This window comes from Nonomuraea sp. NPDC049649 (assembly GCF_040675175.1).
Lineage (GTDB): Bacteria > Actinomycetota > Actinomycetes > Streptosporangiales > Streptosporangiaceae > Nonomuraea.
Window position 1 is genome coordinate 55,302 of record NZ_JBFAOH010000023.1, and the last position, 45,884, is coordinate 101,185.

At 69.2% G+C, this 45,884-nt stretch carries 47 protein-coding genes and 4 pseudogenes (1 of these 51 only partly in view); 25 read left to right on the forward strand and 26 right to left on the reverse strand.

What is annotated here, in order from left to right; all coding sequences use genetic code 11:
- From groL to AB0J42_RS25650, 3 genes are all read left to right on the forward strand, one after another.
- Positions 1 to 1,242, forward strand: the 3' portion of a protein-coding gene (groL, locus tag AB0J42_RS25640) for a chaperonin GroEL (RefSeq protein ID WP_364298602.1). 378 nt of this gene lie to the left of the window's left edge; the window shows 1,242 of its 1,620 coding nt (coding positions 379-1,620); the start codon falls outside the window, past its left edge; it ends in the stop codon at positions 1,240 to 1,242.
- A 346-nt stretch (positions 1,243 to 1,588) separates the two neighbouring features.
- A complete protein-coding gene (locus AB0J42_RS25645) occupies positions 1,589 to 2,224 on the forward strand; it encodes a sigma-70 family RNA polymerase sigma factor (RefSeq protein WP_270153320.1) in 636 nt (211 codons plus the stop codon).
- Positions 2,221 to 2,376 (forward strand): hypothetical protein, encoded by a 156-nt coding sequence (locus AB0J42_RS25650; protein ID WP_364298604.1) that lies wholly within the window; start codon positions 2,221 to 2,223, stop codon positions 2,374 to 2,376. Before AB0J42_RS25645 ends, AB0J42_RS25650 begins: the two co-directional genes overlap by 4 nt.
- Here the strand turns inward: AB0J42_RS25650 and AB0J42_RS25655 are convergent.
- Both AB0J42_RS25655 and AB0J42_RS25660 read right to left on the reverse strand, forming a co-directional pair.
- Entirely contained in the window at positions 2,337 to 2,714 is a 378-nt protein-coding gene (locus tag AB0J42_RS25655; RefSeq protein ID WP_364298606.1) for a DUF5319 domain-containing protein, read from the reverse strand. The two genes, AB0J42_RS25650 and AB0J42_RS25655, sit on opposite strands and share 40 nt — an antisense overlap.
- A 36-nt stretch (positions 2,715 to 2,750) precedes the next feature.
- Positions 2,751 to 3,764 carry a helix-turn-helix transcriptional regulator gene (locus tag AB0J42_RS25660; RefSeq protein WP_364298608.1) on the reverse strand — a complete coding sequence of 338 codons (1,014 nt, stop codon included), beginning with the start codon at positions 3,762 to 3,764 and terminating at the stop codon, positions 2,751 to 2,753.
- A gap of 407 nt (positions 3,765 to 4,171) precedes the next feature.
- Here AB0J42_RS25660 and guaB point away from each other — a divergent pair, with 407 nt between their 5' ends.
- On the forward strand, positions 4,172 to 5,653 hold the full coding sequence (gene guaB / locus AB0J42_RS25665) for an IMP dehydrogenase (protein ID WP_364298610.1): 1,482 nt from the start codon (positions 4,172 to 4,174) through the stop codon (positions 5,651 to 5,653).
- A 3-nt stretch (positions 5,654 to 5,656) separates the two neighbouring features.
- Entirely contained in the window at positions 5,657 to 6,772 is a 1,116-nt protein-coding gene (locus AB0J42_RS25670) for a GuaB3 family IMP dehydrogenase-related protein (RefSeq protein WP_364298612.1), read from the forward strand.
- Between the two features lie 18 nt (positions 6,773 to 6,790).
- Here the strand turns inward: AB0J42_RS25670 and AB0J42_RS25675 are convergent, their stop codons facing one another.
- The 7 genes from AB0J42_RS25675 to AB0J42_RS25705 form a co-directional block, all read right to left on the reverse strand.
- Positions 6,791 to 7,858 carry a serine hydrolase domain-containing protein gene (locus AB0J42_RS25675; RefSeq protein WP_364298614.1) on the reverse strand — a complete coding sequence of 356 codons (1,068 nt, stop codon included), beginning with the start codon at positions 7,856 to 7,858 and terminating at the stop codon, positions 6,791 to 6,793.
- On the reverse strand, positions 7,855 to 8,325 hold the full coding sequence (locus tag AB0J42_RS25680; protein WP_364298616.1) for a Clp protease N-terminal domain-containing protein: 471 nt from the start codon (positions 8,323 to 8,325) through the stop codon (positions 7,855 to 7,857). Before AB0J42_RS25680 ends, AB0J42_RS25675 begins: the two co-directional genes overlap by 4 nt.
- Complete coding sequence (locus AB0J42_RS25685) at positions 8,322 to 8,558, reverse strand: hypothetical protein (RefSeq protein ID WP_364298618.1); 237 nt, start codon at positions 8,556 to 8,558, stop codon at positions 8,322 to 8,324. The genes AB0J42_RS25680 and AB0J42_RS25685 overlap by 4 nt, the downstream gene beginning before the upstream one ends.
- Positions 8,559 to 8,680: 122 nt before the next feature.
- Complete coding sequence (locus AB0J42_RS25690) at positions 8,681 to 9,448, reverse strand: alpha/beta hydrolase (protein WP_364298620.1); 768 nt, start codon at positions 9,446 to 9,448, stop codon at positions 8,681 to 8,683.
- A gap of 10 nt (positions 9,449 to 9,458) precedes the next feature.
- On the reverse strand, positions 9,459 to 9,890 hold the full coding sequence (locus AB0J42_RS25695; protein ID WP_364298622.1) for an SRPBCC family protein: 432 nt from the start codon (positions 9,888 to 9,890) through the stop codon (positions 9,459 to 9,461).
- Positions 9,887 to 10,231, reverse strand: coding sequence for a metalloregulator ArsR/SmtB family transcription factor (locus AB0J42_RS25700; RefSeq protein WP_364298624.1), 345 nt, complete (start codon positions 10,229 to 10,231; stop codon positions 9,887 to 9,889). The genes AB0J42_RS25695 and AB0J42_RS25700 overlap by 4 nt, the downstream gene beginning before the upstream one ends.
- A gap of 47 nt (positions 10,232 to 10,278) precedes the next feature.
- Positions 10,279 to 10,848 (reverse strand): TetR/AcrR family transcriptional regulator, encoded by a 570-nt coding sequence (locus tag AB0J42_RS25705; protein ID WP_364298626.1) that lies wholly within the window; start codon positions 10,846 to 10,848, stop codon positions 10,279 to 10,281.
- Between the two features lie 57 nt (positions 10,849 to 10,905).
- On the opposite strand from AB0J42_RS25705, the gene AB0J42_RS25710 reads away from it, so the two are divergent.
- Complete coding sequence (locus tag AB0J42_RS25710; protein ID WP_364298628.1) at positions 10,906 to 11,868, forward strand: DsbA family protein; 963 nt, start codon at positions 10,906 to 10,908, stop codon at positions 11,866 to 11,868.
- Here the strand turns inward: AB0J42_RS25710 and AB0J42_RS25715 are convergent.
- Both AB0J42_RS25715 and AB0J42_RS25720 read right to left on the reverse strand, forming a co-directional pair.
- Positions 11,846 to 12,262 carry a hypothetical protein gene (locus AB0J42_RS25715; protein ID WP_364298696.1) on the reverse strand — a complete coding sequence of 139 codons (417 nt, stop codon included), beginning with the start codon at positions 12,260 to 12,262 and terminating at the stop codon, positions 11,846 to 11,848. The genes AB0J42_RS25710 and AB0J42_RS25715 overlap by 23 nt on opposite strands.
- A 162-nt stretch (positions 12,263 to 12,424) precedes the next feature.
- Positions 12,425 to 12,580, reverse strand: a pseudogene (locus tag AB0J42_RS25720) (SDR family NAD(P)-dependent oxidoreductase); the annotation flags it as partial.
- Positions 12,581 to 12,634: 54 nt separating this feature from the next.
- On the opposite strand from AB0J42_RS25720, the pseudogene AB0J42_RS25725 reads away from it, so the two are divergent.
- Positions 12,635 to 12,730, forward strand: a pseudogene (locus AB0J42_RS25725) (LysR family transcriptional regulator); the annotation flags it as partial.
- Positions 12,731 to 13,011: 281 nt separating this feature from the next.
- Here AB0J42_RS25725 and AB0J42_RS25730 read toward each other — a convergent pair.
- The 4 genes from AB0J42_RS25730 to AB0J42_RS25745 are packed head-to-tail and all read right to left on the reverse strand — an operon-like array spanning position 13,012 to position 16,758.
- Positions 13,012 to 13,839, reverse strand: coding sequence for a class II fructose-bisphosphate aldolase (locus AB0J42_RS25730; RefSeq protein WP_364298630.1), 828 nt, complete (start codon positions 13,837 to 13,839; stop codon positions 13,012 to 13,014).
- 14 nt (positions 13,840 to 13,853) lie between these two features.
- The gene (locus tag AB0J42_RS25735; RefSeq protein ID WP_364298632.1) at positions 13,854 to 14,756 is read right to left on the reverse strand and encodes a 1-phosphofructokinase family hexose kinase; all 903 of its coding nucleotides are present in this window, start codon (positions 14,754 to 14,756) and stop codon (positions 13,854 to 13,856) included.
- Positions 14,756 to 15,889 (reverse strand): N-acetylglucosamine-6-phosphate deacetylase, encoded by a 1,134-nt coding sequence (gene nagA / locus AB0J42_RS25740; protein ID WP_364298634.1) that lies wholly within the window; start codon positions 15,887 to 15,889, stop codon positions 14,756 to 14,758. The genes AB0J42_RS25735 and nagA overlap by 1 nt, the downstream gene beginning before the upstream one ends.
- Positions 15,886 to 16,758 carry a sugar isomerase gene (locus AB0J42_RS25745; protein WP_364298636.1) on the reverse strand — a complete coding sequence of 291 codons (873 nt, stop codon included), beginning with the start codon at positions 16,756 to 16,758 and terminating at the stop codon, positions 15,886 to 15,888. The genes nagA and AB0J42_RS25745 overlap by 4 nt, the downstream gene beginning before the upstream one ends.
- A 129-nt stretch (positions 16,759 to 16,887) precedes the next feature.
- On the opposite strand from AB0J42_RS25745, the gene AB0J42_RS25750 reads away from it, so the two are divergent.
- Both AB0J42_RS25750 and AB0J42_RS25755 read left to right on the forward strand, forming a co-directional pair.
- Positions 16,888 to 17,658 (forward strand): DeoR/GlpR family DNA-binding transcription regulator, encoded by a 771-nt coding sequence (locus tag AB0J42_RS25750; RefSeq protein WP_364298638.1) that lies wholly within the window; start codon positions 16,888 to 16,890, stop codon positions 17,656 to 17,658.
- A gap of 44 nt (positions 17,659 to 17,702) precedes the next feature.
- Entirely contained in the window at positions 17,703 to 19,433 is a 1,731-nt protein-coding gene (locus AB0J42_RS25755) for a glycerol-3-phosphate dehydrogenase/oxidase (protein WP_364298640.1), read from the forward strand.
- Here the strand turns inward: AB0J42_RS25755 and AB0J42_RS25760 are convergent.
- Positions 19,428 to 21,308, reverse strand: coding sequence for a beta-propeller domain-containing protein (locus AB0J42_RS25760; protein ID WP_364298642.1), 1,881 nt, complete (start codon positions 21,306 to 21,308; stop codon positions 19,428 to 19,430). The two genes, AB0J42_RS25755 and AB0J42_RS25760, sit on opposite strands and share 6 nt — an antisense overlap.
- Before the next feature lie 89 nt (positions 21,309 to 21,397).
- On the opposite strand from AB0J42_RS25760, the gene AB0J42_RS25765 reads away from it, so the two are divergent.
- Entirely contained in the window at positions 21,398 to 22,900 is a 1,503-nt protein-coding gene (locus tag AB0J42_RS25765) for a succinic semialdehyde dehydrogenase (protein WP_364298644.1), read from the forward strand.
- The gene (locus tag AB0J42_RS25770) at positions 22,882 to 24,552 is read left to right on the forward strand and encodes a GMC family oxidoreductase (protein WP_364298646.1); all 1,671 of its coding nucleotides are present in this window, start codon (positions 22,882 to 22,884) and stop codon (positions 24,550 to 24,552) included. Before AB0J42_RS25765 ends, AB0J42_RS25770 begins: the two co-directional genes overlap by 19 nt.
- Here AB0J42_RS25770 and AB0J42_RS25775 read toward each other — a convergent pair.
- Complete coding sequence (locus AB0J42_RS25775; protein ID WP_364298648.1) at positions 24,542 to 25,897, reverse strand: aminotransferase class V-fold PLP-dependent enzyme; 1,356 nt, start codon at positions 25,895 to 25,897, stop codon at positions 24,542 to 24,544. The genes AB0J42_RS25770 and AB0J42_RS25775 overlap by 11 nt on opposite strands.
- A 64-nt stretch (positions 25,898 to 25,961) precedes the next feature.
- Between AB0J42_RS25775 and AB0J42_RS25780 the strand changes: the two genes are divergently transcribed.
- Entirely contained in the window at positions 25,962 to 26,435 is a 474-nt protein-coding gene (locus tag AB0J42_RS25780; RefSeq protein ID WP_364298650.1) for an Lrp/AsnC family transcriptional regulator, read from the forward strand.
- Positions 26,436 to 26,447: 12 nt separating this feature from the next.
- The gene (locus AB0J42_RS25785; RefSeq protein ID WP_364298652.1) at positions 26,448 to 27,191 is read left to right on the forward strand and encodes an N-acetyltransferase; all 744 of its coding nucleotides are present in this window, start codon (positions 26,448 to 26,450) and stop codon (positions 27,189 to 27,191) included.
- Here the strand turns inward: AB0J42_RS25785 and AB0J42_RS25790 are convergent.
- Together AB0J42_RS25790 and AB0J42_RS25795 are read right to left on the reverse strand one after the other, a co-directional pair.
- Positions 27,172 to 27,486, reverse strand: a complete 315-nt coding sequence (locus AB0J42_RS25790; protein WP_364298698.1) for a hypothetical protein — start codon at positions 27,484 to 27,486, stop codon at positions 27,172 to 27,174. The genes AB0J42_RS25785 and AB0J42_RS25790 overlap by 20 nt on opposite strands.
- Positions 27,487 to 27,584: 98 nt before the next feature.
- Positions 27,585 to 27,782: pseudogene (locus AB0J42_RS25795) on the reverse strand (pyridoxal-5'-phosphate-dependent protein subunit beta); the annotation flags it as partial.
- Positions 27,783 to 27,817: 35 nt separating this feature from the next.
- On the opposite strand from AB0J42_RS25795, the gene AB0J42_RS25800 reads away from it, so the two are divergent.
- From AB0J42_RS25800 to AB0J42_RS25815, 4 genes are all read left to right on the forward strand, one after another.
- On the forward strand, positions 27,818 to 29,308 hold the full coding sequence (locus AB0J42_RS25800) for a DUF885 family protein (protein WP_364298654.1): 1,491 nt from the start codon (positions 27,818 to 27,820) through the stop codon (positions 29,306 to 29,308).
- Positions 29,309 to 29,341: 33 nt separating this feature from the next.
- Positions 29,342 to 30,889, forward strand: coding sequence for a glutamine-hydrolyzing GMP synthase (gene guaA, locus AB0J42_RS25805; RefSeq protein WP_364298656.1), 1,548 nt, complete (start codon positions 29,342 to 29,344; stop codon positions 30,887 to 30,889).
- Positions 30,890 to 31,213: 324 nt separating this feature from the next.
- The gene (locus AB0J42_RS25810; RefSeq protein WP_364298658.1) at positions 31,214 to 31,405 is read left to right on the forward strand and encodes a hypothetical protein; all 192 of its coding nucleotides are present in this window, start codon (positions 31,214 to 31,216) and stop codon (positions 31,403 to 31,405) included.
- Positions 31,406 to 31,482: 77 nt separating this feature from the next.
- Positions 31,483 to 32,280, forward strand: coding sequence for a hypothetical protein (locus AB0J42_RS25815; RefSeq protein WP_364298660.1), 798 nt, complete (start codon positions 31,483 to 31,485; stop codon positions 32,278 to 32,280).
- Here the strand turns inward: AB0J42_RS25815 and AB0J42_RS25820 are convergent.
- A complete protein-coding gene (locus tag AB0J42_RS25820; protein ID WP_364298662.1) occupies positions 32,270 to 32,515 on the reverse strand; it encodes a hypothetical protein in 246 nt (81 codons plus the stop codon). The genes AB0J42_RS25815 and AB0J42_RS25820 overlap by 11 nt on opposite strands.
- 101 nt (positions 32,516 to 32,616) lie before the next feature.
- On the opposite strand from AB0J42_RS25820, the pseudogene AB0J42_RS25825 reads away from it, so the two are divergent.
- A pseudogene (locus AB0J42_RS25825) lies at positions 32,617 to 32,676 on the forward strand (hypothetical protein); the annotation flags it as partial.
- A 99-nt stretch (positions 32,677 to 32,775) separates the two neighbouring features.
- Here the strand turns inward: AB0J42_RS25825 and AB0J42_RS25830 are convergent.
- Both AB0J42_RS25830 and AB0J42_RS25835 read right to left on the reverse strand, forming a co-directional pair.
- The gene (locus AB0J42_RS25830) at positions 32,776 to 33,462 is read right to left on the reverse strand and encodes an RloB family protein (protein WP_364298664.1); all 687 of its coding nucleotides are present in this window, start codon (positions 33,460 to 33,462) and stop codon (positions 32,776 to 32,778) included.
- 109 nt (positions 33,463 to 33,571) lie between these two features.
- On the reverse strand, positions 33,572 to 34,840 hold the full coding sequence (locus AB0J42_RS25835) for an ATP-binding protein (protein WP_364298666.1): 1,269 nt from the start codon (positions 34,838 to 34,840) through the stop codon (positions 33,572 to 33,574).
- Between the two features lie 161 nt (positions 34,841 to 35,001).
- Between AB0J42_RS25835 and AB0J42_RS25840 the strand changes: the two genes are divergently transcribed.
- Positions 35,002 to 35,652: a protein-L-isoaspartate(D-aspartate) O-methyltransferase gene (locus AB0J42_RS25840; RefSeq protein ID WP_364298668.1), complete on the forward strand. Its 651-nt coding sequence runs from the start codon at positions 35,002 to 35,004 to the stop codon at positions 35,650 to 35,652.
- Between the two features lie 7 nt (positions 35,653 to 35,659).
- Here AB0J42_RS25840 and AB0J42_RS25845 read toward each other — a convergent pair whose 3' ends face one another.
- A complete protein-coding gene (locus AB0J42_RS25845) occupies positions 35,660 to 36,643 on the reverse strand; it encodes a CapA family protein (protein ID WP_364298670.1) in 984 nt (327 codons plus the stop codon).
- Positions 36,644 to 36,746: 103 nt separating this feature from the next.
- Between AB0J42_RS25845 and AB0J42_RS25850 the strand changes: the two genes are divergently transcribed.
- Positions 36,747 to 37,181, forward strand: coding sequence for a CBS domain-containing protein (locus AB0J42_RS25850; RefSeq protein ID WP_364298672.1), 435 nt, complete (start codon positions 36,747 to 36,749; stop codon positions 37,179 to 37,181).
- A gap of 612 nt (positions 37,182 to 37,793) precedes the next feature.
- Here the strand turns inward: AB0J42_RS25850 and AB0J42_RS25855 are convergent.
- Entirely contained in the window at positions 37,794 to 38,330 is a 537-nt protein-coding gene (locus AB0J42_RS25855) for a hypothetical protein (RefSeq protein ID WP_364298674.1), read from the reverse strand.
- Between AB0J42_RS25855 and AB0J42_RS25860 the strand changes: the two genes are divergently transcribed.
- From AB0J42_RS25860 to AB0J42_RS25870, 3 genes are read left to right on the forward strand one after another with little or no spacing between them, the layout of a single operon-like run.
- The gene (locus AB0J42_RS25860) at positions 38,310 to 40,958 is read left to right on the forward strand and encodes a DEAD/DEAH box helicase family protein (RefSeq protein ID WP_364298676.1); all 2,649 of its coding nucleotides are present in this window, start codon (positions 38,310 to 38,312) and stop codon (positions 40,956 to 40,958) included. The two genes, AB0J42_RS25855 and AB0J42_RS25860, sit on opposite strands and share 21 nt — an antisense overlap.
- A complete protein-coding gene (locus tag AB0J42_RS25865; RefSeq protein ID WP_364298678.1) occupies positions 40,955 to 42,475 on the forward strand; it encodes a restriction endonuclease subunit S in 1,521 nt (506 codons plus the stop codon). Before AB0J42_RS25860 ends, AB0J42_RS25865 begins: the two co-directional genes overlap by 4 nt.
- Positions 42,472 to 43,977 carry a class I SAM-dependent DNA methyltransferase gene (locus AB0J42_RS25870; RefSeq protein ID WP_364298680.1) on the forward strand — a complete coding sequence of 502 codons (1,506 nt, stop codon included), beginning with the start codon at positions 42,472 to 42,474 and terminating at the stop codon, positions 43,975 to 43,977. The genes AB0J42_RS25865 and AB0J42_RS25870 overlap by 4 nt, the downstream gene beginning before the upstream one ends.
- A 62-nt stretch (positions 43,978 to 44,039) precedes the next feature.
- Here the strand turns inward: AB0J42_RS25870 and AB0J42_RS25875 are convergent, their stop codons facing one another.
- Together AB0J42_RS25875 and AB0J42_RS25880 are read right to left on the reverse strand one after the other, a co-directional pair.
- The gene (locus tag AB0J42_RS25875; protein WP_364298682.1) at positions 44,040 to 44,246 is read right to left on the reverse strand and encodes a DUF397 domain-containing protein; all 207 of its coding nucleotides are present in this window, start codon (positions 44,244 to 44,246) and stop codon (positions 44,040 to 44,042) included.
- Positions 44,243 to 45,109, reverse strand: coding sequence for a helix-turn-helix transcriptional regulator (locus AB0J42_RS25880; RefSeq protein ID WP_364298684.1), 867 nt, complete (start codon positions 45,107 to 45,109; stop codon positions 44,243 to 44,245). The genes AB0J42_RS25875 and AB0J42_RS25880 overlap by 4 nt, the downstream gene beginning before the upstream one ends.
- Positions 45,110 to 45,446: 337 nt before the next feature.
- Here AB0J42_RS25880 and AB0J42_RS25885 point away from each other — a divergent pair, with 337 nt between their 5' ends.
- Together AB0J42_RS25885 and AB0J42_RS25890 are read left to right on the forward strand one after the other, a co-directional pair.
- Positions 45,447 to 45,626: a hypothetical protein gene (locus AB0J42_RS25885; RefSeq protein ID WP_364298686.1), complete on the forward strand. Its 180-nt coding sequence runs from the start codon at positions 45,447 to 45,449 to the stop codon at positions 45,624 to 45,626.
- Positions 45,623 to 45,826, forward strand: coding sequence for a hypothetical protein (locus AB0J42_RS25890; RefSeq protein WP_364298688.1), 204 nt, complete (start codon positions 45,623 to 45,625; stop codon positions 45,824 to 45,826). Before AB0J42_RS25885 ends, AB0J42_RS25890 begins: the two co-directional genes overlap by 4 nt.
- Positions 45,827 to 45,884: the final 58 nt, after the last annotated feature.

Below are 45,884 nucleotides of genomic sequence, written 5' to 3' on the forward strand. Positions count from 1 at the left end.
AGCGAAAGGCTGCTCGCCTCCGCCCGGCCGGTCGACGAGAAGAAGGAGATCGCCGACGTCGCGACGATCTCCGCTCAGGACGCGCAGATCGGCGAGCTGATCGCCGAGGCGTTCGACAAGGTCGGCAAGGACGGTGTGCTCACCGTCGAAGAGTCCAACGCCATGGGCATGGAGCTGGAGTTCACCGAGGGCCTCCAGTTCGACAAGGGCTACCTGTCGGCCTACATGGTGACCGACACCGAGCGCATGGAGGCCGTCCTCGAGGACGCCTACATCCTGCTCCACCAGGGCAAGATCTCCTCCATCGCGGACTTCCTGCCGCTGCTGGAGCAGGTCGCCCAGACGAAGAAGCCGCTGCTCGTGGTCGCCGAGGACGTCGAGGGCGAGGCCCTGGCCGTCCTGGTCACCAACAAGATCCGCGGCACCTTCACCTCGGTCGCCGTCAAGGCTCCCGGCTTCGGTGACCGCCGCAAGGCGATGCTGCAGGACATGGCCATCCTCACGGGCGGCCAGGTCGTCAGCGAGGAGATCGGTCTCAAGCTGGAGAACGTCGGCCTGGAGGTGCTCGGCACCGCCCGCCGCGTGGTGATCGACAAGGACAGCACCACGATCGTCGACGGCGCCGGCGACGCCGCGGCCATCGAGGACCGCGTCAAGGAGATCAAGCTCGCGATCGAGCAGTCCGACTCCGACTGGGACCGCGAGAAGCTCCAGGAGCGCCTGGCCAAGCTGGCCGGCGGCGTGTGCGTGCTGCGCGTCGGCGCCGCCACCGAGGTGGAGCTCAAGGAGAAGAAGCACCGCCTGGAGGACGCGATCTCCGCGACCCGCGCCGCCATCGAGGAGGGCATCGTCTCCGGCGGCGGTTCGGCGCTGATCCACGTGGCCAAGGAGCTCGACGACCTCGGCCTGTCGGGCGACGAGGCGACCGGCGTCAACGTCGTGCGCCGCGCCCTGTACGAGCCGGCCCGCTGGATCGCCGAGAACGCCGGCCTGGAGGGCTACGTCGTCACGCACAAGGTGTCGGAGCTCTCCGCCGGCCAGGGCCTCAACGCGGCCACCGGCGAGTACGGCGACCTGCTCGCCCAGGGCGTCATCGACCCGGTCAAGGTCACCCGCTCGGCCGTGCAGAACGCGGCGTCGATCGCGGGCATGCTGCTGACCACCGAGGCGCTCGTCGTCGACAAGCCCGAGGAGGAGGCCCCGGCCGTCGGCCAGGGCCACGGTCACGGCCACGGCCACTGACCCGCCTTCCGGCTCTTCACGGCCCGCACCGGTTCCGGTGCGGGCCGTCGCCGTTTTCGGGCATCGGGCGGACCGCTTTCGCAGTCGTACCTTCTTTCGAAGTACAGTGATATGTCACGTGGCGGGCGACGAATTTTGATGGAGAATGTGCGATCATTAGGTAAACCTGGCGCAGGCGCTATGCGTCTCGCTCTGGCGAATCTCGCGCATATCCAGTTATTCCATGAAATATGGCGCCACGTTTTACGCTTTGTGCTGTCGTCTGATTACACTCGGTTATCGTCGCTTCAATGTGACCAATCCGTAGCCGTTCGCCATGACGACAGGCAGGATCAACGAGGGCATCATGCCTATCGTGAGCGAGGGAAGCGTCGCCGACGCCAAAATTGGGGTAAGGCTCGCGTCGAGACTTCCGGCACGGACGGATGACTCCGACCTTAGGGAACTGACCAGCCTCGCCGTGCAGGGCGATCGCACCGCGATCGAATCCTTGCTCGGCGAGTTGCGTCCGATGGTGGTGCGCTATTGCCGCGCCAGGCTCGGCCGGGTGTCGGGGCAGTATCACATAGCCGACGACGTGGCCCAGGAAGTGTGCATCGCGGTCCTGTCCGCGCTGCCGCGCTACCGCGACATGGGGCGGCCGTTCGCGTCGTTCGTGTTCGGCATCGCCTCGCACAAGGTGGCCGACGCGCTGCGCAGCTCGGTGCGCTCGGCCGTACCGACGCAGGACCTGCCCGACGGGCCCGACGACGGGCCGGGGCCGGAAGAGACCGTCGTCCGCTACATAGAGGTGGAGCACGCCCGCAGGCTGCTCGCCCGGCTGCCGCGCAACCAGCGCGAGCTGCTGCTGCTGCGAGTGGTGTCCGGGCTGTCCGCCGAGGAGACCGGTAATGTACTCGGCATGTCACCAGGTGCCGTACGGGTCGCCCAGCACCGGGCGCTCGCCAGGCTGAGGCAGATGGCCGAGCTGGAGTCCGCTTGACGCCAGAGGAAGAGAGCGACGCGCTGCTCACCGCGCTCGCCGCGGGCGAGCCGCCCGACCGCGACGACCCGGCCGCCCTGGTGCTCGCCGCCCTGGTCGCCGACGTCCTCGATCAGCGGCGCTCTTCGGTGTCGATGACGCCGTCGACGTAACCTCTGGCGTACTCCCACGTGACGTAGTCGGACGGGTCCGGGTGGAAAGCGGGCTCGTGCACCTGCGGCCGGCCCTGCTCGATCATCTGCCGCAGGTTGCCGCGGAGCAGATCCCAGTCGAAGAAGTGCTGCTCGCCGCATTCCGGGCAGTCGAGCACGAGCCCGAGCACCCCCTGCGGTTCGAGCAGGGAGCGGAACACCTCCACGTCGGCCAGGTCGGTGATCGCCTCGTCGCGCTCGGCAGCGGTCAGCGGCTCGGCGTCTTCGAGCCGGCCCATCGCGGAGGACGGGTCGTTGGGGTCATCCGCGAACGGGTCGCGGGGGACGTCTTCCGGCACCTTCCCACCATATGACCGAGGCGCCGTCCACGGCGGTCATTGGTCGAGCCATCCGCGACGAGCCGCCTCCACACCCGCCTGGAAGCGCGACTGCGCCCCGAGTTCGGCCATGGCCTCGGCGAACCTCGCCCGTACCGTACGGACCGACACGCCGAGCTGGCGCGCGATCGACTCGTCGGACAGCCCCTGCGCGGCCAGGCGGAGCACCTGGGCCGCGGCGTCGCCGCGGCGCCCCCACGGCAGCGGGATCGCCCGGCTCCACAGCTCCTCGAAGAGCGAGTTCAGCATGCCCACCACGATGGGCGTGCGCAGGAGATACAGGTTGTACGCGAGCTCCGGCAGGTTGCCGCCCCACCGGGCGGGCAGGCCGGCCACCCCGGGCCCGGCCGTCATGAACCAGCTCGGCACCCGGTCCAGCGTGCGCATGCTGCCCCCGGCGGCGATGACGCGCGTCACCGCGTCGTGCACCTCCGGCAGGGCCAGTGTGTGGACCGGCAGGACGGCGCGGACCGCCATCAGGCCGCGCTCCAGGGCGTCGATCCACGGGCCGGCGAACTTGCGGGCGAAGTCCGTCATCGTGCGCCCGTCGGGGATCGCGACCAGCAGCGTGAGCGGCGGCGACTGCACCGCCATGCCCATGACGCTCTCGTACAGCACGTCCGCGCCGCTGACCAGCTCGACCGGGAACGGGCCGGTCCGGTAGTCGTGGCCCGTGTCGTAGTCGCGGACCAGCGCCCGGATGGAGCCCAGCGCGCTGTCGATCCGGCGGCTCTCCTCGGCGAGGCGGTCGAGCCGCTGCGCCGCCAGCCGGCCCAGGGCGGACGCCGGATGCCTGGCCAGGTAGACGCCCGACTGCTCGTCCACCACCCCCAGCCTGACCAGGTGGTCGAGCTGGCCGCCCACCGTGTCGGCGGAGGCGTTCACGGCCTCCGCGAGCTGGGCGCGAGTGGCCCGGTGCAGCCGGAGGATGGCCGTGTAGAGGGCGACCTGCGTCGCGTCGAGGCCCAGCGGTTCGAGCGGATCGGCCAGTGTCTGCTGCTCGTTGCGCATCGTGGCGGGCTCCGTTGGGGGATACGGGTGCCGTGAGGATAACCCGGCATGGGGCTGTTGTCCGGCGGTTGCGCCGGAGGCGGTGCAACTTCGTGCAATTGCACGTTTTCACGTTGCGGTACACCGAAGAGTCACCCAGTCTTAACAGAGCGTCGGCATCCCAGCACGGCCGGAGCAGCGCCAGTCATCAGGACGCGGAGGGGGGTTCGGTGGCAGGGCGCGCGCTCTCCGCCGCGGATGCCGGTAACCGGAGGGCGGACGGTGACACCGACCGATCCGCCCTCCGGCTTTTCTCCGATGCCGGGAGTACGACGGACCGTGGGGGTCATCGTCCTCCCGGCATCATCGTGTTTTGCCACCACCCCCTAGACTTGCTTCCAATGACGAGCCAGGGGAGGGGCCGCGGCATGTCCAAGTTCACGGAAACGGGTCTGACGTTCGACGACGTGCTGCTGGTGCCCGGCTACTCCGATCTCCAGCCGGGCGACGCCGAGACCGTGACCCGGCTCTCGCGCAACATCACGCTCAACATCCCGCTGATCTCCGCCGCCATGGACACCGTCACCGAGGCCCGCATGGCCGTGGCGATGGCCCGCCAGGGCGGCATAGGGATCCTCCACCGCAACCTGTCGATCGAGGAGCAGGCCCAGCAGGCCGACCTGGTCAAACGGTCCGAGGCGGGCATGGTCACCAACCCGGTGACGTGCAGTCCCGACGACACGCTGGCCGACGTCGAGCGGCTCTGCGCCACGTACCGCATTTCCGGGGTGCCGGTCACCGACGTGTCGGGCATCCTCGTCGGCATCGTGACCAACCGCGACATGCGCTTCGAGACCGACCACGCGCGTCCCGTACGCGAGGTCATGACGAAGATGCCGCTGGTCACCGCGCCCGTCGGGGTGTCGCGCGACGAGGCGTTCGCGCTGCTGCGGCGCAACAAGATCGAGAAGCTGCCGCTGGTCGACTCCGGCGGCAGGCTGTGCGGCCTGATCACGGTCAAGGACTTCACCAAGAGCGAGCAGTACCCCCTGGCCACCAAGGACGCCGACGGCCGGCTCGTGGTCGGCGCCGCGGTGGGCGTCGGCGGCGACGCCGAGACCCGCGCCAAGGCGCTGATCGAGGCCGGGGCGGACGTCATCGTGGTGGACGTCGCGCACGGCCACTCCAAGGGCCTGGCCGACATGATCGCCAAGATCAAGGCCAACGCCAAGGTCGACGTCATCGGCGGCAACATCGCCACCAGGGCCGGTGCCCAGATGCTCGTCGACGCGGGCGCCGACGCGGTCAAGGTCGGCGTCGGCCCGGGCTCCATCTGCACCACCCGCGTGGTGGCCGGGGTCGGCGCGCCCCAGATCACCGCCATCTACCAGGCGTCGCTCGCCTGCGCCCCGGCCCGCGTGCCGGTGATCGGCGACGGCGGGCTGCAGTACTCCGGCGACATCGCCAAGGCCATCGCCGCCGGCGCCCACTCGGTCATGCTCGGCTCCCTGCTGGCCGGCTGCGAGGAGTCGCCCGGCGAGCTGATCTTCATCAACGGCAAGCAGTTCAAGTCCTACCGCGGCATGGGCTCGCTGGGCGCGGTGCGCAACCGCGAGCGCGGCGGCACCTCGTTCAGCAAGGACCGCTACGCGCAGGACGAGATCACCGGCGAGGACAAGTACATCCCCGAGGGCATCGAGGGTCAGGTGCCCTACCGCGGGCCGGTCTCCGCCGTCGCCCACCAGCTCGTCGGCGGGCTCCGCCAGGGCATGTGGTACGCGGGCTGCCGGACCATCGAGGAGATGCACACCCGCTGCGAGCTGATGCCCATCACCGCGGCGGGCCTCAAGGAGAGCCACCCCCACGACATCCAGATGACCGTGGAAGCTCCTAACTATCACAGAAGGTAACCAATGACTCAGCAGGTGGAGATCGGCCGGGGCAAGTCGGGCCGCCGGGCCTACTCGCTCGACGAGATCGGTCTTGTGCCCTCGCGGCGCACCCGCGACCCGGAAGAGGTCTCGATCGCCTGGCAGATCGACGCCTACCGGTTCGAGCTGCCCGTCGTCGTGGCTCCCATGGACAGCGTCGTCTCGCCGGCCACCGCGATCGCGATCGGCAAGCTCGGCGGTCTCGCGCCGCTCGACCTCGAAGGTCTCTGGACCCGGTACGAGGACCCGACCCCGCTGCTGGAGGAGTGCGCCTCCCTCAGCGCCGAGGCGGCCACCCGGCGGCTCCAGGAGATCTACCGCGCCCCGATCCAGGAGGAGCTGATCGGGCGGCGGATCGAGGAGGTCAGGGCGTCCGGCGTGACCACCGCCGTCCGGCTGTCGCCGCAGCGGGTCGTCCAGTACCACAAGGCGGTCATCGACGCGGGCGTCGACATGTTCGTCATCCGCGGCACCACCGTCTCCGCCGAGCACGTCTCGGGCCGGGCCGAGCCGCTCAACCTCAAGCAGTTCATCTACGAGCTGGACGTGCCGGTCATCGTCGGCGGCTGCGCCACCCACACCGCCGCCCTCCACCTGATGCGCACCGGCGCCGCCGGGGTGCTGGTCGGCTTCGGCGGCGGCGCCTCCCACACCACCCGCAACGTGCTCGGCGTCGCGGTGCCGATGGCGACCGCCATCTCCGACGTGGCGGCGGCCCGGCGCGACTACATGGACGAGTCCGGCGGCCGCTACGTGCACGTCATCGCTGACGGCGGCATGGGCACCTCCGGCGACATCGCCAAGGCCATCGCCTGCGGCGCCGACGCCGTCATGGTCGGCTCCCCGCTGGCCAGGGCCGTCGAGGCACCCGGCCGCGGGTTCCACTGGGGCGCCGAGGCCCACCACCCCGACCTGCCGCGCGGGCGGCGGGTCGAGTTCGGCACGGTCGGCACGCTGGAGCAGATCCTGCACGGGCCGTCCACCGTCGCCGACGGGTCGATGAACCTCATGGGCGCGCTGAAGCGCACGATGGCCTCCACGGGCTACTCCGACCTCAAGGAGTTCCAGCGGGTCGAGGTCGTGGTCGCACCCCGCTGACCCCTGCGCCCGGTTCCGTCACCGGAACCGGGCGACCATCAGCTCGCCGAAGACGGCCATCAGGTCACCCCAGTCGCCGTTGGCGTTGACGACCACCGCGCGCCGCCCCTCGCCCATCGCGTAGCTCCACGACCCGGGCACGGCGCCGCCCCCTCCCCATACCGTGGCGCCGCAGGGCAACCGCTGGGAGAAGACGCCCAGGCCGTAGCGGGTGTCCGGGATCCAGCCGGCGGTCGGAACTGTGGTGAACATCTCGCGCCGCAGCTCGGCCGGGAGGAGCGGGTCGCGCAGCAGCGCGTTCAGGAACGCGTGCAGGTCCGCCGTCGTCGAGACCATCCCGCCGGCGGCCCAGGCCCAGCTCAGGTCCGCCGCGGTCACGTCGTGGATCTCGCCGGACTCCTTCGTGTAGTGCCGCGCGTGCGGCTCCCGTAGGTGCTGGTCATCTCCGGGGAGGTACGTGCCGGTCAGGCCGAGCGGCCGGGCGACGCGCCGCTCGATCTCTTGGGCCAGCGTGGCGCCCGTGACCTGTTCGACGATCATCCCCGCCAGCGTGTAGTTGACCTTCGAGTAGGCGAAGCCGCCCGGCTCCTCCGGCGGCGGCGTCTCCTGCCCGGGGAACACGTCCGGCAGGCCGCTGGTGTGGTTGAGCAGCTGCCTGACGACGATCTCCGTGCCGTCGGCGCCCAACTGCTCCTCGGCCAGGCCGGGCAGCCAAGTCGCCACCGTGTCGTCCAGCGTCAGCGCGCCCTCGGCCGCCAGGCTCAGGACCACCGCCGCCGTGAACGCCTTGGTGAGGCTGCCGATCCTGAAATGCTCGCCCGGCCGGCGCTCCCGCCCGGTCGCCAGGTCGGCCACGCCCGCCGTGCCGAACCACGCCCGGTCGCCGTCGCGGGCCTCGGCGACGATCCCCGGCACCCCGCCGTCGCCCACCGCCCGGTCGCCGTCGTGGAACTCCGCGACGATTCCGGGAGCCCCGCCGCCGAACCACGCCCGGTCGCTGTCGCGGACCTCCGCGATGATCCCCGGCACCCCGCCGCCGGTCACCGCCCGGTCGAGGATCCGCTGGATCTCCGCGTACGGGCTCATGCGGCGGCCGATTCCTGGGCCCGGGCCAGCAACGCGGACCTGTCGACCCCGGCCAGCGCGAGGGCGCGCGGGACCGTACCGACCTCGGCGTGCAGGATCCCGAGCAGGACGTGCGCCGGGTGCAGGTCCTTTTTGCGGGTCACGGACGCGAAGCCCCGCTCCAGGGCGAGCTTCCCCGTGGCGCCCATGGTGGGCCGGCGCTCGGACGGTGTGCTGGAGAGGGCAAGACCGGCGGGGACGGAGACGCCGACTGTGCTCAGGCTGTGCTTGAACTCGCGGTCGAGCGCGGCGCGGACGGCCCGGTGGCCGAGCCCGGCCTCGGCGAGCACGCGCTGCGGCGCGGTGCCTTCCCGGGCCGCGACGGCCAGCAGGAGGTGCTCCGCCTCGATCGTCGCCGAGCCGTCGCGCCGCGCCTCGGTCTCCGCATCGGTGAGGACCGCATGCAGGTACGCGTCGAACGTCCTCATGGTGACCGCCTCCTCAGCTTGACGCCTGCGGCGATGAGCCGCTTGGCGTGCTTGCGGTGGACCGCCTGACGCGTCACGCCGAGCGCCTCGGCGACCTGCGGCCAGCTCCAGCCCGCGCGCATCGCCTGCTCGACGGCGGCGTCTTCGAGCCGGTCGGCCAGCCGCCGCAACGCCACCACGGCCGCCAGCGCGTCGGCGGGCTCCTGAGGCGAGGGAATCTCGTTCACGGGCACGCAAGCAACATATGTTGACTAATCCGGAGTAGTCAACGCATGTTGCTAAACGAAGAATGAGCACCCGAGCGAGGGCTTCCGGCTGGGCGTCTTGCTTAACGGATGCCGGCTGGGCGTCTTGGTCAACGGAAGAAATCCGTCAGCGCCGGGGCGAGGGCGTCGGGCTGGACGTCGTGGGTCTGGCCGTCGAGGGATCGGTGCTCGGCCGTGGGGATGGCGTCGGCGGTGGACTTGGCCGCGCTCTGGAGTCCGTCGGGGCTGGCGGTGCCCGACAGGACCAGGGTGGGGATGGTGATCGCCGACGTCAGGTCGTGGGGTATCCGGCCGCCGCCGAGGAGTTCGTCGTCGTACGCGAGGGTCGGTGCGATGGCTTCCAGGCCCGCCCACATGGGCTGGGTCCGCATGCCGTCGATGGCCTGGGCGGGCATGCCGACGTGGGCCATGAACAGCGCTACGGCGTCGCCCGTGAGGCCGGCGGCGAGCAAGGCGCGCAGGCGGGCTGTGTAGGTGGCGTTGGCGGGGGACTCGATGAAGGGTGGCTCGTACAGGGCGAGGCGGGTGATGCCGGGGCCGGTCGCCGCCGCCCGGAGCGCCAGGGCCGCGCCGGAGGAGATGGCGTAGACGTACGCTTCGCCGCCCGCTTCGGTGATCAGCGCCCGCAGGTCCTCGACCTCTCGGCCGGGCGTGTACGGCGGGGTGTCGGTGCTCTCGCCGCGGCCCCGCCGGTCGTACGTGTAGACGGTGAAGGACGGGCTGAGCAGGGCGGCGAGCGGGCGCATCGGGCCCGCGGCGCGGTGGCACATGGCGCCGTCGACCAGGATGAGCGCGGGGCCGCTGCCGGAGCGCTCGTAGCCGATCAGGGTGCCGTCGGGTGAGGTGAGTGCGGTCATGCCGGATCCTTCACAGAGTCGTGAGATAGGCGTCGAAACGGTCAAGGCTGGTGGCGAAGCCCGCGCGGGCCTCGGCGCTGAGGTAGGCGGCCGGGACGTTGGTCTGGTGCGTGACGACCTCGGTGCGGCCGTCGCCCAGGTCGCGGAAGGTGATGGTGGTCTTCATGCCGCCCTCGACGCCGGGCTCGATCCACACCAGCCGTTCGGGGCGGACCACCTCGACGTAGGTGGCCTTCATCGTGTACGTGCCGCCTTCGCCGATCATGGTGGTCTCGAAGCGGCCGCCGGGGCGCAGGTCGACCACGATGCCGTCGAGCGGGGTGGTGGTGCCCGCCGGGCCCCAGAAGTGGGTGAGGTGCTCGGGCTTGGTCATGCAGTCGAAGAGGAGCTCCGGCGACGCGCGGTGGACGCGCCGGTAGGTCATCTCGCCGGTCTCGGTCATGGCGTCTCTCCTGCCTGGCGCAGGGCGGCGAGGTGCTGGTCGAGCCGGTCGTGGCGGTCGGCCCACATGCGGCGGTGGCGGGCGATCCAGCCGGTGGCGGCGTCGAGCCGTTCGGGGTCGAGCGCGCACGGGCGGGACTGGGCGCTGCGGGTGCGGGTGATCAGGCGGGCGCGTTCGAGCACCTTGAGGTGTTTGGAGACGGCCTGCTGGGTCATCTCGAACGGCTCGGCGAGCTCGCGCACGGTCGCGTCGCCCCGGGCCAGGCGTTCCAGGATGGCTCGCCTGGTGGGGTCGGCGAGCGCCGAGAACACCAGGCTCAGCTCGTCTTCGGCTACGGTCACGCCGCGAGCTTAATCACAACCGTTTAGTTGCACAACTTTCCGGTTGTCTAGTGCTTGTCAGTCGGGCGGAAGAGCCGCCAGAAGGCGAGTGCGACGTCGGACGGAGGGGTGTCGCGCGGGCCGGTCACCCAGTGGGCGATCACGCCCGTCAGGGCGCCGGCGAGGTAGGCGGCGTGCAGGCCGGGCGGGACGTCGGCGAAGCCGCCCGGCCGCGATCCGGCGGCGAAGCGGGCCTCCAGCTCGCCGGTGAGGCGTTCTCTGAGACGGGCGGAGAAGCGCGGGCTGCCCTGGGTGCCGAGCATGCAGGCGTACAGCTCGGCGTTCTCGTCGAGGTGGGTGAAGAGGTCGGCGAGTGGTCCGGGAACTCGGTCGCGGGGGGCGTCCAGGGGGCAGAGTGCCGCCGCCCTGGCGACATGGGCGACCGCCTCCTCCATGGCGTCGGCGGCCAGCGCGTCGACGTCCGGATAGTGCAGGTAGAAGGTGGCCCGGTTGAGCCCGGCCCGCTTGGCGACGGCGGAGACGGTGATCGCGCTCAGGTCGCGCTCGGCGGCGAGGTCGAGGACGGCGGCGCGCAGGCTCGCCCGGGTGCGCTGGGCGCGTGGATCATCGGGGTTCACGCCGCTCACTATACGACACTTGTTGCTTAATAGACAGTTGTCGCATATCTTGGCGTCATGCGTATCGAGATCTGGGCCGACGTCGTCTGCGGCTGGGCCTACATCGGCAAGCGGCGCGTGGAGAAGGCCCTCGACGGGCTGGACTCCGAGGTCGTGTGGCGGCCGTTCCGCATCGACCCCACCGCGCCCGCGCAGGCGGTCCCGTACGAGGAGGCGATGGCCGACCCGATGGCCGACGCTGCCCTGAGCCGGTGCGCGCCCGATCTCACCCCCGGCGAGAACCGGGTGCGCGTGTCGCTCGTCGCCGCCGAGGAGGGCTTCGGCTGGACCTGGGGCCCCGCCTGGCGGGCCAGCAGCCACGACGCCCACCGGCTGATCGCGCTCGCCCTGGAGCACGGCGGCCCGGCGCTGCAGGACGCGGTGGCCGAGCGGGTGATGAAGGCCCACTTCCTCGACCGGCTCGACATCAGCGACCGCGACACCCTCCACCGGCTCGCCGCCGACGCGGGCTTCGCCGATGGTGGCGCGCTGCTCGACGCCGGTGCGGGCGACGATCTCGTACGGGAGCTGCTTCTCAGAGGCAAGGCCATCGGCGTCAAGACGTCGCCGACCATCGTCGCAGGCGGCGACGCGCTGGCCGGTGCCCAGCCTCCCGAGGTGATCAGGGAGTTCGTGCTCGCGGCGCGGCCCGCGCGGCGGCTGCCGGAGGAGGTCGAGCGCTACCGCCACGCCGAGTCGCTGCTCGACCAGCGCGACCCGCTCGGCGCGCTGACGCTGCTCACGCCGCTGCTGGGCGAGCACGGCGACGACCGCAACGTGCTCGCGCTCGCCGCGCGCGCCTACTACCTGTCGGCCCAGCTCGGCCGGGCCCGCACCACCCTGGAGCGGCTGGTCGCGGCGGCGCCCGACGACGCCTACGCGCGTCACCTGCTCGGGCGCACCCTCCAGCGCCAGGGCCACGCCGAGGAGGCGGAGCCGCACCTGCGGATGGCCGCCGTCATGTCGCCCGACTACGCGTGATCTCCTTGCTCAGGAGCTCCCGCAGCGACGCCGGAGGCCGCCCGATCAGGCGGGCGAGGGCCGGGTCGACCGCGGCGAACTCCCCCTGGCGGCAGGCCTTGAACATGCCGGCCGCCGCCTCGGGGACGCCGTGGGCGAGCAGACCCGCGCGGTAGTCGTCGTCCGGCACGACGACCCGGCGCACGGGCCGGCCCGTCAGCTCGGAGGCGATCGCCGCGACCCCGGTCATGTCGATCGCCTCCGCACCGGTGAGGGGCGGGGTGAAACCGTCGAGGACGTCCGTGGTCAGGGCGATCGCCGCCGCCTCGGCCAGCTCGTCGTGGGCCGTCCAGGAGACCGGGCCGTCCTGGGGCACCGCCGGCTCGCCCGTCCGCAGGGCGAGTTCGAGCAGCATGAGCGGAGGTGGCGTAGAAGCCGTTGCGCAGGCTGGTGAAGGGCACTCCCGAGTGCTCCAGCGCCTCCTCGGTGGCGGCGTGGTCGGGCATGGGCGGCAAGGGGAGGACGGGTTCGCCCCCATGTGGCTGGTGTAGACGATGCGCCCGGCGCCTGCCTCGGTGGCGGCGTCGATGGCGGCCCGGTGCAGGCGCTGCGCCGGCTCACCGGTCGTGTCCACCGACACGATGAGCACCCGCGAGGCGTCCTCGAACGCGTGCTCCAGGATCGCAGGGTCGGCGAAGTCGCCGCGCCGGACCCGGACGCCCCGCTCGGCCAGCCCTGGCGCGCGCTTCGCAGACGCCGAGCCGTTCCGGGGGGATCCAGTGGAGCAGAGCCGAACTTCGCGCGGGCGGCCGAGCGGCTGGGTATCTCCGCCCCGCCCCTGTCCCGCGCCATCCGGCGGCTCGAAGCGGAACTGGGCGCCACCCTTCGGACGGACCACCCACCGGGTCACGCTGACCCGGGCCGGGACCGTACTGCTGGATCAGGCTCGGATCGCCTTGGACGCCCTCGACGCCGCCGCGCGACGGGCGCAGCGCGCCGCCGCCGCGGAGCCCGAACTGGTCCTGGCCGCCCGCGGTGCTCGCGATCGCGTGGCCGCAGCAGTCCCGGTCGACGGCCACCTCGGCGTTCGTCCGTACCGCTGTGGATGCAGGTCTCACGCGGACGTGAGGGCTCCCAGAAGGTGGGTGAACACGGACGCGGGTCTCACGCGGACGTGAGGACCCCCAGGAGGTGGGTGACCTCGCGGGTGACGGCTGCTCTGCCGGAGGCGATGTACTTGCGGGGGTCCACGACCTCGCCGTCGCCGGACAGGTGGTCGCGGATCGCGGTGGTGAACGCCTTGTTCAGGTGGGTGGCGATGTTGATCTTCTTCATGCCGTTCCGTACGGCCGCGCGCAGGGTGTCGTCGGGCACCCCCGAGGAGCCGTGCAGGACCAGTGGGACCGGCAGCGCGGCCCGCAGGTCGGCGATGAGCGCCAGGTCGAGCACCGCGTCCTTGGTGGTCATCGCGTGGGAGGTGCCGACGGCCACGGCGAGCGCGTCGACGCCGGTCCTGGCCACGTAGTCGGCCGCCTCGTGCGGCTTGGTGCGGGCGCCGGGGGCGTGCACGCCGTCCTTGCCGCCGACCTCGCCCAGTTCGGCCTCAACCCAGACGTCGCGCGCGTGGCACCAGGCGGTCACCTCGGCGGTGGCGGCGACGTTCTCCTCGTCGGGCAGCGCGGAGGCGTCGAACATCACCGAGCCCAGCCCGAGCGCCACGGCCTCCTCGACCAGGGCGCGGTCGGTGGCGTGGTCCAGGTGCACGGCGACCGGCACCGAGGCGCGGCGGGCGACGGCGAGCGCGGCGAGCGCGACCGGCTCCAGCGCGCCGTGGTAGCGCACGCAGTTCTCGCTGATCTGCAGGACGACCGGCACGCCCAGGGCCTCGGCCCCGGCCACGATGGCGGTGGCGTGCTCCAGCTGGATGACGTTGAACGCGCCCACCCCCGCGGGGGACTGGCGGATGACGTCGCCGATTCCGGCGAGGGGCATGGCGGAGGCTCCTTCTAGACGATCTCGATCAGCGGGTGGACGGTCTCGTACACGCCGGGGTCGAAGGCGCCCGCCAGCGGCGCGGCCACGGCGGCGGCGCCGAGCGCGGCCGCCCGCCGCAGCAGGTCGGGCCAGGGGCAGGGGGAGACCAGGCCGAGCGCCAGCCCGGCCACGAGCGCGTCGCCGGCCCCGGTCGGGTTGCCCTCGATTGCGTACGGCATCCGGGCGCGGAACGTTCCGTCGGGGGTGACGGCCAGCGCCCCGTCGGCGCCCAGCGACACGATCACCGATTCGGCGCCGCGCTCGCGCAGGGCCGCGGCGCCCTCCTCCGGGGTGCCGTGCGGGACGGCTCTGGCCAGTTCGTCGGCGTTGGGCTTGACGATCGCGGGACGGCCTTCGGGGGCGTGGCGGAGCGGTTCGCCGTCGGCGTCCACGATCGCGGGGACGCCCCGGTCGCGGGCGAAGGCGGCGAGGGTGGCGTACGTGGTCGGGGGCAGGCCCCGGGGCAGGCTGCCCGACAGGACGACGGCCCGCGCCTCCCGCAGCAGCGCCTCGTACGCGAGCAGGAATCCGGCGAACTCGTCCTCGCCGACGTGCGGACCCGGCTCGTTGAAGAGGGTATGTGCGCCGGGTTCGGCGACGACGAGCGTGGTGCGGGTCTCGCCGGTGACCGGCACCAGGGCGTGTGCCAGGCCCGCCGCCTCCAGGTCCTGCTCGACGGCGCGGCCGGTGGGCCCGCCCGCCAGGCCGGTGACCAGCACCTCCTGGCCGAGCGCGGCCAGCACCCGGGCCACGTTGACCCCCTTGCCGCCCGCCCGCCGGTGGACGGCGGCGACGCGGTTCACCCCGTCCCAGGAGACCTGCGGCGTCTCGTAGGTGACGTCGAGCGCGGCGTTGAGCGTCACGGTGAGGATCATCAGGGCTCCGCGATCCAGGCGCCGCGCTTCATCACGCCCGCCACCTCCAGGTCGTCGGTGAGCACCACCAGGTCGGCCTGCTTGCCGACGGCGATCGAGCCGATCCGGTCGGACAGGCCGAGCACGCGGGCGGGGGTCCGCGACGTCATCCGGGACGCCTCCGGCAGCGGCAGGCCCAGCTCGCGGACGGCCCGGCGGAAGGCGGCGTCCATGGTGAGCGTGGAACCGGCGATGGAGCCGCCCTCCACCAGCCGGGCGACCCCGTCCACGACCCGGACCCGCATCGGGCCGAGCAGGTACTCGCCGTCGCTCAGCCCCGTCGCCGAGATCGAGTCGGTGATCATCGCCACCCGGTCCGGCCCGGCGACCGCGCAGGCCAGCCGGAGCATGGCCGCATGGACGTGCACGCCGTCGTTGATCAGCTCGACCGTGACCCGCTCGTCCTGCAGGAGCGCCGCGATCGGGCCGGGGTCGCGGTGGCCGAGCTGCGGCATCGCGTTGTAGAGGTGGGTGGCCACGGTGGCGCCCGCCTCGATGCCGGCCAGCGTCTGTTCGTAGCCGGCGTCGCTGTGGCCGAGCGCGGCGATCACGCCCTCGGCCGCGGCCGCCCTGATCGTGTCGAGCGCGCCCGGCAGCTCGGCCGCGATCGTCAGCATCCGTACGTGCCCGCGCCCGGCCTTGACCAGCCCGGCGAACTCGGCGGGGGAGGGCTCGCGGAGCAGCTCGGGGTCGTGCGCGCCGCAGCGCGCCCTGGCCAGGTACGGGCCTTCGAAGTGGATGCCGGCCAGCAGGCCGTCGTCGCAGAGCTCGGCCAGCGACGCGGTGGCCGCGGCCAGCCGTTCGGGGGTGTCGGTGACCAGGCTGGCCACCATCGTGGTGGTGCCGTGGCGCTCGTGCAGGGCCACGGCGTCGCGCGCCCGCTCCTGCTCGCCCGCCGGGAAGGATCCGCCCGCCCCGCCGTGGTTGTGCATGTCGACGAAGCCGGGTACGACGTGCCGCCCGCCCAGGCTGTGGCCGGGACGGGGGGCGGATCCGCGGCCGATGTGCGTGATCTGGCCGTCTTCGATGGTCAGCCATCCCTCGTGAACTCCGTCGGGGGTCACGATGCGGGCGTCGGCGAGAGTAAGGCTCATGGGGAAAGGATCACAGATCTGGTGAGGTGCAGGGGCTCGTCCGGGTTCAGCTCGCGGGCGAACGCCCTGGCCACGGAGGCCCGCTGGGCGCGGACCAGTTCGGCCATCGGGTCGAGGCCGCTCTCGACGAACGTGCCGCCGGCCGCCTCGACCTGGGCCCGCAGGCCTTCGGGGGCGGCGCCGAGCATCCAGGTGACGCGGCCGGGGCCGGCGATGCTGATCGGGCCGTGCCGGTACTCCATCGCCGGGTAGGCCTCGGTCCACGAGCGGGACGCCTCGCGCATCTTCAGGGCGGCCTCCTGGGCGAGCCCGACGGACCAGCCGGAGCCCAGGAACGTGACCTGTTCGGCGTTGACCACCGCGTCCGGCAGCGGCTCGGCCAGGGCCCGTTCGGCGTCGGCGATGGCCTGGCCGACGTCCTCGCCGAGGCTGGCGCGGAGCAGGGCGAGCTGGGTGGTGGCGAACCGGGTCTGCACGACCGAGCGCTCGTCGGCGTAGTCGAGCACGATCGTCTGCCCGGCGGCCTGCTTGATGGGCGCCTCCGGGTCGGCGGTGATGGCGGTGACCTGGGTGTCGATCCGGGAGAGCAGGTCGAGCACCTCGGTGGTGGTGCCGGATCGGGACAGCGCGAGCACCCGGTCGTAGCGGCGCCCGGCGGGGACTTCGGAGGCGGCGAACGCGTCGGTCTCGCCCTGGCCGGCCTGCTCGCGGAGCGCCGCGTACGCCATCGCGATGAACCAGGAGGTGCCGCAGCCGACGACGGCGACCCGCTCGCCGGGACGGGGCAGCGCGCCGGCGGGGACGTTCGCGACCGCTCGGCGCCAGCACTCGGGCTGGGACGCGATCTCGGCTTCGGTATGGGTGGTCACCGCTACCTCCGTTATGCTTGTTTATGCAGTTTTTATAGCATAAAGGTGCAGATTTGGGCAGTGGTAGCTCCGTCTGCGGACGGTATGCCAGGCTTGCCCCCTTGACGGATCTCCGAAGGGAGGGCAATCGTGTCCCGCTACGACCGCTGGAACGCGATCCTCGAGCTGCTCGCGCGCGAAGGCAGGCTCTCCGTCGAAGACGCGGCCCGCGCGCTCGACGTCTCCACCGCGACCATCCGCCGTGACTTCGACCAGCTCGCCCAGCAGCAGATGCTCATGCGTACGCGCGGGGGCGCGGTCGCCCAGAGCGTCAGCTACGACCTGCCGCTGCGCTACAAGACGGCCCGGCACGCCGACGAGAAGCACCGCATCGCCGCCGCGGCGGCCGAGCTGGTACGTCCCGGCGAGGTGGTCGGGCTCAACGGCGGCACCACCACCTCCGAGCTGGCCCGCACGCTCGCCACGCAGGCGGCGCTGGAGTCCGGCTTCACGATCGTCACCAACGCGCTCAACATCGCCGCCGAGCTGACCGTCCGGCAGCACGTGAAGATCGTCATGACCGGCGGGGTGGCCAGGCCGCAGTCCTACGAGCTGATCGGGCCGCTCGCCTCGGGCGTGCTGGAGCAGGTCACGCTGGACATCGCCTTCCTCGGCGTGGACGCGCTGGACGTGGAGCTCGGCGCCTCGGCGCACCACGAGGGCGAGGCGGCCGTCAACCACCTGCTGATCAGCCGGGCCGCCCAGGTCGTGGTGGTGGCGGACTCCTCGAAGCTGGGGAAGCGGGCGTTCTCCCGCATCTGCCCCATCGAGGAGATCGACACCCTGGTCACCGACGAGCGGCTGCCCGAAACCGAGGCCGCCCGCTTCACCGAGGCTGGGGTGAAAGTGATTCGCGCATAACGGGTAAGTATGGACGCAAGTCGCAGAAAACAGGGGGAATGCGCATGGGTGCGGGTAAGTGCGTGGTCCGGCTCGGGCCCGCCGAGCGGGACGCGGCGCTGGACACGATGGCGTCGCGCGAGCTCGACGTGGTCGTGGTCGGCGGCGGGGTGGTCGGCGCGGGCATCGCGCTCGACGCCGCCACGCGAGGGCTGGACGTCGGGCTCGTCGAGGCCCGCGACTTCGCGTCCGGCACCTCCTCGCGCTCGTCCAAGCTGATCCACGGCGGCCTGCGCTACCTCGAACAGCTCAACTTCGACCTGGTCCGCGAGGCCCTGCAAGAACGCGCGCTGCTGCTGCAGCGCATCGCCCCGCACCTGGTCAGGCCGGTGCCCTTCCTCTTCCCGCTCACGCACTTCGGCTGGGAACGCCCGTACGTGGGAGCGGGCGTGCTGCTCTACGACACGCTCGGCTTCGCCTCCGGGCAGACCAGGGGCGTGCCCGGTCACCGTCACCTGTCCAGGAGGCGGGCGCTGCGGCTGGCCCCGGCGCTGAAGAAGTCCGCCTTCACCGGCGCGGTGCAGTACTGGGACGCGCAGGTGGACGACGCCCGCTACGTCATGATGCTGCTGCGCACCGCCGCCACCTACGGCGCGCACGTGGCCTCGCGCTCCCAGGTGGTCGGGTTCCTGCGCGAGGGGGAGCGGGTCACCGGCGTGCGGGTGCGCGACCTGGAGTCCGGCGAGGAGCTGGACGTGCGCGCGCGGCAGGTGGTCAACGCCACCGGCGTGTGGACCGACGACATCCAGGAGCTCGTGGGCGGGCGCGGGCAGATCCACGTGCGCGCCTCCAAGGGCATCCACCTGCTGGTGCCGCGTGATCGCATCCACTCGCGCACGGGGCTCATTCTTCGTACGGAAAAGTCCGTACTTTTCGTGATCCCGTGGGGCCGGCACTGGATCATCGGCACCACCGACACCGAGTGGACCCTCACCAAGGCGCACCCCGCCGCCTCCCGGGCCGACATCGACTACCTCCTCGACCACGTCAACGCGGTCCTGTCGGTGCCGCTGACCAGGGACGACGTGGAAGGCGTCTACGCGGGGCTGCGGCCGCTGCTGTCCGGCGAGTCGGACGAGACGTCCAAGCTGTCGCGCGAGCACGTCGTCGCGCACCCGGTGCCGGGCCTGGTGATGATCGCGGGCGGCAAGTACACCACCTACCGGGTGATGGCCAAGGACGCCGTCGACGCCGTCGTCCACGGGCTCGACCAGCGGGTGCCGCCCTCCTGCACGGACCGCATCACGCTGGCCGGCGGCGAGGGCTACCAGGCGCTGTGGAACTCCCGCCACCGGCTCGCCTACGACTCCGGCCTGCACGTCGCCCGGATCGAGCACCTGCTGCAGCGGTACGGGTCGCTCATCGACGAGGTGCTGGCCCTGATCGAGGCCGACCCGTCGCTGGGCAAGCCGCTGCACGGGGCCGACGACTACCTGCGCGCCGAGATCGTCTACGCCGCCACCCACGAGGGCGCCCGCCACCTCAACGACGTGCTGACCCGGCGCACGCACATCTCCATCGAGACCTTCCACCGCGGCGTCGCCGTCGCCCAGGAGGCCGCCGAACTCCTCGCCGGGCCGCTCGGCTGGGACGACGACCAGGTCAAGCGCGAGGTCGAGTACTACACCAAGCGGATCGAGGCCGAGCGCCTGTCCCAGGAGCAGGACACCGACCAGGAGGCCGACGCGATCAGGCTCGGCGCCCCCGAGATCGTCGCGCCGGCGTCGTCGTCATGACGTGAGCGGGATCCAGGCCCGCTCGTCGAGCGTGGCCAGGTCGTTCACCTGGACTCCTTCGTACGAGAACGTCCAGATCTCCTCGCCGATCACCATCGAGCGCTGGATGCCGGGCTGGTCCCCTGTGGTGCGGCTCGGGTGCTCGATCGTGCCGGTCCTGGTGACCTCGGCGTCGGTGATCTTCAGTACGAGGGCGCCGGTCCGGAAGCGGCCGTCGGCGTGGCTGCTGAGCGGGACCACGGCGGTGCCGGTCTTCGGCCAGTAGAGGAAGGCGTGCGGGTCCCACTCGGCCACCGAGCCGGACTCCTTCTGGAAGAGCTGCGACAGCCTGCGCGGGTTCGCCGGGTCGCCGACGTCGAAGAGCGAGATCTGGGTGCCCATCGTCCGGCCCTCCTCGCTCGCCTCCTGGCCGATGCCGATCAGCCGGCCGTCGCCCGCCGGGTGCAGGTACGCCGAGTAGCCGGTGATCTTGAGCTCGCCGGTGACCTTCGGCGCGGCCGGGTCGCGCAGGTCGAGCGTGTAGAGCGGGTCCACCTGGCGGAACGTCACCACGTAACCGGCCGGGCCGATGAACCGGACCGAGTAGATCCGCTCGCCCTTGCCCAGCCCGCCGACCTGGCCGACCGTCTTCATCGTGGCGGCGTCAAGCACGTGCACGCTGCTGGAGCTGGTCCGGGCGTCCGCCGAGCCGAGCGTGGTGGCGACGCGCAGGTGGCCGTCGTGCTCCGACAGCGAGTACTGGTTCAGCAGCCGCCCCGGGACCGTGCCGGAGGCCGCGTACGAGGGCGCGCCCGGCCTTCCGATGTCGAACCGGTGCACCTCGGTCTCCTCCGGCGGCACCCCGGGCGTCGGCTCGCCCGGGGAAGGCTCGACGGCCGGGGCGGCCCCCCGATCGATCGGCCACCACCAGCGCGGATTGCTCGCCACGTACAGGCTCTTGCCCGTGCCGTAGACGATGTCGCCGTCGGCGGCCAGCGCGATCGGGCCGGTCCCGGCGGCGGTGATGCCCTGCGCCAGGTCGAGCGTGTGCAGGGTGAGCAGCGACGTGCCCGTGTACTCGGCCGGGTGGCTCACCCGCTCGCACGGCACCGCGGCCTTCCTGATCGTCCCGGAGGCGTCGGTGATCTCGATCTCGGGCAGCCATGCGGTCAGCGGGGCGTTGCGGACCACGGCCTGGTTCACCTTTTTCCGCTCGGCGTCGTCGACGCTCCCCTTCGGCTCGGGGAAGGCGATGGCGGGCCGGCCGCGGGTGACGAGCCAGACCGTCGAGCCGACCATGCGGGCGTCCACGTGCGCGCCCGCGGGCTTGATCTGCCCGATCACCTTCGGCTCACCCGCCAGGTCGACGAGCACGTACCGGGTCTCGCCCACCGGCGCGAACCCGTCCATGATCCTCGCGGTCGGCATGCCGCCTTCGAACAGCACCAGCGCCCGGTCACCCGAGACGAGCAGGTCGGCGGGGGAGTAGCCGTCGCGCTTCAGGTCGAGGGAGGCGGTGACCTTCTTCGTGGCGGCGTCGATGATGTGAAGCACCCCGCCGACGACCGTGAAGACGCGCTCGCCGTCCGTCTTGACCAGGTCGGGCTCGTCCACCCCGGCCTCGTGCACATTCGTCGTGGAATGGTCGGGCTTGCTCTCCCTGGCGGCGCTCGAATCCTCCATGTACATGATCGGCGGGCCGCCGAACCCCCACGGGCCCACATTCTCGGCCGCCTTCTCCCGCAGCCCGGCCAGCAACTCGTCGCAGTCGCTGTAGGAGACCAGGCGGACGTTCCCGAGGCTCTGTTTCCCGGGGTCCTGCGCGGGGGCGGAGGTGCAGGCGGCGAGTGCCGCCGCGAGCGCCGCGGCGAGCACCGGTCGGGTGAGCGTCTTCATACCCCCACGACGGATCGGGCCGGTGGGTGGTTCAACCCGGGGGCATGAGGTGACTACCGGCCGGTAGCGCTCCGGAATATCCTTCTGGCATGTACGTGAGCACCGGCAGGATCCAGCAGATCATCGCCCCGTTCACCGGTGAACCCCTGGCCGAGCTGTCCCTGGCCGGCGCGGATGACGTGCGTGAGGCGTACCGGAAGGCGCGGGCGGCGCAGGAGGAGTGGGCGGCGCGGCCCGTGAGGGAGCGGGCCGAGCCCTTCCTGCGGATGCACGACGCGATCCTCGACCGGCGCGAGGAGATCCTGGACCTGCTCCAGGACGAGACCGGGAAGGCCCGTTCGCACGCCTTCGAGGAGGTGCTGCATGTGGCGGGCTGCGTGCTCTACTACGCCCGCCGGGCGCCTGGCCTGCTCGCGCCGCAGGGGCGCAGGGGCGTGTTCCCGATCGCGACCCGGGTGAGCGAGCTGCGCCGGCCCAAGGGCGTGGTCGCGCTCATCTCGCCGTGGAACTACCCGCTGGCGCTGGGCGTCACCGACGCGGTGCCCGCGCTGCTGGCCGGGAACGCGGTGGTGCACAAGCCCGACACGCAGACCACGCTCTCCACCCGGTGGGCCGTGAACCTGCTCACCGAGCTCGGGATGCCGCGCGACCTGTGGCAGGTGGTGCCGGGCGAGCCCGAGGAGATCGGGGAGGCGTTGCTCGACGGCGCCGACTACGTGGCCTTCACCGGCTCCACCCGCACCGGCAGGAAGATCGCCGAGGAGGCGGCCAAGCGGCTCATCGGCTGCTCGCTGGAGCTGGGCGGCAAGAACCCGATGCTGGTGCTCGACGACGCCGACCTGGACCTGGCCGTGCAGGGCGCGATCCGGGCCTGCTTCGCCAACGCCGGGCAGCTCTGCGTGTCGATCGAGCGGCTGTACGTGCACACGTCGCTGTTCGAGGCGTTCGCCGAGCGCTTCGTCCGGCAGGTGCGCAACATGAAGCTGGGCCCGGGCCGCGACTGGTCGGTGCAGATGGGGTCGCTCACCCACCGGAGCCAGCTGGAGACCGTCACCCGGCACGTCGGCGACGCCGTGGCCCGCGGCGCCACCGTGCTCGCGGGAGGCAAGGCCAGGCCGGATCTCGGGCCGCTGTTCTACGAGCCGACCGTGCTCACCGGCGTCACCGAGGAGATGGAGCTCTGCCGCGAGGAGACGTTCGGCCCGGTGGTGGCGCTCTACCCGTTCGGGACCGACGACGAGGCGGTGGAGCTGGCCAACGACACCGCCTACGGGCTGAACGCCTCCATCTGGACCTCCGACGTCGCGCGCGGGCGCGCGCTCGCCGCCCGGATCAAGGCCGGTACGGTCAACATCAACGAGGGGTACGCCGCCGCGTACGCCTCCTACGACGCCCCGATGGGCGGCATGAAGGCGTCCGGGCTGGGCCGCAGGCACGGCACGGAGGGCCTGCTGCGCTACACCGAGTCGCAGACCGTGGCGTCCCAGGCGTCCTGGCTGCGCATGGAGCCGCCGTTCGACCTGGCGCAGGAGACGTGGGCGGACGTGCTGGCGACGACGGTGAAGGTGATGAAGTGGCTGCGGGTGACGTGAGCGGGTTCGACGTCGTCGTCATCGGGTCCGGGTTCGGCGGCAGCGTGTCGGCGCTCCGGCTGGCCGAGAAGGGCTACCGGGTGGCGGTGCTGGAGGCGGGCCGGCGCTTCGGCCGGGACACGCTGCCCGCCACGTCGTGGCGGCTGCGCGACTTCCTGTGGGCACCGTGGCTGGGGCTCAAGGGCATCCAGCGCATCCACCTGCTCCGCGGCGAGAAGGGCGCCGGCGTGATGGTGCTCGCCGGGGCGGGGGTGGGCGGCGGGTCTCTGGTGTACGCCAACACGCTCTACGAGCCGCTCGACCCGTTCTACCGCGACCCGCAGTGGGCCTCGATCACCGACTGGAAGGCCGAGCTGGCCCCCTACTACGACCAGGCCAAGCGGATGCTCGGGGTGACGCTCAACCCCGCCCACACCCCGGCCGACGAGGTGATGCGGAAGATCGCCGAGCGGATGGGCGTGGGCGGCACCTTCCGCCCGGCCCCCGTCGGCGTCTACTTCGGCCCCGACGGCGCCGACCCGTACTTCGGCGGCGCCGGGCCGGAGCGGCGCGGCTGCGTCCAGTGCGGCGAGTGCATGACCGGCTGCCGCCACGGCGCCAAGAACATGCTCACCGAGAACTACCTCTACCTGGCCGAGCGGGCGGGCGCCCGGGTCTACGCCGAGTGCACGGTCACCTCGGTCCGGCCGCTGCCGTCCGGCGGGTACGAGGTGCTCGCCCGGCGGACCGGCTCGGCCCGGCAGCGGCGGATCTTCACCGCCCGGCAGGTCGTCTTCGCGGCCGGCGCCTGGGGGACCCAGCGGCTGCTGCACCGGCTGCGCGACCGCGGGACGCTGCCCCGGGTGTCGGCCCGGCTGGGCATGCTGACTCGTACCAACTCCGAAGCCCTGCTCGGCTTCGAGCGGCGCGGCGGCGAGAAGCTCAACGCCGGGGTGGCGATCACCTCCTCCTTCCACCCGGACGCCGAGACGCACATCGAGCCGGTCCGCTACGGCGACGGCTCCAACGCGATGGGTCTGCTGCGCACGCTGCTGATCGACGGCGGGCAGAACCGGTGGAAGGCGTTCGCCCGCGAGGTGGCCCGCCGGCCGCTGCGCGCGCTCCGCCTGCTCGACCTGCGCGGCTGGTCGGAGCGGTCGCTCATCGCGCTGGTCATGCAGGCGAAGGACAACTCGATCACGGTACGGGGGAGCAGGTTCGGCCTGCGGTCGGCCCGCGGGCACGGCGAGCCGAACCCCACCTGGATCCCGGCCGGGCACGAGGCGGCGCGGATCGGGGCCGAGGTGATCGGCGGCGAGCCGCGCGGGTCGTGGCTGGACCTGTTCGACATCCCGGCGACCGCGCACTTCCTCGGCGGCTGCGCGATCGGCGCCTCGCCGGAGGAAGGCGTGATCGACCCGTACCACCGGCTCTACGGGTACGAGGGCCTGCACGTCGTGGACGGTTCCGCGGTCGCCGCCAACCTGGGCGTGAACCCGTCGCTGACCATCACGGCGCTGGCCGAGCGGGCGCTGGCGCTCTGGCCGAACGAGGGCGAGCCCGACCCCCGCCCGCCGCTCGGCTCCCCCTACCGGCCCGTCGCGCCGGTCGCCCCGCGCTCCCCGGCGGTCCCGGCCACGGCCCCGGCCGCGCTCCGGCTGGTCAGCCGCTGAGCGCCTCGATCTCGTCCAGGAGCGCTGTCAGCGTGGCGTCGTCGGTGGCCGGGGCCATCACCGTGATGCGCAGGTGGCGGACCCCGGCCAGTTCGGTCGAGGTGAGGTAGAAGGTGCCATCGCTCATCAGGCGCTCGCGGATCGCCGCCTGGTCGCCGTCGCCGTAGCGGAAGCAGACGATGTTGCTCTCCGGCTCGTACGGGAGGGTGAAGCCGGGGCGTTCGCGGGCCAGCTCCCAGAAGCGGTGCGCGGTGTCGTAGCGGGAGGCGACGTACTCGCCGAGGCCGCGCTCGCCCCGCCAGGCCAGGTTCAGGAACACCTTCAGGCCCAGCTCGGCCTTGGTGCACTCGACCGTACGGACGATCTGGTCGAAGCCCTGGTCGCCGTAGAACAGGTAGCTGGCCTCCTGCTTGAACGCCGCGTCCAGGTCGCCTTCCCGGCGCACCAGCACCGCCGCCGCCAGGGCCGAGGTGCGCAGCATCTTGTGCGCGTCCCAGATCACCGAGTCGGCCAGGCCGAGGCCGTCGAGCAGGTGGGCGTGCCGGTCCGACAGCAGGGCGGAGGCGCCGTGCGCGCCGTCCACGTGGAACCAGACGCCGTGCTCGCGGCACCATTCGCCGATCGCCCGCAGGTCGTCGTAGAGGCCGGTGCCGGTGGCGCAGGCCGCCGCGACCAGCGCCATCACCCGTCTGCCGGAGATGTCCGGGAGGCGTGACGGGTCGATGCGGCCCAGCTCGTCCGTCTCCAGCGGCACCACGGCGCGCTGCCCGAGCCCGAGGATCGAGGCGGCCCGGGAGATCGAGTAGTGGGCCGACGGTGACGCCAGGATGACCAGGTCGCCCGGCACGCCCTCGTCCCACGCCTCCGGCACCGCCCGCGCCCGCGCCGCCAGCAACGCGGTCAGGTTCGCCAGCGAGCCGCCGTGCGTCAGCACGCCGCCGCCCGCCGGGAAGCCCACCTTCTCCAGCATCCAGCGCAGGACCTCGAACTCGACGGTGGCCGCCGAGGCGCCCATCTCGTAGATGTTCATCGGGTTGTTGATCACGCCGTGCACGAAGTCGGCCAGCGCGGCGGGGAAGTCGGGCGTGGCCGTCTGGTGGGCCAGGAACGCGGGGTGGTGCAGCCGGGTGCCCTCGGCGAGGAAACCGCGCAGGAAGACGCGGTACGACTCCGGCGTCATGCCGCCCTTGACGATCAGGTCACGCAGGCCCAGCCGGTCCGCGAGCTCGCGCGGCGGGGTGCGCCTGAGTACGGGGACCTCGCCCCGCAGGCTCTCCGCCACGTAGGCGGACAGCTCCTCGACCGTGATGCCGGCCGACTCGGTGAACTCCTCAACGTTCCACATATCTCGAAATAGTGCGTATATCGTCGGCTTATGGCTAGGCTCACCGAATCAGAGAGCGATTCTCATGCATAACGCCGAACTGGATTCGATCGATCTGGCCATCCTGGCCGAGTTGCAGCGGGACGCCCGGCTGCCCAACAAGGAGCTGGCGGAGCGGCTCGGGGTGGCGCCCTCCACCGCACTCGAACGGGTGCGGGCGCTGCGCCGGCGCGGGGTCATCACCGGCTTCCGCGCCTCGGTCGACATAGCGGCGCTGGGCCGGCCGCTGCAGGCGCTGCTCGCGCTCCGGGTACGGCCGCACACCAGCCAGCTCGTGGACCCGCTGCGGCAGTTCGTGCTGTCGCTGCCCGAGACGATCACGCTCTTCCACGTGGCCGGGGCCGAGGACTTCCTGGTGCACGTGGCGGTGGCCGACGCCGAGCACCTGCACCGGCTCTGCCTGGAGAAGTTCCTGGTACGGCCGGAGATCGTGACTCTGCAGACCACGTTGATCTTCAAGAGCGAGCATCAGCCGGTCCAGCGGCCCTCCGATATGTGAAAATATCCGGGCATGGCCTTGCGGATCACCACGCTCGCCGAGCGTCCGGAATTCATCCCGACCCTCCTCGACATGGCCAGCGCCTGGCCCGAATTCATGATGAAGGATCCCATCGCCGACCTCTTCTACGCGGTCGCCGCCACCACCTACCCCGAGTACGTCCTGGTCGCCGACGACGACGCCGAACCGGGCCGGCTGGCGGCGCGGGGCTGCACGATGCCGTTCACCCTCAAGGACGGCGAACTCCCCGACGACGGCTGGGACGGCGTCATCCGGCGCGGCTGGCTGACCCGTGAGCGCGGCGAGCACCCCGACCGGATCTCCGCCCTGGAGATCACCGTCCGCAGCGACCTGCTGGGCAAGGGCGTCTCCCCGCTCATGGTCGCCGCCATGCGCGACAACGCCGCCCGCCTCGGCTTCGGCGAGCTGGTGGCCCCGGTCCGCCCCAACCTCAAGCACCGCGAGCCGCACACCCCCATGACGGAGTACGCCTTCCGCACCCGCGCCGACGGCCTGCCGCACGACCCGTGGCTGCGCGTCCACGTACGGGCCGGAGCGGAGATCGTCAAGGTGGCGCCGCGTTCGATGACGATCTCCGGCACCCTCGCCGAGTGGCGCGCGTGGACCGGCCTCCCGTTCGACCGGCCGGGCCCGGTGGAGGTGCCGGGCGGGCTCACCCCCGTCCACGTCGAGCCCGACCACGACTACGCCGTCTACGTCGAGCCGAACGTCTGGGTCAGCCACCCGCTGCGCTGAGCAGCCGCCCCCCGTACGCCGCCACGTCCAGCCCGGTCACCCTCCGGATGTGCCGGGCCGCCGCCACGCTCGCCGCGTCGGGCACCGGGATGACCAGGTCGACGAGGTCGGGCCGGAACCCCGGCTCCATCCGGGGCCGCCCGATGCCCTCGATCCGCGACGGCATCCCGGTCGCGTAGTCGGGCGCGTCGAGCGTCCAGCCGGGGAAGTAGGCCGAGTTCTCCGGATCGGCCACCGCCACCCGCGGCCCGCGCCCGTGCTCGCTCCTCCACCGGCCGCGCCCGCTCCTCCGCACGCCTCCCCGGCATGATCACGATGTACGGCAGACCGAGCCGTCTCGCATACCAGGCCTGCGCCACGGCCGCGTTGCCCCCCCGTGGCCTCCACCACGGTCGTCCCCTCGCCGATCAGCTCGTCTCGTACAGCCTGGAGAAACAGCGCCCTCGCGTGCCGGTGCCGCAGGCTCCCGGTGGGCTGCGCGGACTCGTCCTTGAGCAGCAGCCGCACCCCCGGCTCCCGGACGGGGAACTCGATCAGCGGCGTGGGCGGCCCGGCGTGCAGCGATTCGAGAGCCCGCAGTCTCCAACTCATCCCACCACCCTCTCAAGGGCGTTAGCGTCTTCGCCATGACGGAACTCCAGCCCAGATTGCGGGCCATCACCGACCTGATGGTCCCGGAAGCGCGCGAGTCAGGCGGCCGGCACGAGTACGACGGCGCCGTCCAGGACCTGTCTCCCGAGGGCGTCCGCGCCGGCCTGGCCCGGCTCGGCCACGGCGACCTGCCGGCCGACCCCCACGACGCCCGCCACCTGCAGATCTTCGAGGAAGCGCTCCGCTTCCAGCTCGGCGAGCTGGAGCTGCACCGCAAGAACCCGCTGCTCCACCTCTCCAACCTGGAGCTCGCCTGCTACGACCGCGACTACGCCCCCGAGGAGGACCGCGCCGCCGCCAAGGCCGCCCACCTCGCCCGCTGGCCGGAGGCGGTACGGCACGCGATCGCCTCGCTCGACCAGGTCAGCGCCCCCGTGGCGAAGTCCCTGCTCGGCGCGGTCAGGGGCCTGTCCGCCGGCGTCACCGACCAGGCCGCCCTGGAGGCGCACGCCCGCCTGGTCGCCCACCTCGAACACGCCGCCGAGCACGGCGACCCCGACGCCTCGCTCGGCGCCGGCGCCCTGGCCCGGCTCATGGGCACCGCGGAAGGGCTGGAGGCCGACCTGGGCAGGCTGTCGGAGCGCGCCGACGCCGAGCGCGACCGCCTCACCGCCCGCCTCGCCGACGCCTGCGACCGGCTCGGCCACGGCGGCAGGCCGCCCCTCGACGTGGTCCGCGAACTGGTCAAGCAGCACCCCGACGCCGACGGCGTGATCGAGGCGGCCCGGATCGGCACCGAGAAGGCCATCGCGTTCACCCGCGAGAAGGACCTGGTGCCCTACCACGACGGCACCTGCCTGGTCGGCATCGCCCCGGAGTCGCGCCGCTGGGCCATGGCGATGATGTCGTGGAACGCCCCCGGCGAGCCCGAGGGCCCGTCCTGGTACCACGTCACCCCGCCCGACCCGTCCTGGCCGCGGCAGGACGCCGAGGAGTGGCTGGAGGTCTTCAGCGACACCACGCTGCCTGCCATCAACGTCCACGAGGTCGCGCCCGGTCACTTCTCCCACGGCCTGGCCCTGCGCCGGGCGCCGTCCGACGTGCGGCGGCTGCTCCACTCGCTGGCGTTCATCGAGGGCTGGGCGCACTACGCCGAGGAGCTCTGTGTCGAGGAGGGCTTCGAGGCCGGCGACCCGCGCTTCGAGATCGGCGTCTGGGTCGAGGCGCTCATCCGCGTCACCCGGCTGGCCTGCGCGATCAGCGTCCACACCGGCGCGATGACCGTCGCGGACGCGGCCGCCCGCTTCGCCTCCCACACCCACCTGGCCGGCCCTGCCGCGATGGCCGAGGCCACGCGTGCCACCTTCGATCCCACGTACGGCCGCTACACCTGGGGCAAACTGGCCATCATGGACCTGCGCGAGCGGGCCAGGCAGGAGTGGGGCGCGGGCTTCACCGTTCAGCGGTTCCACAAGGCTCTGCTCGACCTCGGCGCACCGCCACTGGGTCTGCTGTCGATAGACTGAGCCCACCGCATTCGCCTTTGGGGGGTCCTTCCGGTGTCTGAGTTCGACACGGTCCTGGTGGTCGACTTCGGCGCGCAGTACGCGCAGCTCATCGCCAGGCGGGTGCGTGAGTGCCACGTCTACTCCGAGGTCGTCCCGTCGACCATGCCGGTCGAGGAGATGATGGCGAGGAACCCCAAGGCGATCATCCTGTCCGGCGGCCCCTCGTCCGTCTACGCCGACAACGCCCCCGCCGTGCCCCAGGGCCTCTTCGAGACCGGGGTGCCCACGTTCGGCATCTGCTACGGCTTCCAGGCGATGGCCCGGGCGCTGGGCGGTGAGGTGGCCCGCACGGGCGCCGCCGAGTACGGCGGCACCGCCCTGGAGGTCCTCGACGAAGGCGTGATCTTCGCGGGCCTCCCGGCCAAGCAGCGGGTCTGGATGTCCCACGGCGACAGCGTCACTGCCGCCCCCGAGGGCTTCACGGTCACCGCCACCACCCGCGAGACCCCGGTCGCCGCCTTTGAGCACCCCGGCCGCGGCCTCTACGGCGTCCAGTTCCACCCCGAGGTCCTCCACACCGAGCACGGCCAGCAGGTGCTCAAGCACTTCCTGGAGGCGGCCGGCTGCCGCCCCACCTGGACCATGCTCAACATCGTCGAGGAGTCCATCGAGGCGGTCCGCCGCCAGGTCGGCGACGGCCGCGCCATCTGCGCCCTGTCCGGCGGCGTCGACTCCGCGGTGGCCGCCGCCATCGTCCAGCGCGCCATCGGCGACCGGCTCACCTGCGTCTTCGTCGACCACGGCCTGCTCCGCAAGGGCGAGGCCGAGCAGGTCGAACGCGACTTCGTCGCCGCCACCGGAGTGCGGCTGCGCGTGGTCGACGCCGCCGACCGCTTCCTCAAGGCCCTCGAAGGCGTCACCGACCCCGAGGAGAAGCGCAAGATCATCGGCCGCGAGTTCATCCGCGTCTTCGAGGACGAGCAGCGCGCCATCATGGCCGACGGCCCCGTCGACTTCCTCGTCCAGGGCACCCTCTACCCCGACGTGGTCGAGTCCGGCGGCGGCACCGGCACCGCCAACATCAAGTCCCACCACAACGTCGGCGGTCTCCCCGACGACCTCCAGTTCACCCTGGTCGAGCCGCTGCGCACCCTCTTCAAGGACGAGGTCCGCCGCGCCGGCGAAGAGCTCGGCCTGCCCCCCGCCATGGTCTGGCGCCAGCCCTTCCCCGGCCCCGGCCTCGGCATCCGCATCGTCGGCGAAGTCACCCGCGACCGCCTCGACCTGCTCCGCGAGGCCGACGCCATCGCCCGCGAGGAGCTGTCGCGCGCGGGCCTCGACCGCGACATCTGGCAGTGCCCGGTGGTCCTCCTCGCCGACGTCCGCTCGGTGGGGGTGCAGGGCGACGGCCGTACGTACGGACACCCGATCGTGCTGCGGCCGGTGACGTCCGAGGACGCGATGACGGCCGACTGGTCGCGCGTGCCGTATGACGTCCTGTCGCGCATCTCCACCCGCATCACCAACGAGGTCCCGGACGTCAACCGAGTCGTTCTCGACATCACCAGCAAGCCCCCGGGCACCATCGAGTGGGAGTAACCCACCTGTCTAATTCGCTTGAATAAGCGCATCTCCCCTTCAACCCCTGAAAGTGGTTCACTGGGGTCAGGCTGAGTCTTCCGCCGTGTAGGGGACCGTCATGGATGGCGCCGCACTGTCCGCATTAGCCGCCGCCCTGGGTGCGGGGCTGGTGGAAGCCATGACGACAGACGCCTGGCACGCGGCACGTGACCGTATCTCGCGCATATTCGGCCGTGGAAGCGCGGCCCGGGAAGGCGAGACGTCGAGTGCGACAGCATTCATTACCGCGGCGTCCGGGTCATCGACTACGTCCATCCGCACGTCTACGCGCTGGCGTCAGCCGTGGTGGAGGATTTCGTCGCCGCAGGTGAAGCCCTGACCCGGCTGGCTCCCCGGAAAGAACCACAGGGGGAAGTGCCGCCCTGGCTCGACAGCGCCATTCAGGAGTACGTACGGAATGTGCTTCCCGGCGACGCCCCGATGCTGGAGGCGCTGCGCCGGCTCCAGGCCGACACGTATGCGGAGGCCGAATGAACCTCCGGGTGGAGGGCAGCGAGATCGACTTACACGAGGTCGGCGGGGTCACGATTCACGTCGTCAAGAACCGGGCCTTGGAACGGCTGCTCTTCAACCGGAATCTCCTGGGAAAAGAGTTCCGCGACGCCTGCCTCGCCGCGAGCATGTGCTTCGTCCGTCACCTCGCCGACGAATACGAAGCCTCCGACACGGCCGAGCTTCTCGTCCTGAGCAAAGGCCTGGTGTACCAGCTTTCGAGTGCGGTGTCCCAGGAGACCGGATCCGATATCCCCACGAACCTGATCGCGACCTCTCGCATCGTCGTCGCGGGCCACTCAGCGAAGGTGTCCGTCACGTACTCACAACTGGAGGCGCCCGCGCGCACGCTCCTGATCGGCGACACCGTGGCGTCGGGAGCGACCATCGTCGAATCCCTCAAGGTCTACCTGGCGAAATACGAGCTTGAGCGGGTCTACGTGCTCTCCTACGCCGGGACCGGGGTGGGGGCGCAGCGCATCGCCAGGTTCTGCCGGCAGCACTCCGTCGAATGCGTCTTCCTCTACGGCCTGGCGGTGTTCGGCCTCGGCGACAACGGGTTCGACCTGTCCTTCCTCCATCCCGACACCATCGCCGACGCTGAGCACAAGGAGCGCGCGCGGGCCCAGTTCGGCGGGCATCCCGTCTCGGCGGTGGGCTGGGACTTCGGGGCCCAGGCGATGGCGCCGCGCAAATACCGCCAGCTCTGCTGGATCGAGGCAGAACTCTGGGGCCTGCACGGCGCCGACTGCTTCACGGTGGCGACGAAGCCTCCGGACCTCAGCGACCTGATGCACGAATGGCCTGCGTACGCGCACCGATACGCCGTACCTGCCCGGTGTCGGCCTATGCCCTGACGTTTTCGAGGACCCCCCACAACACGGCCGCCTGCACGAAACCGGCCGCGTCCATGGCGATCATCCAGCGCCACCCGCTCAGGCGGGTTCGGGAGACGACGTAACTCAGGGGAAGCGTCACCACGGCCTGCGCCATGATGAAACCGTCGGGCACGCCGCGTTTCGACGTGAACCAGCCGACGGTCCCCAGGAGCACGACAAGTGCGGCGTAACTCACTGCTATCCAGGTGGCCACGGCTTCGACCGTAAGGGCTGTCAGAGGCTTGTGGACGGGATAGCCGCGGGGGTCGGCGAGGACTGCATCGTGCTGCGGCTGGTGACGTCCGATGTGACGCGATGACGGCCGACTGGTCTCGGGTGCCGCACGACGTGCTGTGGCGCATCTCCACCTGGATCACCAACGGGGTCCCGGACGTCAATCGAGTGGTGCTCGACATCACCAGCAAGCCCCGGGCACCCCCGAGTGGGAGTGATCCCGCCAGCCCAGGGCGTGAGTCAGGGCTTCACGATGCCCAGCCTGACGATGAGACGCCACATGTCGGTGGAGGGATCACGGTGGAGAACCGGGCAGTCAGAGGCATGCCCGGAGCGAGCCGCCCACTCTGCGTGAGACGGGGGCATGGTGTTCTCGCGGCCGGGCGCCAACGTAGCCCGGCCCGGTTTGCAGAATCCGTGCGGGCAGGAAGCGACCAAACGTCTGGCGTGCGCCACCGCGTTCCCCTCCCGGCCTCTCAAGGCATCACGCCGAGGCCCCTTGACGCTCTTGTCGCCCCTCTTGTCGTAGTCCTTGAACGCGTCGGCACCCTTGGCATGCCGCAGCTTCTCGATCACGAGCTTGCTGCTGCCGCTCTGTGCTCCTCCGAACGTCTGGAAATGCAGCAGCAGCCACAGGTCGAATGATGGATGCGAGAACGCCAGCTCGACCCCCGACTCGGCTGCGTTCCTGACCGCCCGAGCGATGTCATCCCACTCGTCCCGGTCGAAGAGAGCCCATGCCTCGTCCTCGCCGGCAGCTTTACTTGCCTCTTCGACCACCTCAGAAGGCGTCAGTCCGTTCCGGCGGTAGACCGGCTGGATGCGAAAAGGCTGCCTGTCCTGACCGTCGCCGTTACCGAACTGCTCGTTCAGATACTGCAGATAGTCCGGTTCCGTGGATTCACCTTCACAGGCCACGTACAGCACCTGTACTTCACGGGAGCGAGGGCTGGGCCTGCGGACCAAGGGACGTTCGTCTTCGAGGTCTCCGCGCCTTTCCGCCGTCCCCGATCCTGCTCTCTCTTGTCCCGTCTACTCACGCCTTCGCCTCTTGCCAGGACACTTCGCGGACGATCTCCCCGGCGGTCACCCGGGGCACCCCACCGTAACGTCCCCGCAGATAGCCGCGTTCGAGGTTCTCCTCCTTACGTGGTTTGGCCGCTGTGAGGGGATACAGCTCAGTTTCTCCGGACTGCTGCTTCACCGTGATCCACACCTGATCTCGGTTGAGGGGACGGTCCAGAACCTCACTGCCCAGCAACGTCGCATCGTGCGTGGTGAAAATCAGCTGGGCGCCCCTCGGATTGGACGAGGGGTCCTGGAAGACGCGTACGACCTCAGCGGCCAGCGTGGGATGCAGGCTCGAATCCAGTTCGTCCACGAGCAGGACCGCGCCCTGATCCAGCACCGTCAGCATGGGGCCCAGGAACGCGAACCAGGCGTGGGTGCCTAGAGACTCTTCCGTGCTGAAGTCCAGCGGCGTCTCTCCACCGTCTGCTGTACGGTGCCACAACCTGATTTCCCCGGTCTCGGGATCAGTGTCGAGGCGGGTGACACCCAGGTCAGCTGATTGCAGCAACTGCACGATGCGGTGGTGGTAGGAATCTACGCCACCTGGATGAGCTAGGAGGTGTCGTGTCTGGCTCGCCCGGGAGCGGATGTCTCTTCCCGGTGTCATCAGCCGCAGGTTTACGAGGAACCAGCGATATATCTCTGTCAATTGGGGATCATTGAGAGTCGCGCCGACGGAGAGGAACAAGGCGTTGGGGCGGGTCAGTTCGACCAGCGCCTCCCGCTTCCCTTTGAACCCCTCGCCCCGGAAGATGAACTCTCCGCCCTCCGCCTGCGGACGCCCCGCCTCCCGATCGAACCAGACGTTGCGGCGGCCGTGTGGGTATGCGTGCAGCCACTCGGCCTCCACCCGCTCGTCCGACAGCTCGAAACCATAGGTGTACCGGACAGGCTCCGGGCCCAAGACAAGATCTACTTCGAACAGGGTCGTCTCCCGGCGAGACGTGTGGTCGAGCTTGAAGGGCTGGCGGGGAACTGCTCCGGGTGTCTTTGCCCAGTCGGCGAAAGATCCCCGCACCGCATCACGCATGAGCTGGAAGGCATCGAGCAGGTTCGACTTGCCCGACGCGTTGGCTCCGAACACTCCAAGCACCGGATGAAGTGAAACGGCACGTCCTCGGTGCTTCAGACCGGTCTCGCGGGCCGCTCCTTCATCGAACTCCGTAGCGATCAAGGACAGCTCGTACTCATCGCGGAGGGAGCGATGGTTGGCGACACGAAAACGGATCAGCACCGTGGACCTCCTATCGAGACAAGTCCATCTCCACCGTCATCAAGCTGTTAGTGCGGGAATCCTGCGTGTAACAGCTTAAGGCGCACTCATGTCAGGTGCCAGGTGGCGAGCCCCAGAAGTGCGACTGGTAGCTGTTAGCGGCTGGCGGCCGGGGGTAGCCGATGGGCGAGGGCCGCGAGATGATGCGCACGCTGGAAGAGGTCGTTCGGCAGAAGGGGATGACCGATCCCCGGCTGCTGGACGCTCTTGCCGCCACGCCACGGGAGCTGTTCGTGCCGCCCGACGTGGCCTGGCGCGCCCAGTTCGACGAGCCGATCCCGATTGGTCACGGGCAGCCGACCTCGCAGCCGTCGCTGGTCGCCGAGATGATCGACGCGTTGCGGCTCACGGGGACGGAGAAGGTCCTGGAGATCGGCACCGGGTACGGCTATCAGACCGCGCTGCTGGCCCACATGGCCGCCCGGGTCTATTCGGTGGAGCGCCATGCCGACCTGGCCGAGCACGCCCGCGCCAACCTTGCCGCGGCCGGCGTGACCAACGCCGAGGTGCTGGTCGGCGACGGCACCGCCGGGCTGCCCGAGCACGCGCCCTTCGACGCCGTCATCGTGTCGGCCGCCGCCCCGGAGGTGCCCGCGCCGCTGGCCTCCCAACTGGCCGAGGGCGGGCGGCTCGTCATACCGGTTGTGAGGGAGACATCCGACATCGTCACGCTCTACACCAAACGGCGGGGCGAGTTGGTGGAGCTACGTCGCCTGACACCCGCCTGGTTCGTCCCCCTCATCGGCGAACACACCCCGGCCGCCGACACCTGAACCGGCGTCACCCTCCGTGCTTGCCCCGCAGGTCCACGACGAGCAGGTCGTCCTCCCAGGCGGCCGGCGTGCCGAGCGCCTGGCACGCGCTGATGAACCGCCTCCCGAGCCAGGCCCGGTCCTCACCCTCGGCCAAAACCGTCCGGCAGTAGCCCAGTTTGAGCGGCACAGCACGCAACCGCAGCGGCCCGAGCTCGTCGATCGTCACCAGGAACAGCAGCGACAGGTCGTTGCGCAGCACCGTGTCCACCGCGTAATCGTCGAGAAAGTCACCCATGTCGTACAGCACCGGCGGCGCCACCCCGTGTGCGACGTGCGCGGAATGACCGGCGATCAGCGTCGCCCCGGCGTCGGCCAGGATCGTCGCCGCGACGCGGATGTACGGTTGCGGCGCGGCCGTCATGTTGGGCCCCCAGTGCGGGCTGACCAGCACCGCGTCCGTCTCCGTACGCATTCTCGCCACCATGTCCGTCAGCCAGCCGGGGACGCCGGTGGTCAGGTCGGCGTAGGCGACACCGGGCTCGTCGGGGGTGGCCGCGTAGTCCTCCGGGTGGTCGGTCACGGAGATCACGGCGATGCGCAGCCCTCCCACGGTGAGCACGACCGGCTCGCGCGCCTCGGCCAGCGTCGCGCCCGCACCCGCCGCACGGATCTCCAGGCGTTCGAGATGCGTACGAGTGTCGAGCAGCGCGTCGTACCCGTAGTCCAGCGCGTGGTTGTTGGCCAGCGTGACACAACTGACGCCCAGCTCCGCCAGCAGGTCGACGGCCTGCGGCGGCGCGCGGAAATGGAAGACCTTGCCCGGCGCGAACCACAGACTGCCGCGGTCGGAGACGCAGCACTCCAGGTTGAGCAGGACGGCGTCGGCCTCATCCAGGTACTCGCGGACGCCGTAGGAGATGTACGTGTCAGGATCGGTGGATTTGGCGAGGAGGTCCGCGACGCCACGACCGAGCATCGTGTCCCCCGCCAGCGCGAGCGTGACAGTCACGACGTTCCTCTGCCCCCGATGACGTGCCCAAACGTGGCATGATCCGCTGCCTGGGGGTAGGGCGTCTGATGGAAGCACCAGCGACCTTCTCGGGGAGGCAGCGATGAGCGCACCGGGAATCGGCAAGACGGTTCAGGACGTGATGCACCAAGGGGCGGAGTGCGTCGGCGAGAACGACAGCCTGCGCAAGGCCTCGCAGATGATGCGTGACCTGTCGGTCGGCGCGCTGCCGATCTGCGGCGAAGACGACCGGCTCAAGGGCATCATCACCGACCGTGACATCGTGATCAAGTGCTGTGCCGAGGGCAAGGACCTCGACAACACCACAGCAGGCCAGCTCGCCCAGGGCCTGGTGTGGGTAGACGCCACCAGCAGCGTCGAAGACGCCCTGGAGAAAATGGAGCAACACCAGATCAAGCGGCTGCCCGTGATCGACAACAAGCGGATCGTGGGCATGGTCACCGAGGCCGACCTGGCCAAGGAACTCCCCGACAACAAGCTCGCGGAGTTCGTCCACCGGATCTACGCACCCTCCTGACCCGCCCGCGTTCAGTAGGAAAGGTGTAGAACTCCGGTGCTGACCGGCACCGGAGTTCGTGTGAGTCGCGGGCGATGGGCCACGTGACAAGTAGCTCCCATCTTTTCGTCGGTTGCGTGCGTCATAAGAGCTGAGGCTTGCCGCACGGTCAGAATGCGCTATTTCGATAGCGGCCTGATCGGTATGTGAGGTAGCCTGCAAGGCTCTGTTGATCACGGTCACGATGAACAGGTGGGGCGTTCAATGACGAGCACGCACATCGAGGAGTTGTCGGAACGCTCGTCCAACTTCGGGTTTCTGCTTCCTCATGAGCCCATGCTGGTCCTGGACGGCACCTCCGCTGAGTCGCACGTCTACACTGACCCTGACGCGGCGATGTATAAGGCCAGGCGCTTCGCCGAGATCCTCGCCAAGCTGCTGGTCAGGCTCACCAACACGGCAGTTGGGCAGAACAACCAGAATGCCCGCATCATCGCCTTGACCAGGGCCGGAGTTCTGGTCCCGTCGATCAGCCAGGCGTTCCACAAGATCCGCGATTCCGGAAACCGTGCCGTTCACACTCATTACGGGGATGTCCGAGTTGCCCTTAAGTGTGTGAAACTCTGCTTCGAACTAGGGGTCTGGTTTCATCGGGCGCTTTGTCCGGATGACGAGCGAACGTTCGCATTTGTTCCACCAGTCGAGCCGGTGGCAGCCGAGGCGATGAATGCGGCGGATCAGGCACAGCTCGACCAGCTCCGCGAGGAACTTGAAGCTCACCGTGAGCGCCTGGCTGAGGTCCTGGTTATCCGGGACGAAAAGGCGACGCTGCTGGAGGCAGAGGCACGCGCACGCGCCGAAGCCCAGCGAGCTCTTGAGCAGGCGACTGCGGATCGTGACCGACTCAGCCTGCTTCTGGAGCAGATGTACGAGCGCGTGGCCGACATGCAGAGCGCGTTCGACCAGAACCTCAAAAAGATCAAAAAGCCGACGCCGGCCGAGCGGGACAACCTCATCGCACGGGCCGTACGAGTCGCCCGGCAACCTCGCACGGAACGAGAGGTCCGCGAAGAAGTCGACCGGATGCTCGTGTCCGCAGGGTGGCTCGTCCAGGACGCCGGCCAGGAGAACCTGTACGCGGGTGACGGCGTGGCGGTTCGTGAAGCCCACACCGCACGTGGTCCCGCCGACTACCTCCTCTACGTGGACCGCAAGCTGGTCGGCGTGGTCGAAGCCAAGCGCGAGGGCACGGCGCTCAGGGCGGTCGAGGGGCAGTCGGCTCGCTACGCCGGAGGATTGACCGCGTCCCAGCAGTTGCAGGCCTGGCGCATCCCGCTCCCGTTCCGCTACGAGACGACCGCGACCGAGACGCACTTCACCAACACCCTCGACCCCAACCCCCGCTCCCGTGAGGTCTTCTCCTTCCACCGGCCGGAGACGCTTGCCCGCTGGATGCGCGCGGCGGACGAGGACCCGGAGACTCCGACACTCCGCGCCAAGCTGCACAGCGGCCTGCCCGAACTGCTGACCAAAGGACTCCGGCCGGCACAGGAGCGAGCAGTCAAAGGGCTTGAGCAGTCGCTGCAACGGAACGAGCCGCGTTCCCTGATCCAGATGGCGACGGGAGCCGGGAAGACCTACACCGCCGTTACCTCCTCCTACCGGCTGCTCAAGCACGCGGGAGCGTTCCGGATTCTGTTCCTGGTGGACCGGAACAACCTGGGCAAGCAGGCCCTTACCGAGTTCACCAACTACGTCACTCCCGACGACGGCCGGAAGTTCAGCGAGCTGTTCAACGTGCAGCGGCTGGCGGGCGCCGACATGCTCGGGTCCTCCAAGGTCGTGATCTCCACGGTTCAACGCCTGTACGCGATGCTCAAGGGCAGGGACGTGCCGTCGCCGGACGCCGAGTACGAGGAGTTCGACTCGTACGACGTCGATGAGGTGGTCGGCGTCGAGTACAACCCGGACGTGCCTCCGGAGACGTTCGACCTGATCATCGTGGACGAGTGCCACCGCTCGATCTACGGACTCTGGCGGGCCGTGCTGGAGTACTTCGACGCGTTCGTCGTCGGCCTCACCGCGACACCGGTCGCCCAGACCTTCGGCTTCTTCCACCAGAACTTGGTCAGCGAGTACACCTACACCGAGGCTGTCGCTGACGGGGTGAACGTCGACTTCAACGTGTACCGGATCCGCACCGAGATCGGCGAGAACGGCGCGACCATCCCATCGGGCATCGTGGTGCCCAAACTCGACCGCAAGACGCGCGAGCAGCGGTACGAGGAACTTGACGACGAGTACGCGTACACGAGCCGCCAACTCGGCCGGAAAGTCGTCAGCAAAGGCCAGCTCAAGCTCGTCCTGGAGACGTTCCGGGACCGGCTGTTCACCGAGATCTTCGCCCGCCAACCCGGTCAGCCCGAGCGCAGGTACGTGCCCAAGACGCTCATCTTCGCCGTGGACGAGAACCACGCCGAGGAGATCGTCGCCACCGTCCGCGAGGTCTTCAACGAGAGCAACGAGTTCTGCCAGAAGATCACCTACACGGTGAAGAACTCCGACAAGCTGATCGCCGCCTTCCGCAACAGCCCCGAGCTGCGCATCGCCGTCACCGTCAACATGATCGCCACAGGGACCGACATCAAGCCCCTGGAATGCGTCTTCTTCCTCAACGAGGTGAAGAGCTGGGCCATGTTCGAGCAGATGAAAGGCCGCGGGGCCCGCAGCATCGACCCCGACGAGCTGCGGTCGGTAACGCCTGACGTCGCGGCCAAGGACCGGTTCATCCTGGTCGACGCCGTGGGGGTCACGGACTCCGAGCGGGTGGACGCCTCACCGCTGGAGAAGCAGACCGAGAAGCAGATCAGCCTCGCCAAGCTGCTGAAGAAGGCGGGCACGCTGGGCCTGTCCCTGGACGAGGCGTCCACGCTCGCCTCTCGGATCTCCCGCCTCGACAAGCAGATCACTCCGGAGGAGCGCGCTGAGCTGGAGCAACTCGGTGGCCGGCCGCTGACCGAGGTCGTGCGGAGCTTGTCCAGGTGCAACGACCCCGACGCGATCGAGGAGGCCCGGCGTTCCGGGCCGGGCTGGGAACACCGGCTCATCGAGAAGGCCGCCGAACCGCTCGCCGACCCCGAGTTCCGGCAGCGGCTGCTGGACATCCGGCGGGCGCACGATGTGGTGTATGACGAGGTCAACCCGGACGCTCTCCTCGAAGCCGGGGGAGTGGAGCGGAGCAAGATCGCTGAGCGGGTGGTGACCTCGTGGGCCGCCTATGTCCAGGAGCACAAGGACGAGCTGACAGCGCTGGAGATCGCCTATCGCAGTGGGCAGAGCGGGCGTGAGGTGTACCGGCAGCTCAAGGAGCTCTCCTCGCGGCTGGCCCGGCCGCCGTACCAGTGGACGCCTGATCGGCTGTGGGAGGCGTACGAAATCCTCGGCAAGACGGCGGCCAGGCCGGGCGTACGGTACGGCGCCGCCGACCTGATCCAGCTCATCCGGTACGAGCTGCGCCTGGTCGATGGGGAGCCACGGCCGCATCGCAGCGTGATCGAAGAACGTTTCGCGGCGTGGCTCGCCCGGCAGGAACAGGCCGGCGTACGGTTCACCGGCGGTCAAGTGTGGTGGCTGGAGCGAATTCGCGATGTGGTCGCGACGAGCGCCACCTTCGACCACAATGACTTGGACGAAGTACCGTTCACCGAGCGCGGCGGCACCGACGGCTTCCTCCGTGCTTTCGGCGACGACAACGCGGAAACCATCCTCACCGACCTGAATCGAGACCTCACCGCATGACCGATCTGCCTTACGGATGGGCCCTAACTACTTTGGGCGAGATCGCAGAAACTATGCTTGGAAAGATGCTCGACCGGAAGGAATACACCGGTGAGCATGCAGTTCCGTATCTTCGCAACGTCAACGTTCAATGGGGGCAGATCGATCTCGATGACGTCCTGACAATGGACATTCATCCGGATCAGCGAGACATCTATGAGCTTCGCCAAGATGATCTCTTGATATGCGAGGGGGGCGAAGTCGGTCGCTGTGCCGTGTGGCGTTCTCCGTCAGGGTATATGGCCTTTCAGAAAGCGCTCCATCGAGTGCGCCCCTATGGTGGTATTGATTCGATCTATCTGCGGTATCTGCTAGAGCATCTCAGCTCCAGTGGCCAGCTAGCGCGCTTCACTACTGGTAGTACGATCAAGCATCTTCCGCAAGAACAGCTCCGGAAAATTCCGGTTCCTATGGCTCCTTTGGGGGAGCAGCGACGCATAGTTGAGGTGCTCGAAAGCTGCCTTTCTCGCCTCGATGCTGGTGCAGCAGTACTTGATCGCCTGGCCTTGCGTACATCATCACTTGTGCAAAGTGCAACTCATCTGGGAGTTTGCGGGGAGCTCTCTCAACGAGGGTCAGAAAGCCTAGATGTGTGGGTAGAGAATCTGCGCACCAAAAGGTCGGAGCTCTCGTCGCGAGACAGGAGGCCAGCGCAAGCTTCGACTATCCCCGGCTATATTCTTCCTACTGGGTGGAGGATGCTCAGCCTGGACTCCCTCAGCTATGCAAGCAGCTATGGCACTTCTACAAAATGTGATCACGGCGCTGCAGGGGATCCGGTCCTTCGTATACCGAATATCCGCAATGGCGAGGTCGACCTCCGCGATATAAAAAAAGCCGTTGATGAAACAGTCGATCTTAGTGGTTTCTATGTTTCACCGGGTGATATTCTTTTTATTCGCACCAACGGAAGTCCGAATCTCATAGGGCGTGCAGCGATCGTTCGGGATTCACTTGAGTATGCTTTCGCTTCTTACCTGATTAGATTCCGGCTCGTCTCGAAGGATATTCTTCCTGAGTGGGTTTTGACAGTTGTGTCGAGTCCGCTATGGCGCTCGTATCTCCAGGAAAAGTCCGCATCTTCCGCTGGTCAGTATAATCTGAGTGCCCAAGCGCTTTCCTCTGTCCCAATTCCTCTACCGCCCCGAGATGAAATAGTTGATATTCTTGCCAGCTTGGATCAGCTAAGAAGTTTCACTGCTAAAGTAGACAATGAACTAGCGCAGGGGAAGCGTCGTGCGTGTTTGATGCGAAAGTCGCTCCTGGCTCAGGCATTTGAAGGTAGACTTGTTCCGCAAGACCCCTCGGACGAGCACGCTTCAGAACTGCTGAAGAGAATAAGGCAAAACACTAGCCTTCGGGCCACTCGGAAGCGTCCAACCATCCGCACAAGATCTAAAACACATACACCCGAGCTTGACGCTATGCCGATCCCGCTTCCAATCACGAACCCGCCTACTCAGGAGACCCTGTTGTGAGCACCGCAGAGACCAAACGGCTGGTCGCTAAGCTGTGGAACTACTGTGACGTCCTCCGCGATGATGGCGTCTCCACCATTGACTATGTCGAGCAATTGACATACCTACTGTTCCTGAAGATGGCTCATGAGCGCGTGAATCGCAAATTCAATCCGGACGCATCGCTTGCTGGCCTCGCGGCGCGGTGGCAGCAGCTCGTGGATGCCGAGGCCAATGCTCTTGAGGACACGTACCGCCACACCTTGTATAGCCTTGGGCGTCAGCCTGGCACATTGGGCGTTATCTTCCGTAAAGCGCAGAATAGAATCCAAGATCCAGCCAAGCTGAAAAAGCTCATTGTTGACCTGATCGACAAGGAGAATTGGTCGAGTCAAGGGGCTGATGTCAAGGGCGATGCCTATGAGGAGTTGCTTGCCAAAGGGGCCGAAGACATCAAAACAGGGGCCGGCCAGTACTTCACTCCGCGTGCTTTGATTTCGGCGATGGTGGATTGCGTTCAGCCGGGTCCAGATGACTCGATCGCCGACCCGGCCTGCGGTACTGGTGGATTTCTCCTAGCTGCTCATGATTATATCGTAGAGCGCTACGGCTCCATGCTGACGCCTGAACAACGTGACCGGCTCAGTTCAGGCGCTATTGCCGGAACGGAGTTGGTGGACGGCACTGCACGGCTTGCGGCGATGAACATGCTGGTTCATGGGATTGGCAAACCTAATGGCGCTTCGCTGATCGATGTTCGAGACGGCCTGGCGGAAGCGCCGGCACGGCACTACAGCGTGGTGTTGGCCAATCCGCCGTTCGGCAAGAAGTCCTCCATAACAGTGATCGGTGAGAACGGCCGGGCGGACCGGGAGGCGATCTCCTACACCCGCCAGGACTTCTGGACCACGACTACCAACAAGCAGCTCAACTTCGTCCAGCACATCGCATCGATGCTCGCCATCCCCGGCCGCGCCGCGGTAGTTCTACCGGACAACGTGTTGTTCGAGGGCGGGGCGGGTGAGACGGTGCGGAGTCGCCTGCTCAAGCAGTTCGACGTTCACACGATGCTCCGGCTGCCAACCGGCATCTTCTACGCCGGCGGGGTCAAGGCCAACGTGCTGTTCTTCGACAAGAAGGAAGCTCGCCCTGGTCAGCCGTGGACGGAAACACTCTGGGTGTACGACTTCCGTATCGGCCAGCACTTTACCCTCAAGCAGAACCCCCTCCGCCGTGAGCACCTGGACGACTTCGTCAACTGCTACCGGCCCGGCGAGCCGCGCTCGACCCGAGTGGAGACCGAGCGGTTCCGTCCGTTCAGCTACGACGAGTTGATCGCACGGGACAAGATCAACCTCGACATCAGTTGGCTGAAGGACCCGGCCCTGGAGGACGCCGACTCCCTGCTTCCGCCTGAGGTGATCGCGCAGGAGATCGTGGAGGACCTGGAGGCAGCTTTGAGCGAGTTCGCGGCCATCGCAGAGGTGCTGCAACAATCCCGGGCGAAATTGCCGGAATCATAGTCGTTGCCGGTTGAGCCGCTGGCCATTGGGTTGGCGCGGCGACTCAACCTCTGCTTCGCAGGTCAGTGAAGGAGACTGCCGTCCTTGATAGCAGCCGTGAACTTGCTGAATGCCTCGCTGTCGAAGACGAGCATGGGGCCACTCGGGTCCTTGCTGTCTCGCATTGCGATGCGGCCATTGGCTAGCGGGGCGACTTCGACACAGTTTCCACCGTCAGTGCTGTAACTACTCTTGCGCCATGCGATGTGTTGCTCTGAAAAGTCAGTCATCTCGCTGCTTCCTCCAACCAGGTGAGAGATGCTATAAAGGCAGCCGACTGGTCTGGATCGAGTGCCTGTGCGCTCAATTGGATGAACATCATCGAGTAGCAATCCAGCTCGTTCGGCTCTTCCAGGACCAGGCCGCTGGTCCTCTGCTCAAGATAGACCACGTCTGGGTCTTTGGAGTCAGGAAACTCAAGGATGCTGAACTCGCCGTCAAGCGCCACATGAGCACCTGCCGAGAAGGGGAGAACCTGCAACGTTATGTTAGGTAGCTTGCCCATGGATATAAGGGCATCTCGTTGCTCAGCCATGGTCTCTGATCCTCCCACGTTTCGTCGCAGAACTGCTTCATCAAGAATGGCATGCAGCGTCATAGGGGCTGTGCGAGTGAGCAGCTCTTGTCGGCTCAAGCGGACTGCTATCTTCTTCTCCAATATATCTGCAGGTGTCTGTCCCGCAGCGATAGTGTTGATTACTGCGCGCGCGTAAGCCTCTGTTTGAAGAAGGCCGGGCACAACTTGGCTCTGATATGTTCGGATCCCCCTGGCGTCGTTTTCTAGGCCAATATACGAGTCGAAGCCTCGTTTGAAGGTGTCGCGGTGTCGGTGCCACCAGCCCTTCAGTCGTGATTGGCGTGCCATATCGCTTAGCTCTGCACGCAGATCCTCGTCTGAGACCCCGTATATATCGAGGAGGTCGGCGACGTCACCGTGGTGGACGCTGACCTGTCCTGTCTCAATTCGGGACATTTTGGTCGCCGACCAGTGAAGCTGGGCTGCTACCTCATCTGCGCGTAGCTGTGCCGCTTCTCTCAAGCGCCGTAGCTCGTGGCCCAAGCGTCGTCGTCGCGCCGTAGGGCTGGTGGACATGGCCCTCCTTGTGCTTGGCACCCAGTTTCGCCATCTGCGGCAAGTTGCGCAAACGCATTCAATTTATGTCACTTGCTTGAACGCAATTGCGCGTACGCGATTGCTCGGCCATGCTTGAGCGTACCAAGAAGCAAGGGGTGCAGTACCTAAAACAGCATATGAACCCTTTGTCCTGAATTCCCTAGCACCGCACGGCCGAGAGAAGGCGGAGCGAGTGATGCGACGAAAGCGAAGGCAAGACGGGCTGGAACGATCCAAAACGACCCGGGAAGAGAAGCAATTTCACTACCTGACACAACTCGCGTGGGGTCTCGCGAGGCGCGGCCTGACTGTTTCGGTGCAGTTGCCGAGGCGTGATGAGCCGTGCGTCGCGGTCCAGCGGGTGTCGGGGCCACTGCTCGTACGGGCCTCCCTGCGGGGCGAAAGGTGGGTGTTCTCGTGGGGGCGAGGCCGTGACCGGTGGGTGGACGCGCAGGACGAGAGCGCCTGCGAGCGGGTATGGGAGGTGGCCCAGTGACTGAGCGAGCCTTGATGGACCTGACGATCCCCGGAAGCCCAGCTTGGGTCTGCCTGGTTCGCCGCTGGGTGGCCGACGCACTGACGGTGGCAGGGCATCACGACGTGGACGGGGCCCGGCTCATCGCGAGCGAGCTGGCGGGGAACGCGGTCCTCCACACCGGCAGGGTCGAAGCGTTCTCAGATGGTGAGACCGAGTAGCTGAAGGCCGTCGGCTGGGTGGCTGCGGTAGTGATCGGTGGCGGCGGCGATGTTGGTC

Excerpts from the sequence above, each read along its gene's own strand:
- AB0J42_RS25645 (WP_270153320.1), top strand. The coding sequence starts at position 1,589 with ATGCCTATCGTGAGCGAGGGAAGCGTCGCCGACGCCAAAATTGGGGTA.
- AB0J42_RS25660 (WP_364298608.1), bottom strand. The coding sequence starts at position 3,764 with ATGCGCAACGAGCAGCAGACACTGGCCGATCCGCTCGAACCGCTGGGC.
- guaB (WP_364298610.1), top strand. The coding sequence starts at position 4,172 with ATGTCCAAGTTCACGGAAACGGGTCTGACGTTCGACGACGTGCTGCTG.
- AB0J42_RS25670 (WP_364298612.1), top strand. The coding sequence starts at position 5,657 with ATGACTCAGCAGGTGGAGATCGGCCGGGGCAAGTCGGGCCGCCGGGCC.
- AB0J42_RS25675 (WP_364298614.1), bottom strand. The coding sequence starts at position 7,858 with ATGAGCCCGTACGCGGAGATCCAGCGGATCCTCGACCGGGCGGTGACC.
- AB0J42_RS25680 (WP_364298616.1), bottom strand. The coding sequence starts at position 8,325 with ATGAGGACGTTCGACGCGTACCTGCATGCGGTCCTCACCGATGCGGAG.
- AB0J42_RS25690 (WP_364298620.1), bottom strand. The coding sequence starts at position 9,448 with ATGACCGCACTCACCTCACCCGACGGCACCCTGATCGGCTACGAGCGC.
- AB0J42_RS25695 (WP_364298622.1), bottom strand. The coding sequence starts at position 9,890 with ATGACCGAGACCGGCGAGATGACCTACCGGCGCGTCCACCGCGCGTCG.
- AB0J42_RS25710 (WP_364298628.1), top strand. The coding sequence starts at position 10,906 with ATGCGTATCGAGATCTGGGCCGACGTCGTCTGCGGCTGGGCCTACATC.
- AB0J42_RS25715 (WP_364298696.1), bottom strand. The coding sequence starts at position 12,262 with ATGCTGCTCGAACTCGCCCTGCGGACGGGCGAGCCGGCGGTGCCCCAG.
- AB0J42_RS25730 (WP_364298630.1), bottom strand. The coding sequence starts at position 13,839 with ATGCCCCTCGCCGGAATCGGCGACGTCATCCGCCAGTCCCCCGCGGGG.
- AB0J42_RS25735 (WP_364298632.1), bottom strand. The coding sequence starts at position 14,756 with ATGATCCTCACCGTGACGCTCAACGCCGCGCTCGACGTCACCTACGAG.
- nagA (WP_364298634.1), bottom strand. The coding sequence starts at position 15,889 with ATGAGCCTTACTCTCGCCGACGCCCGCATCGTGACCCCCGACGGAGTT.
- AB0J42_RS25755 (WP_364298640.1), top strand. The coding sequence starts at position 17,703 with ATGGGTGCGGGTAAGTGCGTGGTCCGGCTCGGGCCCGCCGAGCGGGAC.
- AB0J42_RS25760 (WP_364298642.1), bottom strand. The coding sequence starts at position 21,308 with ATGAAGACGCTCACCCGACCGGTGCTCGCCGCGGCGCTCGCGGCGGCA.
- AB0J42_RS25765 (WP_364298644.1), top strand. The coding sequence starts at position 21,398 with ATGTACGTGAGCACCGGCAGGATCCAGCAGATCATCGCCCCGTTCACC.
- AB0J42_RS25775 (WP_364298648.1), bottom strand. The coding sequence starts at position 25,897 with ATGTGGAACGTTGAGGAGTTCACCGAGTCGGCCGGCATCACGGTCGAG.
- AB0J42_RS25780 (WP_364298650.1), top strand. The coding sequence starts at position 25,962 with ATGCATAACGCCGAACTGGATTCGATCGATCTGGCCATCCTGGCCGAG.
- AB0J42_RS25785 (WP_364298652.1), top strand. The coding sequence starts at position 26,448 with ATGGCCTTGCGGATCACCACGCTCGCCGAGCGTCCGGAATTCATCCCG.
- AB0J42_RS25800 (WP_364298654.1), top strand. The coding sequence starts at position 27,818 with ATGACGGAACTCCAGCCCAGATTGCGGGCCATCACCGACCTGATGGTC.
- AB0J42_RS25840 (WP_364298668.1), top strand. The coding sequence starts at position 35,002 with ATGGGCGAGGGCCGCGAGATGATGCGCACGCTGGAAGAGGTCGTTCGG.
- AB0J42_RS25850 (WP_364298672.1), top strand. The coding sequence starts at position 36,747 with ATGAGCGCACCGGGAATCGGCAAGACGGTTCAGGACGTGATGCACCAA.
- AB0J42_RS25865 (WP_364298678.1), top strand. The coding sequence starts at position 40,955 with ATGACCGATCTGCCTTACGGATGGGCCCTAACTACTTTGGGCGAGATC.
- AB0J42_RS25875 (WP_364298682.1), bottom strand. The coding sequence starts at position 44,246 with ATGACTGACTTTTCAGAGCAACACATCGCATGGCGCAAGAGTAGTTAC.
- AB0J42_RS25880 (WP_364298684.1), bottom strand. The coding sequence starts at position 45,109 with ATGTCCACCAGCCCTACGGCGCGACGACGACGCTTGGGCCACGAGCTA.